Genomic DNA, 41,927 nt, shown 5'->3' with positions numbered 1-41,927 from the left:
CTATCCGGGCTATTATTTCTCGGGCGACGGCTGCCGCCGCGATGCGGACGGCGATTACTGGATCACCGGCCGGGTCGACGACGTCATCAACGTCTCGGGCCACCGCATGGGCACCGCCGAGGTCGAATCGGCGCTGGTGCTCCACCCGCTGGTCGCCGAGGCCGCGGTGGTGGGCTTCCCGCACGATCTCAAGGGGCAGGGCATCTATGCCTATGTGACGCTCAACGTCGGGGTCGCCGCCGACGATGAACTGCGCAAGACGCTGGCGCAATGGGTGCGCAAGGAGATCGGCCCGATCGCCACCCCCGATGCGATCCAGTTCGCGCCCGGCCTGCCCAAGACCCGCTCGGGCAAGATCATGCGCCGCATCCTGCGCAAGATCGCCGAGGGCGATACCGCCAACCTCGGCGACACCTCAACCCTCGCCGACCCCAGCGTCGTCGACGATCTCGTCGCACACCGCGTCGGGTGACGCATAAGGGGCGCGGCGGCGCGATCATCAGCAACGGCAACACGAACGCGATCGGAATCCATGCCACAGGCCCGGGTCGTGTCGACCTGACGGGCGGTTCAGTGGTCACGAATGGCGGCGATGGGCTTTCAGCGGAGGGGGGCGGCGAGATCGTCGCGCGCGGGCTGGTGGTAGATTCTCTGGGGGCAAAATCGAGTGGGGTTTGGTCCAGCGGAGTTGGGTCGAGCATCGTTATCACTGATGCGACCGTCACTGCGGCCGGCGACGTCGGTGGTGCCCTCGTGGCGGCGGGCGGGGGAATGATCATCGGCGAGGGGCTGGTACTGAGCACGCAAGGCGTAATCGGTCAGTCACATGTCGTTCTTGCCGTGGGGAGCGGCTCCCGGATCGAGGTCAGCAACAGCTAGATGAGCTCCGACGCCCCCTTCATCGGTGGACTCTATGCAAATAACAGCGGCGAGATCGTGGCGTCCAATATACAGATTCACATGACGGGGGAGGAGAGTGACGCCGTCGTCAGCGCGGGCGGGCCGGGGGTCATCACCATTTCCGAAAGCACGCTGTTGATGGAAGGCGAGGGGGGCAAGAGGCATCAACGCCTGGAGCGCCTCGCAAATCCAGTCTTCGAATGTCGCGATCGAAACGCGGGGCGATAGAGGAATCGGGATATTTTTGGGTCAGGCGGGAACTGTTGTCACCGTTTCCGGCGGTTCAATCCTCACTTTGGGTGATGTGTCCTACGGCCTACAGTCCACCAGCCAAGGCACCATCCTCGCCAGCGACCTGCCGATCACGACCATGGGGCAGCGGTCGTATGGTGCCTATGCCATCGGTGCAGACACCCTGATCGACCTCACCAACAGCGCGATCTCGACTTATGGCGCCGGTGCGGAGGGTATGCGGGCGGAGGACAGCGCGCACATCACCGCGACCGGGGCGACCATAGCCACGTCCGGAGGCGATGCGTCGGGGGTGGTGGCCTCGGCGGCAACGGTTGTGCTGGATGGGGGGAGCGTGACGACTTCAGGTGCGTCTGCGCATGGCCTGAGCGCCCAGGATGGTGCAGGCCTGACTGCTTCGAATGTCACGACGCGGGTCTCCGGCAGCACTGCTGCCGTTGTTCAGATCACCGGCGGTACGCTGACCACGCCGACAATCATGACGATCGACGGTGGGACGCTGGCATCGAGCCAGGGGCCGCTCATTCTCGCTCAAGGTGGGACCGGCACCATCGTGCTGCAGGGGCCCATCGCTATTTCAGCAAGGCTCGTTGGCGGACGCCCGGCGCTGGCCATGGTGACCAATGGCACGACGCCCAGCAACCTGACGCTCAACCTGACGGATCTGGGTGCGGTGTCCGGTAACGTCATGGTGACCGGCGCGGACAATCAGGTGAATGCGACGTTCAAGACCACCGACTGGATCGGTGACCTGATCGCCGAACCCGGCAATATGCCCAGTATCACTTTACAGGACAGCCATTGGACCGGTCAGGCGACGCATGCATCCAATATTCGCCTGAACGCCGCCAGCATCTGGATTGTCACCGGCACCTCGAATGCCGTTGGCACGATCACCAATGCCGGCCTTATCGAGTTCGCGCCTCTCGCGAGCGGCTTCTCAACGCTGACGACCGGCAATTATGACGGGCAGGGCGGCCATATAGCCTTCAATACCGCCCTTGGTGCCGACAACTCCCCCACCAACCTGTTGGTGATCAACGGCGGAACGGCGACGGGCACGACTATGCTCTCCGTCACCAATGCCGGCGGCGGCGGCGATCTTACGGTCGGCGATGGCATTCGTCTCTTGCAAGCCGTCAATGGCGGCATCACCCAGCCGGGCGCCTTCGTGTTGACCGAACGTGTCACCGCCGGCGCTTACGAATATCTTCTCTTTCGTGGCGGCAGTTCGGGCACCGAGGACTGGTTCCTGCGCTCCAGCATCGACGCGACATCGATTGACCCGCACGCGCCCGGCGGGGTCATCCCGCTCTACCGGCCCGAGGTCCCGCTCTACACGCCGATTCCGGCCATGGCGCGCCATATAGGGCTGGCGACCCTTGGCACGCTGCATGAGCGCGTCGGCGAAGAAATGAACATTCGCGACTTCACCAGTTCCGGCAGGTTCGGGAACGGTGCCTGGATGCGGGTAATCGGCGAACGCAGCAACAATCGCTGGGCAGATACGGCCGAGTCCAACGTGCGCGACGCCGATCTTATTGGATTTCAGGCAGGTCTCGATCTCTATCGGCGCCAGCACGACAACGGCCATCGCGATCATGTTGGTCTCTACGCCGCCTATACCGACTATCGTTCGTCATCGGTGCGTGGCCTCGCGCGCGGTCAGCGCAACCAGAAGGTTGGCCAGCTGATCCTGAACGGGCCGGCCGTGGGCGCCTACTGGACCCATTTCGGCCCCTCGGGATGGTATCTGGATGGGGTGATCCAGAGAAACTGGTTCGATGCGAAGGCGAAATCGTTCGATGATACCGCGATGAGCACCCGCGGCACGGGCCTGACCACGTCGCTGGAGGGCGGCTATCCGATCCATCTCAGCAAGCGCTGGCAGATCGAGCCGCAGGCCCAGATCATCTACCAGACTATGTCGGTCAAGGACAGTCGCGACGTGTATTCGACGATCGGCTGGAATGAGAGCGACGCTGTCACCGGACGTTTTGGTGGGCGGTTGCAATATAGCGCGCAGGATGGTGCTGCGCTGTGGCAGCCTTATGCGAAGGTCAATCTCTGGCATAGCTTCAACGGCACCGATCGGGCCAGCTTCGGGGCCTCCCCGGCGATCGAGAGTCGTTTTGGCAACACGTCGGTGGAACTGGGCGGGGGAATGACCGCCCGGATCACGCGGACCACCAGCCTCTATGGTCATGTCGATCATCGCTGGTCTGTGGACGGCCGCGAGCGGCGTACGGCGACTCAAAGTGCCATCGGCGTCCGCTTCAACTGGTGATGCCTGGCCTCAGGGGGTGGCGAGTGCTGGCGGCTTACCGCGCTCACCTACATCGCCAGTATCTAGCTGTTTGGTCCCGGGATTTGATGGTGTGGGTCGAGTGTAAACCGTTCTGGTTCAGCTGACCAGATTTTGTAGATGATCCGCCGGAACGTGCTGCTTCGCATTGGAAACTGTGGAACAGCGCCTCTTGTCTCACCGTTCGTTCACACACCATCTGCCGACGTTCACCTTGTCCGCGAAGACTGAATTGACACCTGACCCAACTGCAAACACGGGCTTCTTCAACAGAAAAGACCGTAAAGAGGCGTTGATTTAGGCGAGGTGTCAGATGAGGCATACGCTGGACATCGAACTGAAATTAACCAAATAATCAATATGGTAGGTCTTCGATGTGGCCCCCTCCGTCTCCGCCATCTTTCCGGTCAATTCATCGATTCATCCGGGAAGTGTTGCGCGCCCCGTGCTCGATGCCCCGATCACACGCCAAGCGGGATGGTCAGGTGGAACGCCATGCCGGTCGGTTCCCATATACGTGAAAACGCGCCCCGAAGCTGGCGTTCGATCGTCAGCGTCAGCAGCCGTGAGCCGAAGCCGCTGTCCTCGGGCGGGCGGCTGATCGCGAGCCCGCTCTCCTGCCAGTCGATGCGCATCTGCGCGTTTCCTCGCGTGAAGGTGAGGTGGATGATCCCCTGCGGGTTGGCCAGCGCGCCGTATTTGGCGGAATTGGTCGCCAGTTCGTGAAACACCAGCGCCAGCGGCGTCACCATGTCCTGGCTCATAGCGGCGTCGTCGCCCACGATCAGGATACGCGTGCCGCCATCGTCATAGGGTTTGAGCAAGGTGCGGACCAGCGCCTGGAGGGTCGCGCCGAGAACGTCGGTCTTGGCGCTGGTCGACCGCAGGAAACCGTGCGCGGTGTGGAGCGCGCCCAGCCGATGCTGGAGCACGGCGGCAAGCGGTGCCATCTGCGGTTCGTCGCGGACCGACAGCGCGACCAGCCCGTTGACCAGCGCGAACAGATTCTTGATCCGATGATCGAGTTCGTTGGCGACCAGTTCGCGTTCGGTCTCGAGATGTTTGGCGTCGTCGATGTCGGTGGCGGTGCCGTACCAACGCGTGATCTGGCCGTGGCGATCGCGCAGCGGCAGCGCCATCACCTTCAGCCAGCGATACGCCCCCGAATGGTATAGGAACCGATATTCGATATCATAGGGCTGTCCTGTCGCCAGGCATTGTGCCCATGTGCCCGAAACCCGCTCCCAATCGTCGGCATGGACCAGCCGGGTCCAGGTGTCGGGCGACGCGGTCAGCCCGTCGAGCCCGGTGAACTCGTTCCAATGACGATTGAAATAATCGTGAAGCCCCTCGGCGTCGGTGCTCCAGACGATATGCGGGATCGATTCGGCAAGGGCGTCGAACCGCATCTCGCTTTCGGCGAGGGCGTTGGCGGTCGCGACCTGATCGGTGAGGTCGATGACGACGCCGCAGAGCTTGGCCGTCTTGCCGTCGGCGCCCGGCACCGCACGGCCGGCATCGACATACCAGCGGACGCCGCCATCGGGGGTGATCGCGCGATACCGGCATCGGTAATCGGCGCCGCTCTGGATCGCGCGATCGAGCGCCGCGACGACCTGCTGGCGATCCTCGGGGTGGACGACGTTGACGAGAATCTCGTTGTCGATGCCGACGCGTGCTTCCTCGGGGCTGACGCCGAACAGGCGAGCGAACCGGTCGTCCGAGGTCAGCCGATTGGTCGCGACATCGAGATCCCAGGTGCCGACGATTCCGCCGGCGTCGAGCGCAATATCCATCCGCTCGCGCGCGCGTTGCAGATCGCGCAGCGCCTTGATCCGATCGGTCGTCTCGTTGGCGATGAGCAGGACGCCGAAGACATCGCCCTCGGCATTGGCGATCGGGGTGAAGGCGAGATCGAACCAAGCGGTCGCCAGTGTGCCGTTGCGCCGCAGCTTGATCGGCGCGTCGGCAAAGCGGATCCCGCTGCGACGATCGTAACATTCGTCGATCGCCGCGCGGTAAAAGTCCGCGGCCTCGGGCAGCACCGCGCCCACCGGCTGGCCCAGCGCCCCGTCATAATCGTTCCCGAACATCGTGCGCGTGGCGTCGTTGTAGATCAACAGCCCTTCGCGCCCGATCAGGATCGTCATCGCGGCGGTCGATAGCAGCATCAGCCGCGCGGCGTGTTGGAGCGGTTCGGGCCAATCGTCGATCGCGCCGGCGGGCGAGTGACGCCAGTCGAAATTTCGCATGGCCTCGCGCATGAACGTGTCGCCGGCCCCGTCATCGCGGCGATGGTCAAGGCGCGTAAAGAGATGCTTCGGCAAAACGATCCCCACTCAGAAATGATAGCGCGATCGCGATCTTTGATTGTCAAAGTATAGCGGAGGCATGTTCTTCCTTAATCCAGCACTGGTAAAGGGGCGGCTAGCGGCTTTTCCATGATCTTTTCGTAATTTGAGCGATGATTCATGGGGCTCCTCAGCGCCAGGTGTTCGTTCGTGGAACGGGCGCGCGTTTCGCTCGGGGCGGGGGCGGGCAACAAAATGCAGCCGCACGATTGACCGCCTGCAAGCACGCGGGCAGAATGGGAGCGCTATCAAAAATGCGGTTCCCATCACGGCGCCGCCCAGGTCGCGCGATCGGCGGGACACGGAAAAGACAGGGAGAAGCGGATGTCTGACGCCAGCGAGCGGCATGTCGACGCAGCGGCCGAGCGAATCGGCCGCTATCGCTGGGTAATCTGCGGCTTGCTGTTCGCGGCGACCGCGATCAATTACATCGATCGCCAGATGATCGGCATCCTCAAGCCGACGCTCCAGGCAGATCTCGGCTGGTCCGAAACCGATTATGCCAACATCGTGCTGTGGTTTCAGGCGGCCTATGCGATCGGCTATCTCGGCTTTGGCCGGCTGGTCGACAGGATCGGCGCGCGGATCGGCTATTCGATCGCCTTCAGCATGTGGACGGTGGCGCACATCCTCCACGGCGTGGCGCGCACGACCGTCGGCTTCGGCGCGGTCCGCTTCATGCTCGGGATCGGCGAATCGGGCAGTTTCCCGGCGGGGCTGAAAGCGGTCGCGACATGGTTTCCCGCGCGCGAGCGGGCGCTGGCGATCGGTATCTTCAACGCGGGCGCCAATGTCGGCGCGATCGTCACCCCGATCATCGTGCCGATCATCACCGTCGCTTATGGCTGGCGCGCGGCGTTCATCATCACCGGGGTGCTCAGCTTCGTCTGGCTGTTCGCCTGGCTCGCTTTCTATCGTACCCCGCGTGAGACGAAGCGGCTCGGCGCGGCGGAGCTGGCGCTGATCGAAAGCGACCCGCCCGATGCACCCGGCAAGGTCGCGTGGCTCCGCCTGTTGCGTCACCGCGAGACCTGGGCGTTCGCGCTCGGCAAGTTCCTCACCGATCCGATCTGGTGGATGTTCCTGTTCTGGCTGCCCGATTTTCTCGCCAAGCGCTACGATCTCGATCTGATGAGTTTCGGCCCGCCGCTGATCGCGATCTATCTGCTGTCGGATGTCGGCAGCGTCGCGGGCGGCTGGGCCTCGTCGCGGCTGATCGCGCGCGGCTATAGCGTCAACCGCGCGCGCAAGCTGACGATGCTCGTCTGCGCGCTCGCCGTCACGCCGATCTTCTTCGCGCAATGGGTGAGCCATTTGTGGATCGCGGTGCTGATCATCGGCCTGGCGACCGCCGCGCATCAGGCATGGTCGGCCAATCTCTTCACCCTGGTGTCGGATATGTTCCCGCGCAAGGCGGTGGGTTCGGTGATCGGCATCGGCGGTACCGCGGGCGCGCTCGGGGGGATGCTGATGTCCAAATTCGCGGGCTATGTGCTCGAAACGGTGGGTAGCTACCAACTCATCTTCTTCGTCGCGGGCAGCGTCTATCTGGTCGCGCTCGGGGTGATTCACCTGCTCAGCCCGCGGCTGGAGCGCGCCTCGGTGGCGGTTGTGGCGTGATCGTCCGCGTGGCTCAGGCCGCGAGGCGCGCGGGGGTCGATCGGAACAGCCCGGTGCCGGTCATGCCCGCGCTCGCCAGCGGCACCGCGGCATTGCAATAAGCGCATTCGGCGACCAGCCGCCCGACCATCCACTGCGTGCCGCCGCAACCGGGGCAATGGTTGATCTCGTCGGCACGGAACATCGTGCGATAGCCATTGGTCTTGTCGGGACGAAACATGACGCGTCTCCCTGTGCAGTCACGGGAGATAACACGGCGACGAATCGTTCGGTTCCATCGACGAACCGATTAAGCGCAGGATGGGCGAGCGATCGTTGCCCAAAAGCAACGGTCGGCGTGGGCCCGTTCAGGCGCGCTCGGTGTCGAGCAGGTCGGCGGCGTCGAGGCCCAGCAGGTCGATATGCGCGCGCACCCGCGGCCAGACGTCGGTCATGAATTCCTCACGCTCGGCGACGCGCAGCCGCTCGACCGCGCCCGGCAGCACGAACATGCCGACCCCGCGCCGAACCTCGACATGGCCGTCATCCTGGAAGCTCTGATAGGCCTTGGCGACGGTCAACGGATTGGCGCCATGGGCGGCGGCGAAGGCACGTACCGAAGGCAATTGATCTCCGGCGCGGTAATCGCCGCGCAGGATCGCCTCGGCGAGGATCGCGCGCAAGCGCAGGTAGACCGGAATGTCGTCGCTCCTGAGAACTGTCATGCTGCTTTAATACACCAATTGCCCGTATCGTCCAGTCCCCATCATGTCCAATATCGGACGATCCTGTCCGCGTCCGGGCGCGGCCGTTCGTCGAGCGGCTTGCTCGGCGTGCCGAGGAACAGGAACCCCGCGATCTGCTCGGGGGCGGCGCCAAAGGCATCGCGCACCCGGTCCGAATAGGCTGCCCAGCCGGTCAGCCAACCGCCCGCGAATCCCATCGCGGTCGCGGCGTGGAGCAGGTTCATGCACGCCGCGCCCGCCGACAATTGTTGCTCCCACAGCGGGATATGGCTTTCGGGGCGGGGCGCGGACAGCGCGACCACCAGAGTCGGTGCCTGTCGCGCGAATTGCTCGATCGCCTCGAATTCGAGCCTTTTGGCCTCGGGACGGTCGATCAGATAGGCGTCGCGCAGCAGCGTGGCGAAGGCGTCGCGGCGATCCTCGGGCACCACCACGAAGCGCCACGGCGCGAGCTTGCCGTGATCGGGGGTGCGCGCGGCAATCGCGAGGATCTGGTCGAGTTGCGCCGGATCGGGGCCGGGGGCGACAAGGTCGCGCGGTTTGCCCGAGCGGCGGGTGGCGAGGAGCGCGAGCGCGGCGGAACGATCGTTGAGTGTCATGCCCCCTCGGCTAGCCAAAGGGGGCAGCTTCAACAACCTGCTTCACAGCGCCTGATTCGTCGTTAGTCTCTGTTTCCATATCGCCGCAACACGACGGCGCACATGATTTCAGGGAGTTACTCGATGGTGGACAGCCCCACCGCGGACAATCCGCGCGAACCCGATATCACCCATACCGATCCGGCCGCCGAGAAAAGCTGGTTCGGCCATCCGCGCCAGCTTGCGCGCCTGTTCTCGACCGAGGCGTGGGAACGGTTCGGCTATTACGGCATGCGCGCGCTGCTGATGCTGTATCTGACCAAGCATTTCATCTTCGACGATCGCTCGGCGGCGGGGCTCTATGGCGGTTATACCGCGCTGGTCTATCTGACCCCGCTGATCGGGGGCTATCTCGCCGATCAATATCTCGGCTCGAAACGCTCGGTGAAATTCGGCGCGATCCTGATGGCGATCGGCTATTTCACCTTATGCTTCGGCGGCCAGACCGCGCAGCCTTATGCCGAGATCGACGGCCAGCGCTACGCTGTGCAGGTCACCAATTTCTCGGACGGCCCCAGCAGCCACGCCGATGAAGCGCATAATATCGTCATCGACGGTCAGACGCTGGCGATCAGGGGCAATGACGACGGCAGCGTCGCCTTGCTCGCGGCGGATGGATCGGTGGCGCGCACGGTGGCGGCCGAATCGTTCGCCTCGGGGGCCGACCGCAGCGCGCTGCACGTCGCGATCCTGTTGCTCGCGCTGTCGATGGTGTCGATCGGCAACGGCTTCTTCAAACCCAATATCTCGACGATGGTCGGCGAGCTTTACGAAAAGGGCGATCGCCGCCGCGATTCGGGGTTCACGATCTTCTATATGGGGATCAATTGCGGCTCGATCGGCGGGCAGCTCGTCTGCCCGATCTTCGCCGATCTGTTCGGCTGGTGGGCGGGCTTCCTCGTCGTCGGGCTCGGCATGCTGATCTCGTGGACATTGATCCAGTTCGATGGCGGGCGGCTGGCCGGTTATGGCGAGCCCCCCGCGCGCACCGGCCCCGATCGGGCATTGCTGATCTACGCGCTAGCGGTGCTGGCGGTGCCGGTGTTCTATTTCCTGTTTGTCAATCTGATGAACACCCCCGATCCGGAGCCCGGCTCGGGGATCGTCGGCTATATCGCCACGCTGCCGCTGATGGGCAAATTGCTGTTCGGTTCGTTCCTGATCGGTGTGCCCGCGATCCTGATCTGGTCGTGGGCCAAGGGCAGCAGAATCGAATTCCAGATGATGGTGGTCGCGATGGTGCTCATCACCTTCAACGTCGTGTTCTGGACGCTGTTCGAACAGGCCGGGTCGAGCCTGACGCTGTTCGCCGATCGCAACACCGAACTCAGCGTGTTCGGGCTGTTCACATTGTCGGCGCCGCAGACGCAGAATTTCAACCCGCTGTCGATCGTCATCTTCGCGCCGATCATGACCTTGCTGTGGGCGTGGCTCGCGCGGCGCAACCTCGAACCGTCGATTCCGGTCAAATTCGCGATCGCGCTGATGGGGGTGGGCGCGGGCTTTCTGTTCCTCGTCTGGGGCACGACCTTCGCGGGGCCCGATTTCAAGGTCGGCCTGTGGTGGCTCGCCGGGCTCTATCTGATCCACAGCCTCGCCGAATTGTGCATTTCGCCGGTGGGGCTCAGCATGATTACCAAGCTCTCGATCGCCCGCATCGTCGGGTTGATGATGGGGGTGTGGTTCCTGTCGATCTCGGTCGCGCAATATGTCGCGGGCGTCGTCGCGCAGGTCGCCAGCGTCGCGACGGTGGGCGGGCAGGTGACCAATCTCGCGATCAGCCTCGACACCTATACCGCGGTGTTCTTCAGGATCGGCTGGATCTCGATGGCGATCGGGCTGGTACTGCTCGCCTTCTCGCCGCTGATCAAAAAGTGGATGCACGGCGTGGTCTAGGCGCAATCGACATTCAGCCCATGCCGGCCTGCAAATGGCGATTTCCCGCGCTTCCGATGCTCACGTACTGAAGTACGCTGCGCTCCGGATCACGGCAAATCACCATTTTCGGCTCGGCCTGATCTAAATGTCGATCGCCCCAGGGGTGCGTGGTATCGTTTCCAAAGCCGTGCGTTTGCGATAGGTTTCCGTCCAGACCACTCCGGGAGCCTGCTGATGGACGCAACGGGCATGGTGCTGGCGGCGGCGGTCGCCTTCGTCGGATCGCATTTCGTGATGTCGCATCCGCTGCGCGGGGGCCTCGTCCGCGTGATGGGCGAGGGCGGCTTCCTTCTTGTCTACACGCTCGTGTCGTTCGTGACGCTGGGCTGGCTGGTCTATGCCTATATCGCTGCCCCCGCGGCGGCGCCGCTCTGGCCGGTGGGCGAGGTGCTGTGGGCGATCGTCTCGGCGGTGATGCTGGTGGCGAGCGTGCTGTTCGTCGGCTCGCTGATCGGCAATCCGGCCTTCCCCCATCCGACCGGCAACACGACGATGCCGGGCGAGGCGCGCGGCGTGTTCGCGGTGACGCGCCATCCGATGATGTGGGGCTTCGGCCTGTGGGGGCTGTGCCATATCGCGGTGTTTCCCGATCCGTCGAACGTCATCCTCGCCGGGTCGATCGTCGTGCTGGCGCTGGTCGGCGCCGCGCTTCAGGATCGGAAGAAGGAGCGACTCCAGCCTGACATCTGGCGCGCGTGGGAGGCGAAGACGAGCTATTGGCCTTTCGCCGCGATCGCCGCCGGCCGCGCGCGCTTTGGCGGGTTCCGGCCGCACGATTGGGCGGGCGGCCTCCTCTTGTGGCTCATCGCAAGCTGGGCGCATCTCCCGCTCGCCGGCTGGGGCGCAGGCATCTGGCGCTGGCTGTAGCGCTACAGCTTTGTTCGGTGCCGCCGCTGTTTCAGGCAACCGAACCAACTCCAACACCCCCGTTTCCGGCGGTTTGGCTCTTGCAGCGCACCGTCTGGCGCTAAGCCATGGACCGTCCCGACGCTCCGGCCACATCCCGCGCATCGGGGGGCGCATTCGTGTCTGGGGAAAGAGGCACGTTCGAAAAGGAAAGCAATGATGCGCTTTAAAACGATCCTGTTGGTGGGGCTTGGTGCGGTTGCGCTCACCGCCTGCGCCAAGAAGGCGGAATTGGCCGCAGCGCCGCCGCCACCGCCCGGCGCCGTCGCCGGCAGCGTCGCCGCCGATCGTGACGGCGACGGCATCGTCGATGGCTATTACACCAGTGACGGCATGTACCACGCCAATGCCATTCCGGCGCCGCCGCCACCGCCGCCGGCCCCCAGCGGGGTGGGAGAGAGAGGCTGAGCAGCCACGTCGGGGGAGTGCGACGGTTCCGCACTCCCCATTATCTCGCCGCCGCCGCCGTCCTGCTGTCGATCCCGTCGGGCGCCGCCGCTCTGGCGCCGCCGCCCGCGGCTGCATCGCGCGCGGCGACCAGCCCTGTGGTCATCGCCGCGATCGAGGATAAAGCGGGCGGCGACCTCAAGCGTTTCTATCGCCAGCGCGGCTTCCGCCCCTTGTGGATCGAGGGCGGTAAGCTTGGCCCGCAGGCCGACAAGCTGGTCAGCTATCTTGCGACCGCATGGCTCGATGGCCTCAAGCCGTCGGCCTATGATCCCGACGATCTCGTCGCGGCCATCGCCACCGCGCGCAGCGGCGCGCCGGAGGATCTCGCCCGCGCCGAACTCGCCTTGTCCAAAGCCTTCGCTACCTATGTCCGCGATCAGCGGCGCCCGGCGCGCGACGTCGACGTCACCTATGCCGACAAGGCGCTCAAGCCGAAGAAGCTCAAGCCCGTGCAGGTGCTGACCGCGGCGTCGTTTCCTCCGTCGTTCAAGCAATATATCGCCGATATGGCGTGGATGAGCCGCGCCTATGTCGAGCTGCGCGACGCGATGGCGCGCGCGGCGGCGGCGCGGATGCCCGAATCAGAGATCGCCCGGCTGCGCCTCAATATGGATCGTGCGCGCATCCTGCCCGGCCCCTGGGTCCGCCACGTCATGGTCGATGCCTCGTCGGGGCGGCTGTGGTATTATGAGGCGGGCAAGCAGGTCGGCACGATGCGCGTCGTGGTGGGGGCCAAGGAAACGCAGACCCCGATGCTGGTCGGCTCGCTCCACTGGGCGATCGTGAACCCCTATTGGAACATCCCGACCTATCTCGCGCGCGGCAGCATCGCGAAGAAGGTTGCCTCGGGCCGTTCGCTCGCGACGATGCGGATCGAGGCGCTGTCGGACTGGAGCGCCTCGGCGACGACCATTCCCGCCGCGCAGATCGATTGGCCCGCGGTGGTCGCGGGCAAGCAGGATATCCGCCTGCGCGAGTTGCCGGGGGCGAACAATTCGATGGGCCGGGTCAAATTCACTTTCCCCAACGATGACGGCATCTATCTGCACGACACCCCCGATCGCGCGCTGCTCGCCAAGAGCGATCGCCATTTCAGCAACGGCTGCATCCGGCTCGAACACGCGATGGTGCTGGGCCGCTGGCTGCTCCAGCGCCCGGTGCCGGTGAAGACCAGCAAGCCCGAGGAAGCCGTGGTGCTGCCGGTCGCGGTCCCGGTCTACCTCACGTACATCACCGCCCAGCCGACCAAGGCCGGCGTCACCTTCCGCCCCGACGTCTATGGGCGTGACGGGCGCGGGGCGTAACGGCAGACAAGCCGATCGCAGACGGTTACGGTCGGCCGATGCAATCGACGATCGTCTATATCGGCGCGGCTTTGGCGGAAATCGCGGGCTGCTTCGCGTTCTGGGCCTGGCTCAGGATGGGCAAGTCGCTGCTGTGGCTCGTCCCCGGCTGCGCGGCGCTTATCCTCTTCGCCTGGCTGCTGACGCTCGTCGATACCGCGCACGCGGGCCGCGCCTATGCCGCTTATGGCGGGATCTACATCACCGCCGCGCTGTTATGGCTGTGGCTGGCCGAGGGCGTGCGCCCCGATCGCTGGGATATCGGCGGCGTCGCGCTGTGCCTCTTGGGCGCTGCCGTCATCTTCTTCGGCCCGCACCGGGTTTAGGGTTCGGCAACAGGCACCGTTTCCGCCCCATCGCCCGGCTTGCGCCGCCCGACCGTCGCGGTCACCGCGATGTCCATCGCCACATTGCCCACCGTGCGCACCAGATCGGGCAGCGTCTCGACCGCAACCAGCAGCCCCAGCGCCGCGATCGGGCTGCCCATCGCGATGCAGATCGGCGCGATTGAACTGATATAGCTCACCTGCCCCGGCAGCCCCACCGCGCCCATCGTCGTCACCGCCGCCACCGCGATCCCCGCCGCGATCTGCGCCGGCCCCAGCGGCACGCCGTAGAGGTGCGCGACATAGATCGCGACCGCGAGGTTCATCGGCGGCCCGGTGACGCGGAAGATCGCGACCGCGAGCGGCAGCACGATCCCGCTCTTGGCCACCGGCACGCCCAGATCGTCGGTCGCGCGCAGCATCGCGGGCAGCGAGGCGAGCGAGCTTTGCGTGCTGATCGCGACCGCATGGGCAGGCCCGGTCGCGCGCACGAAGCGCCCGAACCGAATCCGCCCGCCGATCGCCCCCAGCGGAAAGGCGAGCAGCCAGACGACGATCCCCACCGCCGAGACGATCGCGACATAATGGACGAGCACGCCGATCGCCGAGGTGCCGGCCTTGGCGCCGAACACCAGCGCCAGCGCGAACACCCCGATCGGCCCCAGCCACAGCACCCAGTTGATCACCACCACCATCGCGTCGGCGATGATCTGGAAGAATCCGGTCATCCGCTCGCGCTGCTCGGCGGGCAGCCGGGTAAGCGCGAAGCCGAACACCAGCGCGAACACGATCAGCGGCAGGAAGGCGTTGTTCGCCGCTGCGGTGACGACGTTGGTCGGCACCAATGTCTCGATGAATTGTGAGAAGGGCGCGATCTCGCCCACCGGCCCGGCATGGGCAAGCGCGGCGGTCAGCCCGGCCTTGGCGCTGGCGGGCAGCGGGAAGGCGTCGAGCAGCGCCGGCGTCACCAGCGCCGCCAATGCCGAGGCGGCCCAGAGCAAGGCGACGAAGGTCACCAGCGCACGCGCCGTCAGTCGCCCGGCGCGCGCGGCCTCGGCACTCGCGGCGATCCCGGTCACGATCAGCGCGACCACCAGCGGCACGATCGTCATCTGCAACCCGTTGAGCCACGCGGTGCCAATCGGCTGCGCGATTTGCGTGACGCGCGATACCCAATCGGGGGCAAGCGCCGCCAGCCCGATTCCCGCCGCCAGGCCGAGCGCGAGCGCGAGCAGAATGCGTGTGGTCTTGGACATGCTCGCGCTTGGCTCCCTGAGCCGTTACAGGTCTGGACGGACGCGGTACCGGCCCGGCACCGCCCTGTTGCAGCGATGCTGAAACAGAAGACACAACATAGCGGATAGAGCGCGGCACGATGGCAAGAAAATATTTCGGCACCGACGGGATCAGGGGGCTGACCAACGCGTCGCCGATGACGGCCGAAATGGCGATGAAGGTCGGCATGGCCGCCGGCGCGCATTTCGTGCGCGGCAGCCACAAGCACCGCGTCGTGATCGGCAAGGACACGCGGCTGTCGGGCTATATGCTCGAAAACGCGATGGTCGCGGGGTTCACCGCGGTCGGGATGGACGTGGTACTGGTCGGGCCGATGCCGACGCCGGCGGTGGCGATGCTGACGCATTCGATGCGCGCCGATCTGGGGGTGATGATCTCGGCCAGCCACAATCCGTTCGCCGATAACGGGATCAAGCTGTTCGGCCCCGATGGCTACAAATTGTCCGACGAGGACGAAAGCCGGATCGAGGCGCTGATCGATGGCGATGTCGCGCTCGCCCCCGCCGCCGAGATCGGCCGCGCGCGCCGCGTCGAGGATGCGCGCGGGCGCTATATCCACGCCGCCAAGATGACCTTTCCCGAGGCGCTGACGCTTGAGGGACTCAAGATCGTCGTCGATTGCGCCAATGGCGCCGCCTATCAGGTCGCGCCTTCCGCTTTGTGGGAATTGGGTGCGCAGGTGGTCGCGATCGGGGTCGAGCCCAACGGCAAGAACATCAACCAGCGCGTCGGCTCGACCGCGCCCGAGACGATGTGCGAGACCGTCGTCGCTTCGGGCGCGCATCTCGGCATCGCGCTCGATGGCGATGCCGATCGGCTGATCGTGTGCGACGAAAACGGCCGGATCGTCGATGGCGACCAGTTGATGGCGACGATCGCGACCTCCTGGGCCAAGCGCGGGCGGCTGCGCGGCGGCGGGCTGGTCGCGACGGTGATGTCGAACCTCGGGCTCGAACGCCACCTCGCCGCCGAAGGGCTCGGGCTGCTGCGCACCAAGGTCGGCGACCGGCACGTGCTCGAGGCGATGCGGCGCGACGGCTACAATGTCGGCGGCGAGCAATCGGGGCACATCATCCTGTCGGATTATGCGACCACCGGCGACGGGCTGGTGGCGAGCCTGCAGATCCTGGGCGAGATCGTCCACGCCCGCGCGCCCGCCAGCGAGGTGCTCCACCGCTTCGATCCCGTCCCGCAACTGCTCAGGAACGTCCGCTTCAAGGGCGGCAAACCGCTCGACGATGCGCGCGTGAAGGACGCGATCGCCGCCGCCGAGGCCGAACTCGACGGCACCGGCCGCCTCGTCATCCGTCCCTCGGGCACCGAGCCGGTGATCCGGGTGATGGCCGAAGGCGACGATTCGGCGCAGGTCAAAGCCGTGGTCGACCGCATCTGCGCGGCCGTGGAGCAGGCCGCGGTGTAGGTTCTCTCCGTCATGCCGGACGTGTTCCGGCATCCAACCCTCCACGAGCGGTAGCGTTCGAGGCGCGTTGGCCCCCGGAACAGGTCGGCGATATCCCCTTCGGATGCGTACATCTGTTGACCTCCCCGGCGAAGGCCGGGGTCCAATATCGGACCGGTCGTAACTGGACCCCGGCCTTCGCCGGGGAGGTGAATCGAGAAGGGAGATCGGTGCGAAAGGGATCATCGCCGCACCAGTCCGGGGTGACGGCGGCATAGGTCTGATGCGCGCAAGTCAGCCCTCGGAAAACAAACTCCCCGCCGGCAGCACTGCCGCCGCGCGCGCCGCCCGCGTCACCGCATAGGTAAACCCCGGCACCAACGCGAACGCACCCACCGCGCCATCCTTGCCCAAGGCGAGGAACCCCACCTGCATCCCCCGGATCGCCTCCCCGCGCAGCCGGGCGATATGTTCGCAGGCCTCGCGGCATGCGGCCGCGGGCGTCATCCCGCTCCGCATCGACGCCACCACGCGCGCGGTGCCCGCGATGCGGATCACTTCCTCGCCCATCCCGGTCGACACCGCGGCGCCGACGCCGCGCTCGACGAACAACCCGCACCCCGCCTGCGGCGAATCGCCGACGCGCCCGCGCATCTTGAATGCCATGCCCGATGTCGTGCACGCCGCCGCCATATGCCCGTCACGTCCGCGTGCGATGATCTCGATCGTGTCGTGATTCAGCGCCGATCCGGCGGGCCGGGCAATTGGTTCTCGATATTGGCAATGGACCGGTAATCGGCGGTTTTGAGCCAGTCGCGCCACGCGGTCTCGGCCGCCGGGGTCAGCAACTTGGTGCGCGCCATCCCCTGATCGAGCGCAAAACGCGTCGCCCCCTCACCCACCAGCAGCGTGTGCGGCGTCTTTTCCATCACGCTCCGCGCCACGGTGATCGCGTGGACGATGTCCTCGAGCGCCGCGACCGCGCCGACGCGCCCGTCCTCGTCCATGATGATCGCGTCGAGCGTGACGTGCCCGTCGCGGTCGGGATAGCCGCCATAGCCGACCGAATGATTGTCGGGATCGGCCTCGGGCACGCGCGCGCCCGCCTCGACGGCGTCGAGCGGCGTCCCGCCTGCGTTGAGCCTTGCCAGCGCCGCCGCATTGGCTGCCTTGCCGAAATCCCACGTCGAGACGATCGCGATCGGATCGTCGTCGGTGATGGCGGCCCGTGCGCCGCTCGCGACCGCGATCGCGCCCCCCATGCCGATCATGCCGCGCCGCGATAGGTGGGTCATGGCTGTCCCCTTTCGGTTGCATGATGACGCCTGCGCGCGCGTTCGCGCAAGCGCGCGCAGGCGGCGGCGCTAGGGTCTGTCCTACAACCGCCTCGCTGTGCCACTATGGCCGCATGATCGTCTCGACCTGCCTCTCGCTTCGCCTCTCGCTTCCAACGTGTACCCGTCGGGCTACCCCCTCCAGCGCGTCAACTTTGTCAACTTCGGGGGCCGCGTCATGGTGAGCCCGGCGCGTATTCTGATCGTCGCGGGGTCCGATTCGGGCGGTGGTGCGGGCATTCAGGCCGATATCAAGACGGTGACGATGCTCGGCGGCCACGCGATGACGGCGATCACCGCGCTCACCGCGCAGAATACGCTGGGGGTGCAGCGGGTGATGCCCGTGCCCGCCGATATGGTGCTCGCGCAGATCGAGTCGTGCGTCGGCGATATCGGCGTCGATGCGGTGAAGATCGGCATGATCGGCTCGGCCGAGACCGCGAATGCCGTGGTCGATGCGCTCGAACGCATCGTGGCGGTGCAGCATGTGCCGATCGTGTTCGATCCGGTGATGGTCGCCACCTCGGGCTCGGTGCTGGCCGACGACGCGACGATCGCCGCCTTCGGCCGGTTGATGCGGATCGCCACGCTCACCACCCCCAATCTGCCCGAACTGCACGCGCTCGGTGGCGAGGCGGCGGTGCTCGGCACCGGCAGCGCGGTGCTCGCCAAGGGCGGCCATCGTGAAGGGCCGATGGTCGACGACTGGCTGATCACGCCCGCGGCGCGACGGCTGTTCAGCAACCCGAGGATCGACACGCGCCATACCCACGGCACCGGCTGTACGCTGGCGAGTGCGATCGCAACCGGGTTGGGGCAGGGGGGCGCGCTCGATCAGGCGGTCGAGCGCGGGATTGCCTTTGTCCGCGCCGCGATCACCCACGCGCCGGGGCTGGGGCAGGGCTCGGGGCCGATGGGGCATTCGCTCGGCCGCGCCCCGTTCGACGAACGCGACGGCTGATGCCGAGCCGGCGCCACGAAAGGCTCTATCCCGCGCCCGTCTGCGGCGTCGACGAAGCGGGCAGGGGGCCGCTCGCGGGGCCGGTGGTCGCCGCCGCGGTGATCCTGCCCGATCGCGGTGTTCCGCGCGGGCTCGACGATTCGAAGAAGCTCAGCGCCACCGCGCGGGCGCACCTCCACGATCGGCTGATGACGTGCGCGATCGTCGGGGTCGGGATCGTCGAGGCCGACGAGATCGATCGGCTCAACATCTATTGGGCGACGATGAAGGCGATGACGCTCGCGGTCGATGCGGTTGCTGCCATATTGGGCGCCGCGCCGGGCCATGTGCTGGTCGATGGCAACCGCCTGCCGCGCTGGGATTATGCCGCCACGCCGCTGGTCGGTGGCGACGCGCTTGCGACGTGCATCGCCGCCGCGTCGATCATCGCCAAGCACATTCGCGACACGATCATGATCGCGCATGCCGAATCATATCCGCACTACGATTGGCACGCGAATAAGGGCTATGCGGCGCCGGCTCACCTCAGCGCGTTGCGCCAGTTCGGGCCGTCGCCGCTCCATCGGCGCTCGTTTGCCCCCGTTGCGCAGGCGGAATTGCCCCTCAAAATCGACGTGAGTCTTTAAAGGCACACCACCAGCCCTTGCGGTCGCATCGCGCGGGCGGACTCAACATGTCGGGAAGGTCGCGAAATGTTCCGCATCGTTAACGATTTGGTCACGATGATGGTTAACTAAACTCTGCTTGACGCAACCGCGCTGGTCAGCATTTTGCCGGTTCAACACGGGGGTTTAAGAATGGCGGTTCTCGAAAAGGTCCGGGCACGGACGAAGCCGGTTGCAGCAGCTGCACCAACGCCGGCGCTGCCGCTCGATCAGATTCTGCGCGGCGATTGCATCGCGGCGATGAAGGCGCTGCCGGCGAAATCGGTCGATATGATCTTCGCCGATCCGCCCTACAATCTCCAGCTCGGCGGCGATCTCCATCGCCCCGACGGCAGCCATGTCGATGCCGTCACCGACGATTGGGACAAATTCGATACCTTTGCGGCCTATGACGCGTTCACGCGGGCGTGGCTGGCGGAGGCGCAGCGCATCCTCAAGGATGACGGCACGATCTGGGTGATCGGCAGCTATCACAACATCTTCCGCGTTGGCGCGGCGGTGCAGGATCTGGGCTATTGGATCCTCAACGACATCGTCTGGCGCAAGGCCAACCCGATGCCCAATTTCCGCGGCACGCGCTTCACCAACGCGCATGAAACGCTGATCTGGGCGTCGAAGGGCGAGAAGGCCAAATACACCTTCAACTACCGCTCGATGAAGACCTTGAACGACGAACTGCAAATGCGCTCGGATTGGGAATTCCCGATCTGCGGCGGGCAGGAACGGCTGAAGAAGAACGGCACCAAGGTGCACCCGACGCAGAAGCCCGAGGCGCTGATCTATCGCATCCTGCTGGCGTGCACCAGGCCGGGCGATGTCGTGGTCGATCCGTTCTTCGGCACCGGCACCACCGGTGCGGTCGCCAAAAGGCTCGGCCGCCACTGGATCGGGATCGAACGCGAGGGCGATTATATCGAGGCCGCCGAGGAACGGATCGCCGCTGCGCTGCCGCTCGACGAATCGGCGCTGGCAACGATGCAGAGCCCCCGGCAACAGCCCAAGGTCTCGTTCGGGACGCTGGTCGAAAACGGCTATCTCGTCCCCGGCGCGGTGCTCACCGACAGCAAGCGCCGCTGGCGCGTCACCGTCCGCGCCGATGGCTCGCTGCGGAGCGACTGCGGGCAGGAGGGGTCGATCCACAAGCTCGGCGCGCTGCTTCAGGGCGCGCCCGCGTGCAACGGCTGGACCTTCTGGCATTATGAAGCGGATACCGGCCTCAAGCCGATCGACGCGCTGCGCCAGACCTATCTGCTGGCGACGCAGCCCTAAGCCAGCGCCCGAACGGCAAAGGATGGGCATGACCTTCCACCTCCGCCCCACCCAGTTCGTCGACACCCCCGTCGGTCGCGACGGCGCGGTGGCGCGGCTGGCGGGCGGGATGCTGTGGTTCGCCGCATATGAGGTGATCGAGGCCGGCACCCGCCGCACCGTGCCGATCGCCGATTTCGACCAGGCGTTGGGCGGCAACCAACGCGCGGCCACGCTCCACCAGCGGATCACCGCGCCGCGCGCACCGCTGACGCTTGGCGAACGGACGCTGCGCTTCGATCAGCCGCTCGCCGCGGGCATTCTCAACGTCACCCCCGACAGCTTCTCGGATGGTGGCGGCCATCAGGACGATCCTGCCGCTGCTGCCGCCGCCGGGGTCGATCTGGCCGCGGCCGGCGCGGCGCTGGTCGACATTGGCGGTGAATCGACCCGGCCGGGTGCCGCGACGGTGTGGGAAGGCGACGAAATCAAACGCGTCGTCCCGGTGATCGAACGGCTGCGCGCGGCGGGCACTTTGATCTCGATCGACACGCGCAAGGCCAGCGTGATGGAGGCCGCGCTCGCGGCGGGCGCGCACATCGTCAACGACGTCTCGGCGCTGCTGTGGGACGATCGCGCGCTCGATCTGGTCGCGCGCGCGGGCTGCCCCGTTATCCTGATGCACTCACCCGAGCCCGAAAAAGGCCCGCATGGCGGCCATGGCTATACCCATGTTCTCACCGAGGTGTTCGACTGGCTCGACGCGCGGATCGATGCGGTCGCCGCCGCGGGCGTCGATCGTGCGAAGATCATCGTCGATCCGGGCATCGGTTTCGGCAAGAGCCTCGCGGACAATCTCGCGCTGCTCAACGGTCTCGCGCTGTTCCACGGGCTCGGCTGTCCGATCATGCTCGGCGCCAGCCGCAAGCGGATGATCGGCGCGCTGTCGAACGAAGCGCCCGCCGACGCGCGGCTCGGCGGCTCGATCGCGCTTGCGGTCAAGGGGATGGACGCGGGTGTCCAACTCCTCCGCGTCCACGATGTCGCAGAGACGGTGCAGGCCACGCGCGTCTGGCGGGGGCTGCGCGATCAGGCATTGGTCGGGGGCTGACGCGCTACGCCGCGTTGTCGATCCCGAGTTCGCTCAATTTGCGGTAGAGCGTCGAACGCCCGATCCCCAGCCGCCGCGCGACCTCGGTCATCCGGCCGCGATAATGGCCGATCGCCAGCCGGATCAGATCGGCCTCGATCTCCTCCAGCGTGCGCAGATTGCCATCGGGGTGATAGAGCGTGACGCCGCCGTTCGATGCCATTGCCGCGGTGGGGGTGGTGGGTGAACGGCGGGTGCCCAGCGCCGCGATCTGCGGGAAATCGGCGTCGGTCAGCGCGGCCTCGTCGCACAGCACGGCGGCGCGGAACAGTGCATTCTGGAGCTGGCGGACATTGCCCGGCCAATCGTAATTCATCAGCAGCCGGATCGCGTCGTCGGTGATCCCGATCGGCCGCAGCCCCGGCTGTTCGGCGATCCGCGCGAGCAGATGGCGGGCGAGCGAGGGAATATCGGCGACACGCTCACGCAGCGGCGGGATCGTCACCTGAACCACGTTGAGCCGGTAATAGAGATCTTCGCGGAAGCGTCCGGCCTCGACCTCGTCGAGGAGCCGCTTGTTGCTCGCCGCGATCACGCGCACGTCGACCTCGCGGCTGTGCCGAGCACCGAGCGCCTGCACCTCGCCCGACTGCAGCAGGTGCAGCAGCTTGACCTGCGCGTCGAGCGGTATCTCGCAGACTTCGTCGAGGAACAGCGTGCCGCCATCGGCTTCCTGAAAGCGCCCCACCTTGCGCTCGAACGCGCCAGTAAATGCGCCCTTTTCGTGCCCGAACAATTCGGATTCGATAAGGTTGGCGGGGATCGCGCCGCAATTGACCGCGATCAACGGCTTCTTCGCGCGGGGGCTGGCGGCATGGATGGCATCGGCGACGACTTCCTTGCCGACGCCGCTTTCGCCTTCGAGCAGCACCGGCACGCGCGCGCGCGCCGCCTTGGCCGCGATCGCCAGCGCGGCGCGGAATTGCGGCTCGGCGCCGACAATGTCCTCGAAGCCGAGCGTCGCCGGAATCTTTTCGGTCAGAGGACGCAATTCGCCTGTGGTCTTGCCGCCGACCGCGGTTTCGAGCGCGCCCAGCAGGCGTTCGGGGGCGATCGGCTTGACCAGGAAATCGGTAGCGCCGCTGCGCATCGCATCGACCGCGCGCCCGACCGAGACGTGCGCGGTAAGCATCAGGATGGGCAGCGCGGGGCGGCGCGCGCGCAATTCGGCGATCAGACTGGCGGCGTCTTCATCAGGTGACCAGATGTCGAGCAGAATCGCATCGAGCTGCATGCCATCCTGCGTGCCGAGCATCGCGATCGCCATTTCAGCGTCGGCGGCGAATATTGATCGCCACCCGCCACGCGCGGCCAGCGCCGATATCAGCCGTCGCTGGGCAGGCTCGTCATCGATCAGCATCAGCAAACGCTGGCCGTTAGGCGTCATTGCAACCCTCTTGATCATCCGGTTCGGCCCGAACCATAGGGCCGAGGCGGTAAAGGTCGCCTTAAGCGCCCCCAACCCCGTGTAGGGCTTGAGGTGCTGTGCGACGCCGGTTAAGGATCGCCGCCAATTGGGGTTTCAGGAAGGATCGACGATCGATGGCCGGGAACGGTAACATAGAGGCGCATGAAGCGACCTACGCAACGATCATGGCGCTGTTCAAGTGGAGCGCGGTGTCGCTGTTTCTGATCGCGATGCTTGTCATGTGGCTGATTTCGTGAGCCGGAACGCCGCGTGAAGATCGCGATCCTCAAGGAAGGTGCTGCCGGCGAGCGGCGTGTCGCCGCGACCCCGGAAACCGCGAAAAAATTCATCGCTTTGGGCGCCGCGGTCGCGATCGAGCGCGGCGCGGGCGCGGCGGCGTCCTATGCCGATGCCGATTACGAGGCCGTGGGCGCGACGCTGGGCGGTCGCGATGAGGTGCTCGCAGGCGCCGATATCCTGCTCGGCGTGCAGGGACCCGAGCCCGCGAGCATCGCCGCGGCGAAACAGGGTGCGTGGCTGGTCGCGGGGCTCAACCCCTTTGGTGAGCGCGCGCGGGTCGATGCCTATGCCAAGGCCGGGATCGAGGCGCTGGCGATGGAATTCATGCCGCGCATCACGCGCGCGCAATCGATGGATATCCTGTCGTCGCAATCGAATCTTGCCGGCTACAAGGCGGTGCTCGATGCCGCGGCCGTTTATGGTCGCGTGTTTCCGATGATGATGACCGCGGCGGGCACCGTCTCGGCCGCGCGCGTTTTCGTCATGGGGGTCGGCGTTGCCGGCTTGCAGGCGATCGCGACCGCCCGGCGGCTGGGCGCTCAGGTTTCGGCGACCGACGTTCGCTCGGCGACCAGGGAACAAATTCAGAGCCTCGGCGCCAAGCCGATCTTCGTCGAGAACGTCAAGGGCATCGAGGGCGAAGGTTCGGGCGGTTATGCTGGCGAGATGTCCGAAGAATATCAGAAGGCGCAGGCCGAACTGGTTTCGAGCCATATCGCCAAGCAGGACATCGTGATCACCACCGCGCTGATTCCGGGCCGGCCCGCGCCGCGCCTGATTTCGGACGCACAACTGGCGACGATGCGGCCGGGCAGCGTGATCATCGATCTCGCGGTCGAACAGGGCGGCAATGTCGAAGGTGCGGTTGCCGGCGAGATCGTCGAGAAGCACGGCATCAAGATCGTCGGCCACAAGAACGTGCCGAGCCGTCTTGCCACCGATGCGTCGGCGCTGTTCGCGCGCAACCTCTACAATTTCCTCTCGGCGTTCTGGGACAAGGAAGCGGGCAAGCCCGTCCTCCCCGACGGCGACGAGATCGGCGACGCGATCCGGCTGACGCAGGGTGGCAAGGTCGTCAATCAACGGCTGCTGGGCTGAACGGGGGATATCATGGATTTTGTTTCGATCCTGTCGATCTTCGCGCTGGCGTGTTTCGTCGGTTATTATGTCGTCTGGTCGGTCACCCCGGCGCTGCACACGCCGCTGATGGCGGTGACCAACGCGATTTCGAGCGTGATCGTCGTCGGTGCGCTGATTGCGAGTGCCGCGGCGGGCTCGACCGGCTCGAAATGGCTGGGGCTGATCGCGGTGGCGCTGGCCAGCGTCAACATCTTCGGTGGCTTTGCGGTCACCGCGCGGATGCTCGCCATGTACAAGAAGAAAGAGCGGCCGGCGGCCAAATCATAATCCGTCGCCCCAGCACGGGCTGGGGTTTCGTGCCGGGCTGGAACAGGGAAATGCCGGCCTGCGCTGGCTGACGAACGGGGAACACAATGGACGTGAATTCGGTGAATCCCTGGGTGGCGCTCGCCTATCTGATCGCAGGGGTGTGCTTCATCCTCGCGCTGCGCGGGCTGTCGAGCCCAGAGAGCAGCCGCCGGGGCAACCGCTTTGGTATGGTCGGTATGGCGATCGCCGTGGTCACGACGCTGATCACGCATGCTCCGCGTGTCGCCAACACCGATGGTGCCCTTTTCGCTGGCATGGATCTGGTCGCGGCGTTCGAAATTCTCGTCGCGATCGCGGTCGGCGGTGGGATCGGCCTCGTCATCGCGCGCCGGATCGCGATGACGGCGATGCCGCAGCTCGTCGCGGCCTTCCACAGCCTCGTCGGTATGGCCGCGGTGCTGGTCGGCTGCGCGGCCTATCTCAATCCCGGCGCGTTCGGGATCGCCGATCTGGTGACGCCGATGATCGGTGATCCGTTCATGGCGATCCACCCCGTCAGCCGGGTCGAAATGGGGCTTGGTGTCGCGATCGGCGCGATCACCTTCTCCGGCTCGGTCATCGCCTTTGCCAAATTGAACGGCAATATGTCGGGCAAGCCGATCCTGCTGCCGTTCCGCCATGTCATCAACTTCGGCGTGCTCGCGGCGATCGTCGGGCTGGTCGCCTGGTTCACGCAGGATCAGTCGCCCTGGATTTTCTGGACGATCACCGCGCTGTCGTTCGCGATCGGCTTCCTGCTCATCGTGCCCATCGGCGGTGCGGACATGCCGGTCGTGGTCTCGATGCTCAACAGCTATTCGGGCTGGGCGGCCGCCGCGATGGGGTTCACGCTCCACAACACCGCGATGATCATCACCGGCGCGCTGGTGGGCTCGTCGGGCGCGATCCTGTCGTACATCATGTGCCGCGCGATGAACCGCAGCTTCGTCAGCGTGATCGCGGGCGGCTTCGGTGGCGATAGCGGCGGGGCAAGCGGTGGTGGCGCGGCGATCGACCGTCCGTGGAAGCGCGGCTCGGCCGAGGATGCGGCGTTTCTGATGAGCCAGGCCGAACAGGTCATCATCGTCCCCGGTTACGGCATGGCGGTGGCGCAGGCGCAGCACGCGCTGCGTGAGATGGGCGACAAGCTCAAGGAAGCCGGTGTGCGCGTCAAATACGCGATCCATCCGGTCGCGGGGCGGATGCCGGGCCACATGAACGTGCTGCTCGCCGAGGCCAATGTGCCCTATGACGAGGTGTTCGAGCTCGAGGACATCAACTCCGAATTCGCGCAGACCGATGTCGCCTTCGTGATCGGCGCCAACGACGTCACCAATCCGGCGGCCAAGACCGACAAATCGTCGCCGATCTACGGCATGCCTGTGCTCGATGTCGAAAGGGCCAAGACGGTGTTGTTCATCAAGCGCTCGATGGGCGGCGTGGGCTATGCCGGTGTCGACAATGAGGTCTTCTATCGCGACAACACGATGATGCTGCTCGCCGACGCCAAGAAGATGGTCGAGGAAATCGTCAAGGCGCTCGATTGAGGCCATGGCGGTGACGGGGGCCTTTGCACACGAAGCAGGTTTCCCCGCCACATCGATCAATGCGCTCGTGATCGCTGCCGATGCAGCGGCTGCTGGTCCCGCCCGTGATGCGTTGGCTGCTGCCGGCACGCGCCTTGCCGGCGTCGCCGATCCCACCGATGCCAGCGCGTTTGACGAGCCGGTCGATCTCATCCTGCTCGAAGCGCAAACGCTTGGCGACGCGGCGCTCGACGCGCTGTTGCCGCGCCTCGATACATGGGCGCGCGAACGAGGGGCACGCGTCATCGTGGCACTGACGATGGCACAGATTGATCCGGTTTCGCGTCACCTGCTCGGCGGCAACGTCGATCTGTTGTGCGAGCCGGATGCTGCGCAACGGCTGCTTGCGGTGATGCTGGCGTGTTCGGGGCATGCCGGCGGCGTCGAGGATCGCAGCCGCGAGGCCGAACGGCTGCGGCAGATGAATGAGGAAGTCGCGCGGATCGCCGAAGCGCTGGCGCGGCTCGCGCAGCGGGGGCCGACCGCGCCGAGCGAGAATGTGGTCAGCGATCGTCGGCCCGGCTTTCGCGCGGCCGAGGTGGTGCCTGGCGCCATCGTCGAGGCGCGCGACCTGCGCGATGCGATCCGATCGCGCCGCCTGCGCGACCAATATATTGCCGGCGGGCTGTTCGAGGATCCGGCGTGGGACATGCTGCTCGATCTGTTCGCCGCCGATCTCGAGGGCAGTCGGGTGTCGGTATCGAGCCTGTGTATTGCCGCTGCGGTCGCGCCTACCACCGCGCTGCGCTGGATCGGGCGGATGACCGAGGCGGGGCTGTTGGGCCGCACCCCCGACCCCGACGATCGCCGCCGCGCCTTCGTGATGCTTGGTGCGTCGACGCGGCAGGCGATGCTCGATTATTGCACCGCTGCCAAACGTCAGGGGCTGCCGATCGCGTGATGCTCGGAGCCGCAGGCGTGTCAGCGGCAAGACGTTAGTCGAGCAGCCCGAGCCGGCTCTGCTTTTCGTACAGGTCGCGATAATGCTGCGTGCGCGTGACACGCAGCCCCGGCATGCCGGCGACATCGACCGCGCGCTGCCAGCTTTCCAGTTCGTCCGAAGACAGCCGATAGCGCGCGCACGCCTCCTCGCTGGTCAGCAAGCCGCCACGAATCGCCGCCACGACTTCCGCCTTGCGCCGGATGATCCACCGCTTGGTATCGGCGGGCGGCAGCGAGTTGAGCGTCAGCGTCTCGCCCAGGGGGCCGATGACCCCCAGTCGATGAACCTTGCTATCTGCGCCCATGATGACCTCCGAAATACGCTACCGGCGCCCTCCACCGGAGCGCGAGGAGTCCCCCACAAATGACGTGCAGGCTGGCCGGGAAAGGTAAATTATTTCTTAACGCGTTATCGCGACGGCCGGATTAGCGGCGCGCGTGGTTGTGCGGCGGGCAAAGCCGGGGGCGACGTTTCGTCGGCGTTCAGGCGACACTTGCACACGCGCAAAAGCCCGCTATGACGCGGCGTTCGCTGGTTGGGGCGATTAGCTCAGTTGGTAGAGCGCTTCGTTTACACCGAAGATGTCGGCAGTTCGAGCCTGTCATCGCCCACCATTCTTATTGCCGCGCTCGATCTGCGCTCGCCCTGAGTCAATCGAAGGGCCGTCGCGCGTTGGTGTCCGCCGCGGCTATAGCCCCCGGACCAGCCGTACCGCACGCGCGATCCACGGCGGATCGGCAACGACCTGCTGGCGCCCGCCCGCGCCCGGCGGCAATAAATGGAGCTTGCCCGGTGTGCCCGGCTCACGCCCGATCAGCCGGCCGAACAGGAAGCGTCCGGCGGCGCGCGGCACCAGCACGTCGCAGTTGAGCGCCTGGGTAAAAGCGTCGGGAGCGAGTTGCTCGCACCAGATGGCATCGCCCGCGCGGTAATCGCCGATGCTGTCGGCCACCGTCACCGCGACGAACCCCGGCCCCGGCAGCGGCGGCGTCACCGCCTCGGGTCGCGTCGGCGCATGGGTGCCGGCGGCGGTCAGGATCGCGGCGACGGGCAGGTCCGCGCGGTCGGGCAGCTTGACCAGATCGGCGGCCGCCACCCCCAGCGCCGCGGCGATCCGATTGAGCCAGTCGACCGAGACGGTCCGTGTACCGGTTTCGAGGCGTCCGATCGTCTGCGCGGTGGTCGGCGGATCGCATGCCCGGGCGACTTCGTCGAGCGTCAGCCCCTTGGCGCGGCGCACTTCGCGGATCGCGGTGATCATCCAAGCTTCCTTTTAACCGGTCTGGTTTCTTGCTGTCCTACAATCCTGCCGATGTGGCAAGCCTTCGCGCGACTCGGCGATGGAGGACAGGATGCGCGATCTCGCGGAAAGGCATGTGGACGAACACGGTGTGATCCGGGCCGGAAGTGCCGAGCCACGGCGCCGCAGTGTGACGGTCAACCTTGCCGAATCGCCCCTGTCGTGGCTCGCGTCGCGGGGCTTCGTTTCGGCGCGGCAGGTCGAGGCGGGCGAGCGGCTGCGCGCCGATTACGAACGCGCGGCGCTGGGCGCGCGGATCACGATGCGCTGGGATGCGACGCCGCACGCGCGCCACGCGGCACCGCAGGTCCCCGATCCGACCACCATGCAGATCGACGCCAAGCGGCGCTTCGATGCCGCGATCGCGGGCGTTGGCGCGGGGCTCTCCGATATCCTGTGGCGGGTGGTGTGCGCGGGCGAGGGGTTGCCCGCCGCCGAGCGCGGGCTCGGCTGGCCGGCGCGCGCGGGCAAGCTCGTACTGGGTATCGCGCTCGATCGGCTCGGAGATCATTATCGATTGCCCTGAGCGGCGGCATCGGATGGGCAGCGATCGCGTGGGCCACGCCAATCGAGCAGCGGGGAAGAGGGCCAGCGATCGGTCGTGCCGCTTCGTTGCGGCACGCGCCACCTCGCGTGGGCGCTTGAACATTGCCGTCGAAGCGGCGATGGCGCCAGCGTGACCACCGCGCTCACCCGGCGATCGATTTTCGCACAGGCCTGGCCGATCATGCTCGGCCAGACGACGGTGCCGCTGGTCGGGCTCGTCGATACCGCGGTAATCGGCCACACCGCCGATGCCACCGCGCTTGCCGGGGTCGCGCTCGGCGCGACGATCATCAACCTCTTGTTCTGGACCTTCGGCTTCCTGCGCATGGGGATGACGGGGATGACCGCACAGGCCGAGGGCGCGGGCGACGTCGCCGAGGTCGAGGCGATGCTGTTGCGTGGCCTCGCGCTCGGTTTCGGGCTCGGGCTCGTGCTGTTCGCGCTCCAGATCGTGCTGATCCCGCTTGCTTTTGCGTTGCTCGCGGGCGGCGCCGGGCTCGATGCGGCGGCGGAGGGCTATGTCGCCGCGCGGTTCCTCGGTGCGCCGGCGTCGCTTGCGGTGTTCGCGATCAACGGCTGGCTGCTCGGGCTGGGCCGGACACGCGCCGCGCTGGCGCTTCAAGTCGTGATGAACCTCGTCAATATCGTGCTCAGCGTGCTGTTCGTCTGGTATTATGGGATGGGCGCGCGCGGCGTCGGGCTTGGCACCGCGTGTGCCGAATGGGTCGCGCTGGTCGTCGGCGTGCTGATTGCGTGCCGCTATACCGGTGGGCTCGCGGTGTGGCGCCGGTTGCGCGCCAGGCGGCTGTTCGCGCGGGAGGCGATACGGCGGCTGTTCGCGGTCAATGCCGACATCATGATCCGCACCATCGCGTTGCTGCTGCTGTTCGCCTGGTTCACCAATGCCGGGGCGCGGCTGGGTGAGACGACGCTAGCGGCGAATCAGGTATTGATGCAGTTCGTCAGCGTGTCGGCCTTCGTGCTCGATGGCTTCGCCTTCACCGCCGAATCGCGCATCGGCCAGGCGATCGGCGCGGGGTCGGCGACGTCGCTGCGCCGCGCGATCCGGTTGATCGGCGAATTTTGTCTCGCCGCCGGGGTCGCCTTCGCGCTTTTCTTCTGGGTGGGCGGCGGCGCTTTCATCGCCGCGCTGGCGAGCAATCAGGAGGTGCGCGCGATCGCCGTCTCGATGCTGCCGCTGGTGGCGATCGTCCCCGCGATCGGCGCGCCGGCCTGGCTGCTCGACGGTATTTTCATCGGCGCGACGCGCGGCCGGGCGCTGCGCAATGCTGCGATTCTCGCTACCGCCGCCTATATCGTCACCGATCTGCTGCTGCGCCCGGCGGGGGTGTGGGGGATGTGGCTCGCGCTGGTGTTGAGCTATATCTATCGCGCGGCGGCGCTGGGGGCGTTTCTGCCGGGGTTGCTACGCTCTGTTGCACTCGCGAAGAGGGCGCCGTAGAGCCCGCCTCGATTCCCCTCCACGGAGCTGCCGACCATGTCCGAGAAGATCAACCGCGTCGTTCTTGCCTATTCGGGCGGGCTGGACACGAGCGTGATTCTCAAATGGCTCCAGCAAACCTATAATTGCGAGGTCGTTACTTTCACCGCCGATCTCGGGCAGGGCGAGGAACTCGAGCCCGCACGCAAGAAGGCCGAGGCCGCGGGCGTCCGCCCCGAACATATCTTCATCGATGATCTGCGCGAGGAATTCGTCAAGGATTACGTCTTCCCGATGATGCGCGCCAACGCGCTTTACGAGGGGCTGTACCTGCTCGGCACCTCGATCGCGCGGCCGCTGATCGCCAAGCGCCAGGTCGAGATCGCGCGTCAGGTGGGGGCCGATGCGGTGTCGCACGGCGCGACCGGCAAGGGCAACGATCAGGTTCGTTTCGAGCTCGGCTATTACGCGCTCGCGCCCGACATCAAGGTGATCGCGCCGTGGCGCGAATGGGATCTCAACAGCCGCACCGCGCTGATCGATTTCGCCGAAAAGCACCAGATCATGGTACCCAAGGACAAGCGCGGCGAATCGCCCTTTTCGACCGATGCGAACCTTCTGCACACCTCGTCCGAAGGCAAGGTGCTCGAGGATCCGTGGGAGGTGGTGCCCGATTACGTCTATTCGCGCACCGTCAATCCCGAGGACGCGCCTGACGCGCCTGAGATCATCACGATCGATTTCGAGCGCGGCGATGGCATCGCGCTCAACGGCGAGGGCGTCAGCCCCGCCACGTTGCTCACCCGGCTCAACGATCTCGGTCGCAAGCACGGCATTGGTCGGCTCGATCTGGTCGAGAACCGCTTTGTGGGCATGAAGTCGCGCGGCATGTATGAGACGCCCGGCGGCACCATCTATCACGCCGCGCATCGCGGCATCGAGCAACTGACGCTCGATCGCGGCGCCGCGCACCTCAAGGACGAACTGGCGGTGCGCTACGCCGAACTGGTCTATAACGGCTTCTGGTTCGCGCCCGAACGCGAGATGCTCCAGGCGGCGATCGATCACAGCCAGGAAAAGGTCGCCGGGACGGTACGGCTCAAGCTCTACAAGGGCAGCGTCAACGTCATCGGCCGCAAGTCGCCCAACAGCCTCTATTCGGAAAAGGTCGTGACCTTCGAGGACGACGAGGGCGCCTATGACCAGCGCGACGCGGAAGGCTTCATCAAATTGAACGCGCTTCGGCTCCGCTTGCTGGGCCGCCGCGATCGCGGCTGAGCGGCGCCCGCGCGGTCGTGCCGCTTAACGGTTGCGGTTGAGATCGGTCCCCCCGTAAGGCACGCGAATGGAACAGCAGCGACAGTGGTGGAACCAGCGGTGGGTGCTCGCGGCGCTGGTGGCGCTTGCGGCTGTCCCGCTGCTGTGGCCGACGGTGCCGCCGCTGGTCGACCTTCCGGGGCACATGGCGCGCTATCGCGTCCAGCTCGATTACGGCACCTATCGCTGGCTCGATGATTGGTACGCGTTCGAATGGTCGCTGATCGGTAATCTCGGGATCGATCTCCTCATCGAACCGCTCGGGCGGCTGCTGGGGGTTGAACTCGCCGTCAAGCTGATCGTGATCGCGATCCCCGTGCTCACCGTCAGCGGGCTGCTGTGGATCGCGCGCGAGGTGCATGGGCATGTCCCGGCGACCGCGCTGTTCGCGCTGCCGATCGCTTATTCGTACCCGTTCCATTTCGGGTTCGCCAATTTCACGCTGTCGATGGCGCTGGCGCTCAACGCCTTCGCCTTGTGGCTGCGGCTCGGGCGGCAGAACCGCATCGCCTTGCGCGCGGCGGTCTTTATCCCGCTCTCCTGCGCGATCTGGCTGTGCCATACCTATGGCTGGGGCGTGCTCGGCGTCCTCGCCTTTTCGGGCGAACTGGTCCGCCAGCGCGATCGGGGCCATCCGTGGTTCAAGGCGTGGTTCCGCGCGATTCCGCATTGCCTTGTGCTTGCGCTGCCGATGGTGCTGATGGCGATGTGGCGCAGCGGCCAGCATGTCTCGGGCCAGACCGCGGACTGGTTCAACTGGGGGGCCAAGGTCGCCTGGCTGGTGATGATGCTGCGTGATCGCTGGATGGCGTTCGATATTGCTTCGGTCGCGATCCTCTATCTGATCCTGCTCAAGGGTATCCGCGATCCCAATATCCAATATTCGCGCAACCTGACCCTGTCGGCGCTGTTCCTGATCGCGGTCTATGTCCTGTTGCCCCGGATCGTGTTCGGATCGGCTTATGCCGACATGCGGCTTGCGCCCTATCTGGCCGGGATCGCGGTGCTTGCTTTGCGCCCCAAGCCCGGGCTTTCGATGCGCGGTGCGTCGTTGCTCGCGGCGGCCGGGCTGGCTTTCTTTGGCGTTCGGATCACCGCGACGACCGCGAGCCTCTATCTTTACGATCGCAGCTGGAAACAGGAACTCACCGCGCTCGATCATGTCCCGGTCGGGGCCAGGATGGTGTCGTTCGTCGGGGTCGCCTGCCGCAATATCTGGTATGGCCCGCGCTTCGAGCATCTGCCTGCCTTCGCGCTTGAGCGACGGCTGGCTTTTTCCAACGACCAATGGTCGATGGCTGGCGCGCAATTGCTGACATTGCGCTATCGCGCCGCGCAGGGCTTCGGGCATGATCCGTCGCAGATCACCACCTTGACGCAATGCCCGAACGAATTGTGGCGGCCGATTGCCAAGGCGCTCGCCGATTTCCCGCGGTCGGCGTTCGATTATGTCTGGCTGATCCAGCCCCCGCCTTACGATCCCGCGCTGACCAAGGGCATGACGCCGATCTGGCGATCGGGGACAAGCGTTCTGTACCGGATCGACGATCACACCCAGCCCGCGCCGTTCAACCCTTCCTGAACGGCATCATCTCGGCGAGGAAATGGCGGTCGGCCTCGACCGCCTCGCGCTCGCGGGCCAGGAAATCGGCGACCGCGCGGCGGAATCCGGGATCGGGCAGGTAATGCGCGGAAAAGGTCGGCACCGGCTCATAGCCGCGCGCGAGCTTGTGCTCGCCCTGCGCGCCTGCCTCGACGGTCGCCAGCCCGCGCGCGATCGCGGCGTCGATGGCCTGATAATAGCACAATTCGAAATGGAGGAACGGCACCTCTTCGATCGCTCCCCAATAGCGGCCATAGAGCGTGTCGGCGCCGATCAGGTTGAGCGCGCCCGCGATCGCTCGGCCGTCGCGTTCGGCGAGGATCAGCAGCACTTTGTCCGCCATCGCCTGCCCGAGCAGCGAGAAGAACGCGCGGGTCAGGTAGGGGCGCCCCCATTTGCGCGATCCGGTATCCTGATAGAATTGCCAGAACGCGTCCCAATGCGCCTCGGTGATGGCGTCGCCGGTCAGATGGCGGATCGTCAGCCCGGCCGCCGCTTTGGCGCGTTCGTGCCGGATCGCCTTGCGCTTGCGTGAGGCGAGTTGGCCCAGAAAATCGTCGAAGCAGCGATAGCCCCGATTCTGCCAATGGAATTGCGTCCCCTGCCGGATCAGCCAGCCCGCCGCCTCGAAATACGGCACCTGATCGGCGGCGGCGAACGTTGCATGGGCGGAGGATAGGCCGTGCTGATCGGTGACCGCCTCGATTGCGGCGATCAGCGCCGGCGCCAGCGCCGCGTCGCGCAGCAGCAGGCGCGGGCCCGGTACCGGTGTGAACGGCACCGCGACCTGGAGCTTGGGGTAATAAGCACCTCCGGCGCGCTCCCAGGCGTCGGCCCAGGGGTGATCGAAGACATATTCGCCCTGGCTGTGGCTCTTGGCGTACGCCGGGGCGATCGCGCAGGGCCGTCCGTCCGGCCCGTCGACGACGATCGGCAACGGTTGCCAGCCGGCCGCCGCCGTCGCGCTTCCCGATTGTTCGAGCAGCGCGAGGAAGGCGTGGCCGACGAACGGATTGGCATTGCCCGCGCAGGCATCCCAATCGGCGGCGTCGATCGCTTCGACACCGGGCATCAGCCGGGCGGTCACCGCCCGGCTCACGAACGGCCCGTCGCGTGGATCAGTCGATCGCGTCCTTGATGCCCTTGCCGACCATCAGCCCGAGCACGAGCAGGATGACGGCGATCGCGATCACGATGAAGAACAGCATCTTGGCGATGCCCACAAAGGCACCGCCGAGCGCGGTGAACCCGAGCACGCCGAGAGCCAGCCCGGCAACCAGAAAGAGAAACGCCCATTTGAGCATCGTGCATCTCCGATTCGCCGCGCCGGTTCAATCGCGTGCCCGGATAATCGTTGCGGCTCAGTTCTTGCGGCTCGCCTCGAACAGGAACCAGGCGCGCTCTTCGGCCTGATCGGTCCATTCGTCGAGGATGCCGCTGGTCGCATTGTCCTTGGCATCGTCGACGATGTCCTTGGCCTCGCGCAACGCCTCGACCAGCTTGCGATTGTCGTCGCGCAATTCCGCGAGCATGTCTTCGGGCGTCACGAATTCGCTGTCATTGTCGTTGATCGACTGATGCCGCCCGACATCGCCGATCGAGCGCAGGGTGGTGTTGCCCGTCTTGCGCACGCGCTCGGCGATCTGATCGGTGGTGGCCAGGATCTGCGCCGCCTGGGCGTCGAACATCAGGTGATAATCGTGAAAATGCGGCCCCGAGACGTGCCAGTGGAAATTCTTGGTCTTGAAATAGAGCGCGTACGAATCGGCGAGGATGCCGTTCAGGGCTTCGGCGACCGTCTTGGCGGCGTTGGTCGTGAGGTCGGTCGGCGTCTTCAGCGGCGCCTTGGTCGTGGCCATCGTGGATGCTCCTTGATTGATGAGTCTGTCGTTGCACTAACGATTCGACCCCCACATTGGGTCCAGCATCCCCTCATGCAATGTCTCGATCACGGCGATCGATGCGCGCAGACGAGCGTTCGGGCGATCGACTCAGGCGGCCAGTACGGCCACCGCGCGCTCGGTCTCGGCGATCCAGCCGCCGCCAAGCACGCGCTCGCCGGCGTAGAGCACTGCCGCCTGTCCGGGCGCGACGCCATATTCGGGCGCGTCGAACACCAGATCGTCGCCCAGGATGCGCGCGGGCACCGGCTTGGCGAGCGAGCGCACCTTGGCGGTGACGGCGCCGGTGTGGCGTTCTCCGATCCAGTTGATGTCGGTCAAGCGCGCCGCGCGCACCGCGAGCGCTGCCTTGGGACCAACCACCAGCCGCCGCGTGTCGGGCTCCAGCCGGATCACGTACAGCGGTTCTGCCTGGCCGCCGAGCTCGATCCCGCGCCGCTGGCCGACGGTGAAATGGATCAGCCCGCGATGCTCGCCCAGCTTGTGGCCCGCCTCGTCGACGATATCGCCCGCCGCATCGGCTTCGGGCCGGAGCTTCTTGACCAGCCCGGCATAATTGCCGTCGGGCACGAAGCAGATATCCTGGCTGTCGGGCTTGGCGGCGACGCCGAGGCCCAGTTCGACCGCGATCTCGCGCACGCGCGCCTTGGGGAGCGCGCCCAGCGGGAAGCGCAGGAAATCGAGTTGGTCGGTGGTGGTCGCGAACAGGAAATAGCTCTGGTCGCGGGCCGGATCGATCGCGCGGTGCAGTTCGGGGCCGGTGGGGCCTTCGACGCGGCGGATATAATGGCCGGTGGCCAGCGCGTCCGCGCCGAGTTCCCGCGCGAGCCCGAACAGGTCGGTGAATTTGGGCCCCATGTTGCACTTGACGCACGGGATCGGCGTGCGGCCGGCGAGATATTCGTCGGCGAAATCGTCGATCACCTGCGCGCGGAAGCTCGTTTCGTGATCGAACACGTAATGCGCGATTCCCAACCGGTCACACACGGCACGCGCGTCGCGAATGTCGCGGCCCGCGCAGCACGATCCCGCGCGGCCCACTGCCTCGCCGTGGTCGTAGAGCTGGAGTGTGACGCCGATCGTCTCGGCGCCGGTGGCGTGCGCGAGTGCGGCCACCACCGAGCTGTCGACGCCGCCCGACATGGCGACGACGATACGGCGGCCGGTCAAATCCGCGCCGAGCTGGAAATCGCCTTCGATCATCGGCGTCGCCCATAAGCCACGCGGCGCGGCGATGCAAAGCGAGGACGGTTTCCAAGCCGTTGCCGCCGAGTTTACCGGACCTTCAGACACGCCGCGTAGGACGGATTTTCCGAACATGTAGAAATGAAAAGGTCCGTCGGGCGTTGGTCGATCTGAGTTTCAGCCGTTTTGACAAGAGCGAGGCGATCGTCGGTCTGCCGCCCGATCTGGCGGTGATGATGGTCTCGGTCTCGGCGCGCCAGGCCACGAGCCCGACGGCAATGTTTTTCGCGCGACAGACGTGCCCGCCGTTCGAGACAAACCTGCTCGCGCCCGCGCACGGTGCTTTCAATGCGTTGGTCGCCGCCTCGCTGCGCCATCGGCGGGAGGCGTAAATGCGCCGTTTACCGTGCCGCTTCAGGCGATGTTGAAGCCCCTGCGTCAGAGCTTGTGCCGTGTTGAGTGAAACAGGGGGCCCCCGCCCCCCGATGAGGTGTAGATGATCGAGAACCAGAAGATTCGCCCTGCCAGGGTAATCGGCCCGCTCGGCGAACCGCTGACGCTGGAGACGCTGCCGCCTGCCGACACGACCCGCTGGGTGGTGCGGCGCAAGGCCGAGGTCGTCGCTGCGGTCAACGGCGGCCTGCTGACGGTGGACGAAGTGTGCGATCGCTACGGCCTTACCGCCGAGGAATTCGCGAGCTGGCAGCGTGCGATCGATCGTTCGGGCATGCCGGGACTGCGCGTGACGCGCATCCAGCATTACAAGTCGCTCTACGAGCGCCAACAGAAATATTGAAGCAAAGGCTGATAAACAAAACGCCTGCGGAACAAGATGCCCCGCTCGCGAGTCTTTCCGTTTACCACCCGGCGACATACCGGGTTATGAACGGAGGGACGGCTTCATGAATATCATCATCTGGCTGATTATCGGCGGTGTCATTGGCTGGCTTGCGAGCCTGATCATGCGGACCGACGCCCAACAGGGTATTCTGCTCAACGTTGTCGTCGGCGTCGTCGGTGCGTTTGTCGGCGGGCTGATCTTCACCGGCGGGTCGATCAACAATGCGCCGCTGACAATCTATTCGTTCCTGGTCTCACTGCTTGGTGCGATCATCCTGCTGGCGATCGTCAATCTGATACGGCGCGGTAGCGTCCGTTGATCTGATCCGATCACATCAGGGGTAGATGAGGCGCCGCCCGGCCGCACCGGGCGGCGCCTTCTTTCATTTGAGCAGGAAGCGGACCTGGAGATTGACGGTCACGTCGGTCTCGCCGGGGACGATCGGCGTATCGGCGGCGGCGGCGGCACGCATGGCGTACATCACCGGACGTGGTGGCGGATAGCCGGCGTTGCTTCCGCTCTCGCTGATCGAAACGATACGCGCGACCCGCAGACCAGCGGCATTGGCGTAGAGTTCGGCACGTGCGCGCGCCTGCTTGACGGCATCGGCGCGCGCCTCGTCGAGCGCGGCGTCGGGTTTGTCGAGCGAGAAGTTGGGGCCGTCGATCTGGTTGGCGCCCTGTTTGACCAGCGCATCGAGGATCGTCCCGCTTTTGGCGACGTCGCGGAAACGAATCGAGACCGAATTGGTCGCCTGATAGCCGGTGATGACCGGCGGCTGGTTGTCGCCATACCGATATTGCGGCGACAGTTGCACATTGGCGGTCGCGATGTCGCGTGCAGCGACGCCCGCCGCTTTCAGCGCGCCGAGCACGCCAGCCATGCGCTGGGCATTGTCGCTGAGCGCGGCAGCGGCGGTCGGGGCCTGCGTGACCACGCCGGCGCGAATCGTGGCGAGATCGGGGACGCGGGTACTTTTGCCCGCGGCGGTGATGTCGAGCAGCGTGCCGTCGGGCAGCATGGCGGGCGTTGCGTCGGGGAGCGTTTGCGCGGCTGCCGGTATGGCGGCGACCGGCGCTGCAGCGAGGGCAATAGCGAGACGGTGCATAGATATTCTCCTGAAATCAACGCTAAGCGGCCTCTCGGGGTTGCCTGCCTAACCTGCGCTGAACGGCATGCTCAGGCGCGGCGGGCGAGCATCCATCGATAAGCAAGCATCAGTGCGATCGCGCCAAGCCCGGCGGCGATGTCGTTGCCCCAGCCCACACCGATCGGCCAGCCGAGAATCTGCGCGATCATGCCGCCGCACAGCGCACCGACGATGGCGATCAGGATGGCAACGACGAAACCGCCGGGATCACGGCCGGGCATCAGCAGCCGTGCGATCACGCCCACGACGATGCCGATCAGCACCCATTCCAGCATCGAGCGCTCGGGCATCGATCCTGATCTCCTCTCGCGCGCTGCTGTGCCGCAGCCTGGCGGTATTCTCTGCGCAACGATCCTCCATTGCAACCGTTTCTCCCATGGAACGAGTTGCAGGTTGCCGGGGCCGCGTCATGCAATGCCGTCAAAAAAAGCGCATGCGACCGCTTGAGTGCGGTGATATATTTCTATAATACACCCCTCCACAGAAACGGCAGGACGGCCGGACGGGAAAGTGACACAGCACATGAACTACGAATCGGGGGCGGTCGGCGAGGCAGAGCGCTATACGTTGCCGGATATGAGCGAGGGTGGCGGGCGCCGTCGTCGCTGGGTCGTCTACGCCGTGGTCGCCGCGGCGATTGTGCTGGTGGTCGGCTATCTCGCGCTCGGCCATTCGAAACCGGTGGACCAGCCGTTCGGCGCGGTCGATCCGAGCACGCAGATTCCGACGGTCTCGGTCATGCAGCCCGGCAACGACACCATTGTCCGCGATATTTCGGCGACCGGCACGATCGCTGCGCGCCGTGAAATGCCGGTCGGCGTCGCGGGTGAGGGCGGGCGCGTGACGCGCGTGCTCGTCGATGCCGGCACATGGGTGAAGGCGGGGCAGGTGCTCGCGATGGTCGATCGGTCGGTGCAGGCCGAGACCGCGACATCGCTGGCCGCGCAGGTCCGTGTCGCCGAGGCCGATGCCAAGCTCGCCCAGTCCGATCTCGATCGCGCCCGGCAACTCGTATCGCGCGGGTTCATTTCGCAGGCCGATATCGACAGCAAGACCGCCACGCGTGACGCCGCGGTCGCCCGCGTCAACGTCGCCAAGGCGTCGCTTGCCGAAACCCATGCGCGCAACAGCAGGCTCGATATCCGCGCGCCTGCGGCGGGGCTGGTGCTGACGCGCGACGTCGAGCCCGGCCAGATCGTGAGCGCGGGTAGCGGCGTGCTGTTCCGGGTCGCGCTGGGCGGCCAGATGGAAATGCAGGCGAAGCTCGCCGAAGCGGATCTCGCGCGGTTGTCGACCGGTGTGTCGGCGACGGTAACCCCGGTGGGGACCGATCAGCATTTCACTGGCCAGATCTGGCAGATTTCGTCGGTCATCGATCCGACCACGCGTCAGGGCATTGCGCGGATCGCGCTCGCTTATGCGCCGGCGCTTCGCCCCGGCGGGTTCGCCTCGGCGCAGATCATCGCGGGCTCGAATCAGGCGCCGCTGCTTCCCGAATCGGCGGTGCAGAGCGACGGCGGACGCAATTACGTCTATATCGTCGGCAAGGACGACAAGGTCGTCCGCCGCGACGTGACGACGGGCGAGGTGTCCGACAAGGGCGTGGCGATCGCCAAGGGGCTCGACGGCAGCGAGCGTGTCGTCGTCTCCGCGGGCGCTTTCCTCAACCCCGGTGACAAGGTGAAGCCGGTCCTCCAGAAGCGCGCGAACTAAAAGGCCGAAGCCATGAACTTCCGCAACATCTCCGCCTGGTCGATCCGGAACCCGGTTCCGTCGATCGTCCTGTTCGTCGCATTGACGCTGGCAGGGATGGTCAGCTTCATGCGGATGGACGTCAATAACGAGCCTGACATCGATTTCCCGATCGTCTGGGTCGTGATCTCGCAGCCGGGCGCCGCGCCTTCCGAAATGGAGACTCAGATCACGCAGCGCGTCGAATCGGCGGTGCGCAGCCTGCCGGGGATCGACGAGATCAATTCGACCGTGACCGAAGGCCAGTCCCAGACGGTGATCCAGCTCGATATCGGCACGCCGATCGATCGCGCGGTCGAAGACGTGCGCAGCGCGGTCCAGCAGATCAGGAGCGACCTGCCCGACGGTATCCTCGAGCCGCAGATCGGCCGCGTCGATACCACCAATAACGACCTTGCAAGCTTCTCCGCGATCGCCACCGACATGACGATCGAGGAATTGAGCTGGTATATCGACAACGACGTCGCCAAGGAATTGCTCTCGGTGCCCGGCATGGCCGGGGTCAATCGCAACGGCGGCGTCAGCCGCGAAATTCGCGTCATCCTCGATCCGGTCAAGCTTCAGGCGCACGGGTTGACCGCGAGCGGGGTCAACCAGCAACTTCGCCAGGTCAATCTGAACGCGGCGGGCGGCAAGGCCGAAATCGCCGGGTCCGAACAGGCGGTGCGCGTGCTCGGCAATGCCGATACCGCTTATACGCTCGGCCAGACGCAGATTGCGGTCGGCAACGGCACGACGATCAAGCTCGCCGACATCGCCCAGGTCAAGGATCTCTACGCCGAGCTCAAATCGTCGTCGGCGATCAACGGCCGCCAGGTCGTCAGTTTCGACATCCAGCGCGCCAAGGGCTCGTCGGACGTGACCGTTTATCACGGCGCGGTCGAGAAGCTCAAAGACCTCGAGACGCGCAACCCCAAGGTTCAGTTTCACCAGCTCTACAACAACGCCAAATATGCCGAGGAGCAATATGCAAGCGCGATCGACGCGATGGTCGAGGGCGCGTTCCTCGCGGTCGTGGTCGTGTTCCTGTTCCTGCGCGATTGGCGCGCGACGCTGATCTCGGCGCTCGCGATTCCCCTGTCGGCGATCCCCAGTTTCTGGTTCATCGAGATGATGGGGTTCAACCTCAACCAGATGACCTTGCTCGCGCTCAGTCTGGTCGCGGGCGTGCTGGTCGACGATGCGATCGTCGAGATCGAGAATATCGTCCGCCATATGCGCAGCGGCAAAACCGCGTATCAGGCCGCGATCGACGCCGCCGACGAGATCGGCCTGGCGGTGCTCGCGACCACGATGTCGATCGTCGCGGTGTTCCTGCCCGTGGGGTTGATGCCCGGCGTCGCGGGGCAGTTCTTCAAGAATTTCGGCCTCACCGTCGTCGTCTCGGTGGTGATGAGTCTGGCGGTCGCGCGGCTGGTG

At 65.9% G+C, this 41,927-nt stretch carries 44 protein-coding genes, 1 tRNA gene and 1 pseudogene (1 of these 46 running past the window's edge); 30 read left to right on the top strand and 16 right to left on the bottom strand.

Annotation, left to right across the window (positions count from 1 at the left end; translation table 11 throughout):
* The 4 genes from NFE57_RS02100 to NFE57_RS02085 form a co-directional block, all read left to right on the top strand.
* On the top strand, positions 1-472 hold a 472-nt coding region (locus tag NFE57_RS02100), incomplete at its 5' end, for an AMP-binding enzyme (protein ID WP_417438296.1).
* Positions 469-879: a hypothetical protein gene (locus NFE57_RS02095; protein WP_252133890.1), complete on the top strand. Its 411-nt coding sequence runs from the start codon at positions 469-471 to the stop codon at positions 877-879. The genes NFE57_RS02100 and NFE57_RS02095, both read left to right, overlap by 4 nt.
* Positions 880-1,128 carry a hypothetical protein gene (locus NFE57_RS02090; protein WP_252133889.1) on the top strand — a complete coding sequence of 83 codons (249 nt, stop codon included), beginning with the start codon at positions 880-882 and terminating at the stop codon, positions 1,126-1,128.
* A 16-nt stretch (positions 1,129-1,144) separates the two neighbouring features.
* Positions 1,145-3,439 carry an autotransporter family protein gene (locus NFE57_RS02085; protein WP_252133888.1) on the top strand — a complete coding sequence of 765 codons (2,295 nt, stop codon included), beginning with the start codon at positions 1,145-1,147 and terminating at the stop codon, positions 3,437-3,439.
* A 479-nt stretch (positions 3,440-3,918) separates the two neighbouring features.
* Here the strand turns inward: NFE57_RS02085 and NFE57_RS02080 are convergent, their stop codons facing one another.
* The gene (locus tag NFE57_RS02080; RefSeq protein WP_252133887.1) at positions 3,919-5,709 is read right to left on the bottom strand and encodes a PAS domain-containing protein; all 1,791 of its coding nucleotides are present in this window, start codon (positions 5,707-5,709) and stop codon (positions 3,919-3,921) included.
* A 423-nt stretch (positions 5,710-6,132) separates the two neighbouring features.
* Here NFE57_RS02080 and NFE57_RS02075 point away from each other — a divergent pair, with 423 nt between their 5' ends.
* Positions 6,133-7,428, top strand: coding sequence for an MFS transporter (locus tag NFE57_RS02075; RefSeq protein WP_252133886.1), 1,296 nt, complete (start codon positions 6,133-6,135; stop codon positions 7,426-7,428).
* A gap of 13 nt (positions 7,429-7,441) precedes the next feature.
* Here the strand turns inward: NFE57_RS02075 and NFE57_RS02070 are convergent, their stop codons facing one another.
* The 3 genes from NFE57_RS02070 to NFE57_RS02060 all read right to left on the bottom strand — a co-directional run bounded on the left by NFE57_RS02070 (position 7,442) and on the right by NFE57_RS02060 (position 8,752).
* Complete coding sequence (locus tag NFE57_RS02070; protein ID WP_252133885.1) at positions 7,442-7,648, bottom strand: hypothetical protein; 207 nt, start codon at positions 7,646-7,648, stop codon at positions 7,442-7,444.
* Between the two features lie 127 nt (positions 7,649-7,775).
* Entirely contained in the window at positions 7,776-8,132 is a 357-nt protein-coding gene (locus NFE57_RS02065; protein WP_252133884.1) for a GntR family transcriptional regulator, read from the bottom strand.
* 41 nt (positions 8,133-8,173) lie between these two features.
* A complete protein-coding gene (locus tag NFE57_RS02060) occupies positions 8,174-8,752 on the bottom strand; it encodes a nitroreductase family protein (RefSeq protein WP_252133883.1) in 579 nt (192 codons plus the stop codon).
* 123 nt (positions 8,753-8,875) lie between these two features.
* Here NFE57_RS02060 and NFE57_RS02055 point away from each other — a divergent pair, with 123 nt between their 5' ends.
* The 5 genes and pseudogenes from NFE57_RS02055 to NFE57_RS02035 all read left to right on the top strand — a co-directional run bounded on the left by NFE57_RS02055 (position 8,876) and on the right by NFE57_RS02035 (position 13,754).
* A complete protein-coding gene (locus NFE57_RS02055) occupies positions 8,876-10,687 on the top strand; it encodes a peptide MFS transporter (RefSeq protein WP_252133882.1) in 1,812 nt (603 codons plus the stop codon).
* A 216-nt stretch (positions 10,688-10,903) separates the two neighbouring features.
* Entirely contained in the window at positions 10,904-11,596 is a 693-nt protein-coding gene (locus tag NFE57_RS02050) for an NnrU family protein (protein ID WP_252133881.1), read from the top strand.
* A gap of 138 nt (positions 11,597-11,734) precedes the next feature.
* Positions 11,735-12,043, top strand: a pseudogene (psbQ, locus tag NFE57_RS02045) (photosystem II protein PsbQ); the annotation flags it as partial.
* Positions 12,044-12,060: 17 nt separating this feature from the next.
* Entirely contained in the window at positions 12,061-13,389 is a 1,329-nt protein-coding gene (locus tag NFE57_RS02040; protein ID WP_252133880.1) for a L,D-transpeptidase scaffold domain-containing protein, read from the top strand.
* A 38-nt stretch (positions 13,390-13,427) separates the two neighbouring features.
* On the top strand, positions 13,428-13,754 hold the full coding sequence (locus NFE57_RS02035) for a YnfA family protein (protein WP_252133879.1): 327 nt from the start codon (positions 13,428-13,430) through the stop codon (positions 13,752-13,754).
* On the opposite strand, the gene NFE57_RS02030 is transcribed toward NFE57_RS02035, so the two are convergent.
* Positions 13,751-15,010, bottom strand: coding sequence for a dicarboxylate/amino acid:cation symporter (locus tag NFE57_RS02030; protein WP_252133878.1), 1,260 nt, complete (start codon positions 15,008-15,010; stop codon positions 13,751-13,753). The two genes, NFE57_RS02035 and NFE57_RS02030, sit on opposite strands and share 4 nt — an antisense overlap.
* A gap of 119 nt (positions 15,011-15,129) precedes the next feature.
* Between NFE57_RS02030 and glmM the strand changes: the two genes are divergently transcribed.
* On the top strand, positions 15,130-16,470 hold the full coding sequence (glmM, locus tag NFE57_RS02025) for a phosphoglucosamine mutase (RefSeq protein WP_252133877.1): 1,341 nt from the start codon (positions 15,130-15,132) through the stop codon (positions 16,468-16,470).
* Positions 16,471-16,743: 273 nt separating this feature from the next.
* Here the strand turns inward: glmM and NFE57_RS02020 are convergent, their stop codons facing one another.
* Positions 16,744-17,271, bottom strand: a complete 528-nt coding sequence (locus NFE57_RS02020) for an isoaspartyl peptidase/L-asparaginase (RefSeq protein WP_502802695.1) — start codon at positions 17,269-17,271, stop codon at positions 16,744-16,746.
* Positions 17,187-17,744 (bottom strand): isoaspartyl peptidase/L-asparaginase, encoded by a 558-nt coding sequence (locus tag NFE57_RS02015; RefSeq protein ID WP_252133875.1) that lies wholly within the window; start codon positions 17,742-17,744, stop codon positions 17,187-17,189. The genes NFE57_RS02020 and NFE57_RS02015 overlap by 85 nt, the downstream gene beginning before the upstream one ends.
* A gap of 220 nt (positions 17,745-17,964) precedes the next feature.
* On the opposite strand from NFE57_RS02015, the gene thiD reads away from it, so the two are divergent.
* From thiD to folP, 4 genes are all read left to right on the top strand, one after another.
* Positions 17,965-18,744: a bifunctional hydroxymethylpyrimidine kinase/phosphomethylpyrimidine kinase gene (gene thiD, locus NFE57_RS02010; protein ID WP_252133917.1), complete on the top strand. Its 780-nt coding sequence runs from the start codon at positions 17,965-17,967 to the stop codon at positions 18,742-18,744.
* Complete coding sequence (gene rnhB / locus NFE57_RS02005) at positions 18,744-19,370, top strand: ribonuclease HII (RefSeq protein WP_252133874.1); 627 nt, start codon at positions 18,744-18,746, stop codon at positions 19,368-19,370. Before thiD ends, rnhB begins: the two co-directional genes overlap by 1 nt.
* Before the next feature lie 171 nt (positions 19,371-19,541).
* Entirely contained in the window at positions 19,542-20,678 is a 1,137-nt protein-coding gene (locus NFE57_RS02000; protein WP_286207581.1) for a site-specific DNA-methyltransferase, read from the top strand.
* A gap of 28 nt (positions 20,679-20,706) precedes the next feature.
* The gene (gene folP / locus NFE57_RS01995) at positions 20,707-21,768 is read left to right on the top strand and encodes a dihydropteroate synthase (RefSeq protein ID WP_252133873.1); all 1,062 of its coding nucleotides are present in this window, start codon (positions 20,707-20,709) and stop codon (positions 21,766-21,768) included.
* A 4-nt stretch (positions 21,769-21,772) separates the two neighbouring features.
* On the opposite strand, the gene NFE57_RS01990 is transcribed toward folP, so the two are convergent.
* Entirely contained in the window at positions 21,773-23,194 is a 1,422-nt protein-coding gene (locus NFE57_RS01990) for a sigma-54-dependent transcriptional regulator (protein WP_252133872.1), read from the bottom strand.
* Positions 23,195-23,349: 155 nt separating this feature from the next.
* Between NFE57_RS01990 and NFE57_RS01985 the strand changes: the two genes are divergently transcribed.
* The 5 genes from NFE57_RS01985 (at position 23,350) to NFE57_RS01965 (ending at position 27,430) form a co-directional block, all read left to right on the top strand.
* The gene (locus NFE57_RS01985; protein WP_252133871.1) at positions 23,350-23,472 is read left to right on the top strand and encodes an aa3-type cytochrome c oxidase subunit IV; all 123 of its coding nucleotides are present in this window, start codon (positions 23,350-23,352) and stop codon (positions 23,470-23,472) included.
* A gap of 13 nt (positions 23,473-23,485) precedes the next feature.
* Entirely contained in the window at positions 23,486-24,613 is a 1,128-nt protein-coding gene (locus NFE57_RS01980; RefSeq protein ID WP_252133870.1) for an NAD(P) transhydrogenase subunit alpha, read from the top strand.
* A gap of 12 nt (positions 24,614-24,625) precedes the next feature.
* A complete protein-coding gene (locus NFE57_RS01975) occupies positions 24,626-24,922 on the top strand; it encodes an NAD(P) transhydrogenase subunit alpha part 2 (RefSeq protein ID WP_252133869.1) in 297 nt (98 codons plus the stop codon).
* Between the two features lie 86 nt (positions 24,923-25,008).
* Positions 25,009-26,490 (top strand): NAD(P)(+) transhydrogenase (Re/Si-specific) subunit beta, encoded by a 1,482-nt coding sequence (locus NFE57_RS01970; RefSeq protein WP_252133868.1) that lies wholly within the window; start codon positions 25,009-25,011, stop codon positions 26,488-26,490.
* A 4-nt stretch (positions 26,491-26,494) separates the two neighbouring features.
* Positions 26,495-27,430 carry a helix-turn-helix domain-containing protein gene (locus NFE57_RS01965; protein WP_252133867.1) on the top strand — a complete coding sequence of 312 codons (936 nt, stop codon included), beginning with the start codon at positions 26,495-26,497 and terminating at the stop codon, positions 27,428-27,430.
* A 34-nt stretch (positions 27,431-27,464) separates the two neighbouring features.
* Here NFE57_RS01965 and sciP (NFE57_RS01960) read toward each other — a convergent pair whose 3' ends face one another.
* Entirely contained in the window at positions 27,465-27,776 is a 312-nt protein-coding gene (sciP, locus tag NFE57_RS01960) for a CtrA inhibitor SciP (RefSeq protein WP_252133866.1), read from the bottom strand.
* Positions 27,777-28,010: 234 nt separating this feature from the next.
* Here sciP (NFE57_RS01960) and NFE57_RS01955 point away from each other — a divergent pair.
* Positions 28,011-28,086: transfer RNA gene (locus tag NFE57_RS01955), tRNA-Val, on the top strand.
* A gap of 74 nt (positions 28,087-28,160) precedes the next feature.
* On the opposite strand, the gene NFE57_RS01950 is transcribed toward NFE57_RS01955, so the two are convergent.
* On the bottom strand, positions 28,161-28,733 hold the full coding sequence (locus NFE57_RS01950; RefSeq protein WP_252133865.1) for a helix-turn-helix domain-containing protein: 573 nt from the start codon (positions 28,731-28,733) through the stop codon (positions 28,161-28,163).
* Positions 28,734-28,824: 91 nt separating this feature from the next.
* Here NFE57_RS01950 and NFE57_RS01945 point away from each other — a divergent pair, with 91 nt between their 5' ends.
* The 4 genes from NFE57_RS01945 to NFE57_RS01930 all read left to right on the top strand — a co-directional run bounded on the left by NFE57_RS01945 (position 28,825) and on the right by NFE57_RS01930 (position 33,658).
* Complete coding sequence (locus tag NFE57_RS01945; RefSeq protein WP_252133864.1) at positions 28,825-29,298, top strand: DUF6456 domain-containing protein; 474 nt, start codon at positions 28,825-28,827, stop codon at positions 29,296-29,298.
* A 150-nt stretch (positions 29,299-29,448) separates the two neighbouring features.
* A complete protein-coding gene (locus NFE57_RS01940; protein WP_252133863.1) occupies positions 29,449-30,780 on the top strand; it encodes an MATE family efflux transporter in 1,332 nt (443 codons plus the stop codon).
* 36 nt (positions 30,781-30,816) lie between these two features.
* On the top strand, positions 30,817-32,037 hold the full coding sequence (locus NFE57_RS01935) for an argininosuccinate synthase (RefSeq protein WP_252133862.1): 1,221 nt from the start codon (positions 30,817-30,819) through the stop codon (positions 32,035-32,037).
* A 67-nt stretch (positions 32,038-32,104) separates the two neighbouring features.
* Positions 32,105-33,658 carry a hypothetical protein gene (locus NFE57_RS01930; RefSeq protein WP_252133861.1) on the top strand — a complete coding sequence of 518 codons (1,554 nt, stop codon included), beginning with the start codon at positions 32,105-32,107 and terminating at the stop codon, positions 33,656-33,658.
* Here the strand turns inward: NFE57_RS01930 and NFE57_RS01925 are convergent.
* The 4 genes from NFE57_RS01925 to mnmA all read right to left on the bottom strand — a co-directional run bounded on the left by NFE57_RS01925 (position 33,645) and on the right by mnmA (position 36,783).
* On the bottom strand, positions 33,645-34,751 hold the full coding sequence (locus NFE57_RS01925) for a GNAT family N-acetyltransferase (RefSeq protein WP_252133915.1): 1,107 nt from the start codon (positions 34,749-34,751) through the stop codon (positions 33,645-33,647). The genes NFE57_RS01930 and NFE57_RS01925 overlap by 14 nt on opposite strands.
* Positions 34,752-34,797: 46 nt before the next feature.
* Positions 34,798-34,983 (bottom strand): DUF1328 domain-containing protein, encoded by a 186-nt coding sequence (locus tag NFE57_RS01920; RefSeq protein WP_252133860.1) that lies wholly within the window; start codon positions 34,981-34,983, stop codon positions 34,798-34,800.
* Positions 34,984-35,040: 57 nt separating this feature from the next.
* Positions 35,041-35,538: a Dps family protein gene (locus NFE57_RS01915; RefSeq protein WP_252133859.1), complete on the bottom strand. Its 498-nt coding sequence runs from the start codon at positions 35,536-35,538 to the stop codon at positions 35,041-35,043.
* A gap of 132 nt (positions 35,539-35,670) precedes the next feature.
* Positions 35,671-36,783 carry a tRNA 2-thiouridine(34) synthase MnmA gene (gene mnmA, locus NFE57_RS01910; RefSeq protein ID WP_252133858.1) on the bottom strand — a complete coding sequence of 371 codons (1,113 nt, stop codon included), beginning with the start codon at positions 36,781-36,783 and terminating at the stop codon, positions 35,671-35,673.
* A 143-nt stretch (positions 36,784-36,926) separates the two neighbouring features.
* Here mnmA and NFE57_RS01905 point away from each other — a divergent pair, with 143 nt between their 5' ends.
* From NFE57_RS01905 to NFE57_RS01895, 3 genes are all read left to right on the top strand, one after another.
* On the top strand, positions 36,927-37,157 hold the full coding sequence (locus NFE57_RS01905) for a hypothetical protein (RefSeq protein ID WP_252133857.1): 231 nt from the start codon (positions 36,927-36,929) through the stop codon (positions 37,155-37,157).
* A 104-nt stretch (positions 37,158-37,261) separates the two neighbouring features.
* Positions 37,262-37,561, top strand: coding sequence for a CtrA inhibitor SciP (gene sciP / locus NFE57_RS01900; protein ID WP_252133856.1), 300 nt, complete (start codon positions 37,262-37,264; stop codon positions 37,559-37,561).
* Between the two features lie 106 nt (positions 37,562-37,667).
* Positions 37,668-37,925, top strand: coding sequence for a GlsB/YeaQ/YmgE family stress response membrane protein (locus tag NFE57_RS01895; protein WP_252133855.1), 258 nt, complete (start codon positions 37,668-37,670; stop codon positions 37,923-37,925).
* A 63-nt stretch (positions 37,926-37,988) separates the two neighbouring features.
* Here NFE57_RS01895 and NFE57_RS01890 read toward each other — a convergent pair whose 3' ends face one another.
* Both NFE57_RS01890 and NFE57_RS01885 read right to left on the bottom strand, forming a co-directional pair.
* Entirely contained in the window at positions 37,989-38,714 is a 726-nt protein-coding gene (locus NFE57_RS01890; RefSeq protein ID WP_252133854.1) for an SIMPL domain-containing protein, read from the bottom strand.
* Positions 38,715-38,785: 71 nt separating this feature from the next.
* Positions 38,786-39,046 carry a GlsB/YeaQ/YmgE family stress response membrane protein gene (locus NFE57_RS01885; protein ID WP_252133853.1) on the bottom strand — a complete coding sequence of 87 codons (261 nt, stop codon included), beginning with the start codon at positions 39,044-39,046 and terminating at the stop codon, positions 38,786-38,788.
* Positions 39,047-39,278: 232 nt separating this feature from the next.
* Here NFE57_RS01885 and NFE57_RS01880 point away from each other — a divergent pair, with 232 nt between their 5' ends.
* Both NFE57_RS01880 and NFE57_RS01875 read left to right on the top strand, forming a co-directional pair.
* Complete coding sequence (locus tag NFE57_RS01880) at positions 39,279-40,469, top strand: efflux RND transporter periplasmic adaptor subunit (protein ID WP_252133852.1); 1,191 nt, start codon at positions 39,279-39,281, stop codon at positions 40,467-40,469.
* 12 nt (positions 40,470-40,481) lie between these two features.
* A protein-coding gene (locus tag NFE57_RS01875) for an efflux RND transporter permease subunit (protein ID WP_252133851.1) crosses the window boundary here: on the top strand, positions 40,482-41,927 show its 5' end (the start). 1,776 nt of this gene lie beyond the right edge of the window; 1,446 of the gene's 3,222 nt are visible here — the first part of the coding sequence; it begins with the start codon at positions 40,482-40,484; its stop codon lies off the right edge, out of view.

Source organism: Hephaestia sp. MAHUQ-44 (assembly GCF_023806085.1).
Taxonomy (GTDB): domain Bacteria; phylum Pseudomonadota; class Alphaproteobacteria; order Sphingomonadales; family Sphingomonadaceae; genus Sphingomonas.
The sequence above is the reverse complement of the archived record's forward strand: the minus strand, read 5'-3'. Positions and strand labels throughout refer to the sequence as shown.

Bases quoted from the DNA above. Each gene is read 5' to 3' on its own strand.
- NFE57_RS01885 (WP_252133853.1), bottom strand. From the start codon at position 39,046: ATGCCCGAGCGCTCGATGCTGGAATGGGTGCTGATCGGCATCGTCGTG.
- NFE57_RS01890 (WP_252133854.1), bottom strand. From the start codon at position 38,714: ATGCACCGTCTCGCTATTGCCCTCGCTGCAGCGCCGGTCGCCGCCATA.
- NFE57_RS01920 (WP_252133860.1), bottom strand. From the start codon at position 34,983: ATGCTCAAATGGGCGTTTCTCTTTCTGGTTGCCGGGCTGGCTCTCGGC.
- NFE57_RS01925 (WP_252133915.1), bottom strand. From the start codon at position 34,751: ATGCCCGGTGTCGAAGCGATCGACGCCGCCGATTGGGATGCCTGCGCG.
- NFE57_RS01930 (WP_252133861.1), top strand. From the start codon at position 32,105: ATGGAACAGCAGCGACAGTGGTGGAACCAGCGGTGGGTGCTCGCGGCG.
- NFE57_RS02060 (WP_252133883.1), bottom strand. From the start codon at position 8,752: ATGACACTCAACGATCGTTCCGCCGCGCTCGCGCTCCTCGCCACCCGC.
- NFE57_RS02030 (WP_252133878.1), bottom strand. From the start codon at position 15,010: ATGTCCAAGACCACACGCATTCTGCTCGCGCTCGCGCTCGGCCTGGCG.
- folP (WP_252133873.1), top strand. From the start codon at position 20,707: ATGACCTTCCACCTCCGCCCCACCCAGTTCGTCGACACCCCCGTCGGT.
- NFE57_RS02055 (WP_252133882.1), top strand. From the start codon at position 8,876: ATGGTGGACAGCCCCACCGCGGACAATCCGCGCGAACCCGATATCACC.
- NFE57_RS02075 (WP_252133886.1), top strand. From the start codon at position 6,133: ATGTCTGACGCCAGCGAGCGGCATGTCGACGCAGCGGCCGAGCGAATC.
- NFE57_RS01935 (WP_252133862.1), top strand. From the start codon at position 30,817: ATGTCCGAGAAGATCAACCGCGTCGTTCTTGCCTATTCGGGCGGGCTG.
- rnhB (WP_252133874.1), top strand. From the start codon at position 18,744: ATGCCGAGCCGGCGCCACGAAAGGCTCTATCCCGCGCCCGTCTGCGGC.
- NFE57_RS01990 (WP_252133872.1), bottom strand. From the start codon at position 23,194: ATGACGCCTAACGGCCAGCGTTTGCTGATGCTGATCGATGACGAGCCT.
- NFE57_RS01915 (WP_252133859.1), bottom strand. From the start codon at position 35,538: ATGGCCACGACCAAGGCGCCGCTGAAGACGCCGACCGACCTCACGACC.
- NFE57_RS02065 (WP_252133884.1), bottom strand. From the start codon at position 8,132: ATGACAGTTCTCAGGAGCGACGACATTCCGGTCTACCTGCGCTTGCGC.
- sciP (WP_252133856.1), top strand. From the start codon at position 37,262: ATGATCGAGAACCAGAAGATTCGCCCTGCCAGGGTAATCGGCCCGCTC.
- NFE57_RS01895 (WP_252133855.1), top strand. From the start codon at position 37,668: ATGAATATCATCATCTGGCTGATTATCGGCGGTGTCATTGGCTGGCTT.
- NFE57_RS01880 (WP_252133852.1), top strand. From the start codon at position 39,279: ATGAACTACGAATCGGGGGCGGTCGGCGAGGCAGAGCGCTATACGTTG.
- NFE57_RS02000 (WP_286207581.1), top strand. From the start codon at position 19,542: ATGGCGGTTCTCGAAAAGGTCCGGGCACGGACGAAGCCGGTTGCAGCA.
- NFE57_RS02090 (WP_252133889.1), top strand. From the start codon at position 880: ATGAGCTCCGACGCCCCCTTCATCGGTGGACTCTATGCAAATAACAGC.
- NFE57_RS02080 (WP_252133887.1), bottom strand. From the start codon at position 5,709: ATGCGAAATTTCGACTGGCGTCACTCGCCCGCCGGCGCGATCGACGAT.
- NFE57_RS01965 (WP_252133867.1), top strand. From the start codon at position 26,495: ATGGCGGTGACGGGGGCCTTTGCACACGAAGCAGGTTTCCCCGCCACA.
- NFE57_RS01985 (WP_252133871.1), top strand. From the start codon at position 23,350: ATGGCCGGGAACGGTAACATAGAGGCGCATGAAGCGACCTACGCAACG.
- NFE57_RS01970 (WP_252133868.1), top strand. From the start codon at position 25,009: ATGGACGTGAATTCGGTGAATCCCTGGGTGGCGCTCGCCTATCTGATC.
- NFE57_RS02035 (WP_252133879.1), top strand. From the start codon at position 13,428: ATGCAATCGACGATCGTCTATATCGGCGCGGCTTTGGCGGAAATCGCG.
- glmM (WP_252133877.1), top strand. From the start codon at position 15,130: ATGGCAAGAAAATATTTCGGCACCGACGGGATCAGGGGGCTGACCAAC.
- NFE57_RS01975 (WP_252133869.1), top strand. From the start codon at position 24,626: ATGGATTTTGTTTCGATCCTGTCGATCTTCGCGCTGGCGTGTTTCGTC.
- NFE57_RS01950 (WP_252133865.1), bottom strand. From the start codon at position 28,733: ATGATCACCGCGATCCGCGAAGTGCGCCGCGCCAAGGGGCTGACGCTC.
- mnmA (WP_252133858.1), bottom strand. From the start codon at position 36,783: ATGATCGAAGGCGATTTCCAGCTCGGCGCGGATTTGACCGGCCGCCGT.
- sciP (WP_252133866.1), bottom strand. From the start codon at position 27,776: ATGGGCGCAGATAGCAAGGTTCATCGACTGGGGGTCATCGGCCCCCTG.
- NFE57_RS01945 (WP_252133864.1), top strand. From the start codon at position 28,825: ATGCGCGATCTCGCGGAAAGGCATGTGGACGAACACGGTGTGATCCGG.
- NFE57_RS02015 (WP_252133875.1), bottom strand. From the start codon at position 17,744: ATGACCCACCTATCGCGGCGCGGCATGATCGGCATGGGGGGCGCGATC.
- NFE57_RS02070 (WP_252133885.1), bottom strand. From the start codon at position 7,648: ATGTTTCGTCCCGACAAGACCAATGGCTATCGCACGATGTTCCGTGCC.
- NFE57_RS02050 (WP_252133881.1), top strand. From the start codon at position 10,904: ATGGACGCAACGGGCATGGTGCTGGCGGCGGCGGTCGCCTTCGTCGGA.